The organism is Actinacidiphila sp. bgisy145 (genome assembly GCF_057708125.1).
This window is the reverse complement of the sequence record NZ_JBYIRL010000004.1, coordinates 1-54,718: the sequence shown is the minus strand read 5'-3', so window position 1 is coordinate 54,718 and position 54,718 is coordinate 1. Positions and strand designations below refer to the sequence as shown.

General features: G+C 72.3%; 54 protein-coding genes. 23 read left to right on the top strand and 31 right to left on the bottom strand.

Features of this window, described 5'->3' with window-relative positions:
- Positions 1-161: 161 nt before the first annotated feature.
- The 3 genes from AC3ERT_RS05225 to AC3ERT_RS05215 form a co-directional block, all read right to left on the bottom strand.
- Entirely contained in the window at positions 162-1,022 is an 861-nt protein-coding gene (locus AC3ERT_RS05225; protein WP_435172904.1) for a PHP domain-containing protein, read from the bottom strand.
- Positions 1,023-1,188: 166 nt separating this feature from the next.
- Entirely contained in the window at positions 1,189-1,827 is a 639-nt protein-coding gene (locus tag AC3ERT_RS05220) for a DUF6758 family protein (protein ID WP_335977462.1), read from the bottom strand.
- Between the two features lie 290 nt (positions 1,828-2,117).
- Complete coding sequence (locus tag AC3ERT_RS05215; RefSeq protein WP_435172902.1) at positions 2,118-2,705, bottom strand: suppressor of fused domain protein; 588 nt, start codon at positions 2,703-2,705, stop codon at positions 2,118-2,120.
- A 419-nt stretch (positions 2,706-3,124) separates the two neighbouring features.
- On the opposite strand from AC3ERT_RS05215, the gene AC3ERT_RS05210 reads away from it, so the two are divergent.
- The 3 genes from AC3ERT_RS05210 (at position 3,125) to AC3ERT_RS05200 (ending at position 5,869) form a co-directional block, all read left to right on the top strand.
- Entirely contained in the window at positions 3,125-4,270 is a 1,146-nt protein-coding gene (locus AC3ERT_RS05210; RefSeq protein WP_435172900.1) for a magnesium and cobalt transport protein CorA, read from the top strand.
- Positions 4,271-4,411: 141 nt separating this feature from the next.
- Positions 4,412-5,314, top strand: coding sequence for a DMT family transporter (locus tag AC3ERT_RS05205; protein ID WP_435173090.1), 903 nt, complete (start codon positions 4,412-4,414; stop codon positions 5,312-5,314).
- A gap of 9 nt (positions 5,315-5,323) precedes the next feature.
- The gene (locus AC3ERT_RS05200) at positions 5,324-5,869 is read left to right on the top strand and encodes a hypothetical protein (protein ID WP_335977470.1); all 546 of its coding nucleotides are present in this window, start codon (positions 5,324-5,326) and stop codon (positions 5,867-5,869) included.
- Between the two features lie 19 nt (positions 5,870-5,888).
- Here the strand turns inward: AC3ERT_RS05200 and AC3ERT_RS05195 are convergent, their stop codons facing one another.
- Positions 5,889-6,611: a hypothetical protein gene (locus tag AC3ERT_RS05195; protein ID WP_435125832.1), complete on the bottom strand. Its 723-nt coding sequence runs from the start codon at positions 6,609-6,611 to the stop codon at positions 5,889-5,891.
- A gap of 189 nt (positions 6,612-6,800) precedes the next feature.
- Here AC3ERT_RS05195 and AC3ERT_RS05190 point away from each other — a divergent pair, with 189 nt between their 5' ends.
- Genes AC3ERT_RS05190 through AC3ERT_RS05180 form a run of 3 tightly spaced genes read left to right on the top strand, consistent with a single transcriptional unit; the run spans position 6,801 to position 9,978 of the window.
- Complete coding sequence (locus AC3ERT_RS05190) at positions 6,801-8,171, top strand: magnesium transporter MgtE N-terminal domain-containing protein (protein ID WP_435125829.1); 1,371 nt, start codon at positions 6,801-6,803, stop codon at positions 8,169-8,171.
- Positions 8,161-8,775, top strand: coding sequence for a DUF1003 domain-containing protein (locus tag AC3ERT_RS05185; RefSeq protein WP_335977477.1), 615 nt, complete (start codon positions 8,161-8,163; stop codon positions 8,773-8,775). The genes AC3ERT_RS05190 and AC3ERT_RS05185 overlap by 11 nt, the downstream gene beginning before the upstream one ends.
- A 33-nt stretch (positions 8,776-8,808) precedes the next feature.
- A complete protein-coding gene (locus AC3ERT_RS05180; protein WP_335977479.1) occupies positions 8,809-9,978 on the top strand; it encodes an Mrp/NBP35 family ATP-binding protein in 1,170 nt (389 codons plus the stop codon).
- 59 nt (positions 9,979-10,037) lie between these two features.
- Here the strand turns inward: AC3ERT_RS05180 and AC3ERT_RS05175 are convergent, their stop codons facing one another.
- The 4 genes from AC3ERT_RS05175 to sigE all read right to left on the bottom strand — a co-directional run bounded on the left by AC3ERT_RS05175 (position 10,038) and on the right by sigE (position 13,129).
- Positions 10,038-10,655, bottom strand: coding sequence for a hypothetical protein (locus tag AC3ERT_RS05175; RefSeq protein ID WP_435172899.1), 618 nt, complete (start codon positions 10,653-10,655; stop codon positions 10,038-10,040).
- A gap of 164 nt (positions 10,656-10,819) precedes the next feature.
- Positions 10,820-11,338, bottom strand: a complete 519-nt coding sequence (locus AC3ERT_RS05170; protein ID WP_435172897.1) for a sec-independent translocase — start codon at positions 11,336-11,338, stop codon at positions 10,820-10,822.
- Positions 11,339-11,501: 163 nt separating this feature from the next.
- Complete coding sequence (locus AC3ERT_RS05165; RefSeq protein WP_335977488.1) at positions 11,502-12,365, bottom strand: zf-HC2 domain-containing protein; 864 nt, start codon at positions 12,363-12,365, stop codon at positions 11,502-11,504.
- Positions 12,362-13,129 (bottom strand): RNA polymerase sigma factor SigE, encoded by a 768-nt coding sequence (gene sigE, locus AC3ERT_RS05160; RefSeq protein WP_335977491.1) that lies wholly within the window; start codon positions 13,127-13,129, stop codon positions 12,362-12,364. Before sigE ends, AC3ERT_RS05165 begins: the two co-directional genes overlap by 4 nt.
- Before the next feature lie 115 nt (positions 13,130-13,244).
- Between sigE and AC3ERT_RS05155 the strand changes: the two genes are divergently transcribed.
- On the top strand, positions 13,245-13,961 hold the full coding sequence (locus AC3ERT_RS05155; RefSeq protein ID WP_435173088.1) for an O-methyltransferase: 717 nt from the start codon (positions 13,245-13,247) through the stop codon (positions 13,959-13,961).
- Positions 13,962-14,101: 140 nt separating this feature from the next.
- Here AC3ERT_RS05155 and AC3ERT_RS05150 read toward each other — a convergent pair whose 3' ends face one another.
- Complete coding sequence (locus AC3ERT_RS05150; RefSeq protein ID WP_073493047.1) at positions 14,102-14,269, bottom strand: DUF3117 domain-containing protein; 168 nt, start codon at positions 14,267-14,269, stop codon at positions 14,102-14,104.
- Positions 14,270-14,515: 246 nt separating this feature from the next.
- Here AC3ERT_RS05150 and AC3ERT_RS05145 point away from each other — a divergent pair, with 246 nt between their 5' ends.
- Entirely contained in the window at positions 14,516-15,298 is a 783-nt protein-coding gene (locus AC3ERT_RS05145) for an enoyl-CoA hydratase/isomerase family protein (protein WP_435125816.1), read from the top strand.
- Between the two features lie 42 nt (positions 15,299-15,340).
- Here AC3ERT_RS05145 and AC3ERT_RS05140 read toward each other — a convergent pair whose 3' ends face one another.
- Positions 15,341-15,928, bottom strand: a complete 588-nt coding sequence (locus AC3ERT_RS05140; RefSeq protein ID WP_335977503.1) for a DNA-3-methyladenine glycosylase I — start codon at positions 15,926-15,928, stop codon at positions 15,341-15,343.
- A complete protein-coding gene (locus AC3ERT_RS05135) occupies positions 15,921-16,496 on the bottom strand; it encodes a DivIVA domain-containing protein (RefSeq protein ID WP_435172895.1) in 576 nt (191 codons plus the stop codon). Before AC3ERT_RS05135 ends, AC3ERT_RS05140 begins: the two co-directional genes overlap by 8 nt.
- 101 nt (positions 16,497-16,597) lie before the next feature.
- Here AC3ERT_RS05135 and folP point away from each other — a divergent pair, with 101 nt between their 5' ends.
- Positions 16,598-17,410 (top strand): dihydropteroate synthase, encoded by an 813-nt coding sequence (gene folP / locus AC3ERT_RS05130; RefSeq protein WP_335977614.1) that lies wholly within the window; start codon positions 16,598-16,600, stop codon positions 17,408-17,410.
- A 37-nt stretch (positions 17,411-17,447) separates the two neighbouring features.
- On the opposite strand, the gene AC3ERT_RS05125 is transcribed toward folP, so the two are convergent.
- The 3 genes from AC3ERT_RS05125 to dapE all read right to left on the bottom strand — a co-directional run bounded on the left by AC3ERT_RS05125 (position 17,448) and on the right by dapE (position 20,551).
- Positions 17,448-18,278 (bottom strand): LOG family protein, encoded by an 831-nt coding sequence (locus tag AC3ERT_RS05125; RefSeq protein ID WP_335977505.1) that lies wholly within the window; start codon positions 18,276-18,278, stop codon positions 17,448-17,450.
- 16 nt (positions 18,279-18,294) lie between these two features.
- Positions 18,295-19,377 (bottom strand): alpha/beta hydrolase, encoded by a 1,083-nt coding sequence (locus AC3ERT_RS05120; protein ID WP_435125813.1) that lies wholly within the window; start codon positions 19,375-19,377, stop codon positions 18,295-18,297.
- A 106-nt stretch (positions 19,378-19,483) separates the two neighbouring features.
- Positions 19,484-20,551, bottom strand: a complete 1,068-nt coding sequence (dapE, locus tag AC3ERT_RS05115; RefSeq protein ID WP_435125811.1) for a succinyl-diaminopimelate desuccinylase — start codon at positions 20,549-20,551, stop codon at positions 19,484-19,486.
- Between the two features lie 82 nt (positions 20,552-20,633).
- Here dapE and AC3ERT_RS05110 point away from each other — a divergent pair, with 82 nt between their 5' ends.
- Positions 20,634-21,539 carry a hypothetical protein gene (locus AC3ERT_RS05110; protein WP_435125808.1) on the top strand — a complete coding sequence of 302 codons (906 nt, stop codon included), beginning with the start codon at positions 20,634-20,636 and terminating at the stop codon, positions 21,537-21,539.
- A 207-nt stretch (positions 21,540-21,746) separates the two neighbouring features.
- Here the strand turns inward: AC3ERT_RS05110 and dapC are convergent, their stop codons facing one another.
- Both dapC and fdxA read right to left on the bottom strand, forming a co-directional pair.
- Positions 21,747-22,853 carry a succinyldiaminopimelate transaminase gene (dapC, locus tag AC3ERT_RS05105; RefSeq protein WP_335977516.1) on the bottom strand — a complete coding sequence of 369 codons (1,107 nt, stop codon included), beginning with the start codon at positions 22,851-22,853 and terminating at the stop codon, positions 21,747-21,749.
- A 108-nt stretch (positions 22,854-22,961) separates the two neighbouring features.
- Entirely contained in the window at positions 22,962-23,282 is a 321-nt protein-coding gene (gene fdxA / locus AC3ERT_RS05100; protein ID WP_040248668.1) for a ferredoxin, read from the bottom strand.
- A 108-nt stretch (positions 23,283-23,390) separates the two neighbouring features.
- Here fdxA and AC3ERT_RS05095 point away from each other — a divergent pair, with 108 nt between their 5' ends.
- Positions 23,391-24,377, top strand: a complete 987-nt coding sequence (locus tag AC3ERT_RS05095; RefSeq protein ID WP_435172894.1) for a GNAT family N-acetyltransferase — start codon at positions 23,391-23,393, stop codon at positions 24,375-24,377.
- Positions 24,374-25,246: a transglutaminase family protein gene (locus AC3ERT_RS05090; protein ID WP_335977523.1), complete on the top strand. Its 873-nt coding sequence runs from the start codon at positions 24,374-24,376 to the stop codon at positions 25,244-25,246. The genes AC3ERT_RS05095 and AC3ERT_RS05090 overlap by 4 nt, the downstream gene beginning before the upstream one ends.
- A gap of 31 nt (positions 25,247-25,277) precedes the next feature.
- On the opposite strand, the gene AC3ERT_RS05085 is transcribed toward AC3ERT_RS05090, so the two are convergent.
- A complete protein-coding gene (locus AC3ERT_RS05085; protein ID WP_335977525.1) occupies positions 25,278-25,892 on the bottom strand; it encodes a response regulator transcription factor in 615 nt (204 codons plus the stop codon).
- Between the two features lie 39 nt (positions 25,893-25,931).
- A complete protein-coding gene (locus AC3ERT_RS05080; protein ID WP_335977527.1) occupies positions 25,932-26,261 on the bottom strand; it encodes a nuclear transport factor 2 family protein in 330 nt (109 codons plus the stop codon).
- Positions 26,262-26,455: 194 nt separating this feature from the next.
- On the opposite strand from AC3ERT_RS05080, the gene AC3ERT_RS05075 reads away from it, so the two are divergent.
- The 4 genes from AC3ERT_RS05075 to AC3ERT_RS05060 are packed head-to-tail and all read left to right on the top strand — an operon-like array spanning position 26,456 to position 30,383.
- The gene (locus tag AC3ERT_RS05075; RefSeq protein ID WP_435125799.1) at positions 26,456-27,475 is read left to right on the top strand and encodes an ABC transporter ATP-binding protein; all 1,020 of its coding nucleotides are present in this window, start codon (positions 26,456-26,458) and stop codon (positions 27,473-27,475) included.
- On the top strand, positions 27,472-28,212 hold the full coding sequence (locus AC3ERT_RS05070; RefSeq protein ID WP_435125796.1) for an ABC transporter permease: 741 nt from the start codon (positions 27,472-27,474) through the stop codon (positions 28,210-28,212). The genes AC3ERT_RS05075 and AC3ERT_RS05070 overlap by 4 nt, the downstream gene beginning before the upstream one ends.
- 4 nt (positions 28,213-28,216) lie before the next feature.
- On the top strand, positions 28,217-29,434 hold the full coding sequence (locus AC3ERT_RS05065; RefSeq protein ID WP_435125793.1) for a sensor histidine kinase: 1,218 nt from the start codon (positions 28,217-28,219) through the stop codon (positions 29,432-29,434).
- Positions 29,435-29,447: 13 nt separating this feature from the next.
- A complete protein-coding gene (locus tag AC3ERT_RS05060) occupies positions 29,448-30,383 on the top strand; it encodes a hypothetical protein (RefSeq protein WP_435172893.1) in 936 nt (311 codons plus the stop codon).
- A 72-nt stretch (positions 30,384-30,455) separates the two neighbouring features.
- Here AC3ERT_RS05060 and AC3ERT_RS05055 read toward each other — a convergent pair whose 3' ends face one another.
- The 4 genes from AC3ERT_RS05055 to AC3ERT_RS05040 form a co-directional block, all read right to left on the bottom strand.
- The gene (locus tag AC3ERT_RS05055; protein WP_435172891.1) at positions 30,456-32,756 is read right to left on the bottom strand and encodes a hypothetical protein; all 2,301 of its coding nucleotides are present in this window, start codon (positions 32,754-32,756) and stop codon (positions 30,456-30,458) included.
- Between the two features lie 152 nt (positions 32,757-32,908).
- Positions 32,909-33,346, bottom strand: a complete 438-nt coding sequence (locus AC3ERT_RS05050; RefSeq protein ID WP_335977538.1) for a DUF6113 family protein — start codon at positions 33,344-33,346, stop codon at positions 32,909-32,911.
- Positions 33,343-34,266: an N-acetyl-1-D-myo-inositol-2-amino-2-deoxy-alpha-D-glucopyranoside deacetylase gene (gene mshB, locus AC3ERT_RS05045; protein WP_435172889.1), complete on the bottom strand. Its 924-nt coding sequence runs from the start codon at positions 34,264-34,266 to the stop codon at positions 33,343-33,345. The genes AC3ERT_RS05050 and mshB overlap by 4 nt, the downstream gene beginning before the upstream one ends.
- Before the next feature lie 92 nt (positions 34,267-34,358).
- Complete coding sequence (locus AC3ERT_RS05040) at positions 34,359-34,553, bottom strand: hypothetical protein (protein WP_335977542.1); 195 nt, start codon at positions 34,551-34,553, stop codon at positions 34,359-34,361.
- 271 nt (positions 34,554-34,824) lie between these two features.
- On the opposite strand from AC3ERT_RS05040, the gene AC3ERT_RS05035 reads away from it, so the two are divergent.
- The 7 genes from AC3ERT_RS05035 (at position 34,825) to AC3ERT_RS05005 (ending at position 44,646) form a co-directional block, all read left to right on the top strand.
- Complete coding sequence (locus tag AC3ERT_RS05035) at positions 34,825-37,071, top strand: S9 family peptidase (RefSeq protein ID WP_435172887.1); 2,247 nt, start codon at positions 34,825-34,827, stop codon at positions 37,069-37,071.
- 480 nt (positions 37,072-37,551) lie between these two features.
- Positions 37,552-38,586: an ABC transporter permease gene (locus AC3ERT_RS05030; RefSeq protein ID WP_435172885.1), complete on the top strand. Its 1,035-nt coding sequence runs from the start codon at positions 37,552-37,554 to the stop codon at positions 38,584-38,586.
- 208 nt (positions 38,587-38,794) lie between these two features.
- Complete coding sequence (locus tag AC3ERT_RS05025) at positions 38,795-40,441, top strand: ABC transporter substrate-binding protein (RefSeq protein ID WP_435172884.1); 1,647 nt, start codon at positions 38,795-38,797, stop codon at positions 40,439-40,441.
- Positions 40,442-40,577: 136 nt separating this feature from the next.
- Positions 40,578-41,555, top strand: coding sequence for an ABC transporter permease (locus tag AC3ERT_RS05020; protein WP_435172883.1), 978 nt, complete (start codon positions 40,578-40,580; stop codon positions 41,553-41,555).
- Positions 41,556-41,610: 55 nt separating this feature from the next.
- On the top strand, positions 41,611-42,675 hold the full coding sequence (locus AC3ERT_RS05015; protein ID WP_435172882.1) for an ABC transporter ATP-binding protein: 1,065 nt from the start codon (positions 41,611-41,613) through the stop codon (positions 42,673-42,675).
- Positions 42,676-42,696: 21 nt separating this feature from the next.
- Positions 42,697-43,905 (top strand): ABC transporter ATP-binding protein, encoded by a 1,209-nt coding sequence (locus AC3ERT_RS05010; RefSeq protein ID WP_435172880.1) that lies wholly within the window; start codon positions 42,697-42,699, stop codon positions 43,903-43,905.
- A gap of 213 nt (positions 43,906-44,118) precedes the next feature.
- Positions 44,119-44,646: a ricin-type beta-trefoil lectin domain protein gene (locus AC3ERT_RS05005; RefSeq protein ID WP_435172878.1), complete on the top strand. Its 528-nt coding sequence runs from the start codon at positions 44,119-44,121 to the stop codon at positions 44,644-44,646.
- 28 nt (positions 44,647-44,674) lie between these two features.
- Here AC3ERT_RS05005 and AC3ERT_RS05000 read toward each other — a convergent pair whose 3' ends face one another.
- The 9 genes from AC3ERT_RS05000 to AC3ERT_RS04960 all read right to left on the bottom strand — a co-directional run bounded on the left by AC3ERT_RS05000 (position 44,675) and on the right by AC3ERT_RS04960 (position 54,654).
- Positions 44,675-45,757 (bottom strand): ABC transporter ATP-binding protein, encoded by a 1,083-nt coding sequence (locus AC3ERT_RS05000; protein ID WP_435172876.1) that lies wholly within the window; start codon positions 45,755-45,757, stop codon positions 44,675-44,677.
- Positions 45,726-46,796 carry an ABC transporter ATP-binding protein gene (locus AC3ERT_RS04995; RefSeq protein ID WP_435125765.1) on the bottom strand — a complete coding sequence of 357 codons (1,071 nt, stop codon included), beginning with the start codon at positions 46,794-46,796 and terminating at the stop codon, positions 45,726-45,728. The genes AC3ERT_RS05000 and AC3ERT_RS04995 overlap by 32 nt, the downstream gene beginning before the upstream one ends.
- Positions 46,797-46,807: 11 nt before the next feature.
- Positions 46,808-47,728, bottom strand: coding sequence for an ABC transporter permease (locus AC3ERT_RS04990; protein WP_335984404.1), 921 nt, complete (start codon positions 47,726-47,728; stop codon positions 46,808-46,810).
- 70 nt (positions 47,729-47,798) lie between these two features.
- The gene (locus AC3ERT_RS04985) at positions 47,799-48,722 is read right to left on the bottom strand and encodes an ABC transporter permease (RefSeq protein ID WP_435125763.1); all 924 of its coding nucleotides are present in this window, start codon (positions 48,720-48,722) and stop codon (positions 47,799-47,801) included.
- 76 nt (positions 48,723-48,798) lie between these two features.
- Complete coding sequence (locus AC3ERT_RS04980) at positions 48,799-50,439, bottom strand: peptide ABC transporter substrate-binding protein (RefSeq protein WP_435125760.1); 1,641 nt, start codon at positions 50,437-50,439, stop codon at positions 48,799-48,801.
- 251 nt (positions 50,440-50,690) lie between these two features.
- Positions 50,691-51,776 carry an ABC transporter ATP-binding protein gene (locus AC3ERT_RS04975; protein ID WP_435172874.1) on the bottom strand — a complete coding sequence of 362 codons (1,086 nt, stop codon included), beginning with the start codon at positions 51,774-51,776 and terminating at the stop codon, positions 50,691-50,693.
- Positions 51,769-52,794 carry an ABC transporter ATP-binding protein gene (locus AC3ERT_RS04970; RefSeq protein ID WP_435125755.1) on the bottom strand — a complete coding sequence of 342 codons (1,026 nt, stop codon included), beginning with the start codon at positions 52,792-52,794 and terminating at the stop codon, positions 51,769-51,771. The genes AC3ERT_RS04975 and AC3ERT_RS04970 overlap by 8 nt, the downstream gene beginning before the upstream one ends.
- An 11-nt stretch (positions 52,795-52,805) precedes the next feature.
- A complete protein-coding gene (locus AC3ERT_RS04965) occupies positions 52,806-53,738 on the bottom strand; it encodes an ABC transporter permease (protein ID WP_435125753.1) in 933 nt (310 codons plus the stop codon).
- Complete coding sequence (locus tag AC3ERT_RS04960; RefSeq protein WP_335980622.1) at positions 53,731-54,654, bottom strand: ABC transporter permease; 924 nt, start codon at positions 54,652-54,654, stop codon at positions 53,731-53,733. The genes AC3ERT_RS04965 and AC3ERT_RS04960 overlap by 8 nt, the downstream gene beginning before the upstream one ends.
- Positions 54,655-54,718: the final 64 nt, after the last annotated feature.

Below are 54,718 nucleotides of genomic sequence, written 5' to 3'. Positions count from 1 at the left end.
GGACCGGGCGGACCCGGCGGGGGCGGCGTCAGGGGATGAACGTCGAGCACGGCGCCTCGGCGGGCGCCTCAAGGGACAAGGGGGGCCGCGCGGACGGCGCCGCGCACCACGGCTCCCCGCACACCGGCGCGGGAAAGCGGGGCCGAAAGGAATCCGGTGCGCTAGACCGCCGAGATGGGGACCGCGCCGGTGGCACGGCGCGCGATCTCCCGGTAGACCTCGGGGTCGGTGACGCACTCCCCCAGCCGGACCGTCTTGCGGTCGCCGTGGTAGTCGCTGGAGCCGGTGGCCAGCAGGTCGTGCTCGGCGGCGAACGCGCGCAACCGCGCCCTGGTCGCGTCGTCGTGGTCCACGTGGTCCACCTCGATGCCGTCCAGCCCCGCTGCGGCCAGCTCCGCGATCACCAGCTCCGGCACCGTCTCACCGCGCTTGTGCGCCCCCGGGTGCGCGAAGACGCTCACCCCGCCCGCGGCCTTCACCAGACGCACCGCGTCGAAGGGGTCCAGTTCGTGCTTGTCGACGTACGCCCGGCCGTCGTTGGCGAGCCACTCCTCGGTGAACGCGTCCGAGACACTGGCCACCACGCCCGCCTCGACCATCGCCGTGGCGATGTGCGGCCGGCCCACCGAGCCGTCCCCGGCGATCCGTGCGACCTGCTCCCACGTCACCGGCACGCCCAGTTCCTGGAGCTTCGCGACCATCCCGCGCGCCCTGGGCACCCGGTCGTCCCGGACGAGTTCGCGCTCCCGGTCCAGCTCCGGCTCGGCCGGGTCGAAGAGGTACGCCAGCATGTGCATGCTGATGCCGTCGATCCGGCAGGACAGCTCCGCGCCGGTCACCAGCGTCAGCCCGCCCGGCGCCAGCCCGCGCACCGCGGCGGCCGCCTCCGCGTACCCGCTCACCGTGTCGTGGTCCGTCAGCGCCACCACGTCCAGCCCCGCGGCCACCGCGTTCCGTACCAGGTCGGCCGGCGCGTCCGTGCCGTCCGACGCCGAGGAGTGGGTGTGCAGGTCTATTCGCACAGCGCGCTCCGCGGGTCTAGGGGGGTCGTAAGTGGCCGCCGCCAGCATAACCCTCCGGGGTGGTGCGTTCTGTGGGTGCCGGGATCTCGCGGTCCGCGGTGGCTGGTCGCGCAGTTCCCCGCGCCCCTGGGTCTGCTCGGCCCCTCCCGCGGAAGGGGCGCCCCGCTTACGTGAGGAGGCGGGGGGTGAGGGCGCCGCAGGGGAGGAGGTCGACTTCGGCGCCGGCGTCGCGGAGGTCGGTCAGGACCAGCTCGTCGTACATGAGCAGCCCCGTCTGCTCGGGCCAGACGATGGCCCAGAGCCAGAGCCCGCGGGCCTCGCCGGCGAAGACGACGCGGTCGTCGGGGACGCCTTCGACGTGCCAGAGCGGGGTGGGCCGCCCGGCGGCGAGGACCTTCGCGTGAGGCGGCCGGTCCACGCACATCCCGGGCCCCGGGTCGGGCCCGTCGATCCCGGCGAACCTGGCACCGAGCCCGACCCCCAACTCCTCGGCCACGAGCAGGAGTTCCCCGGGACCGCCGAGCGGCCCGGGGCCCGAACAGGAAACGGCGGTGGCGCGGCCGCCACTGCGGTCGTCACCCGCGGCGGCCACCCCGGAGAAGAGCCAGCCGACGGGCAGCGGCCACGGCATCCACACCGGCACCTGGGAGCGGTTCACCACGACGCCCAGGGCCTCGACGCTGGGCGGGACCACCGGTTGGAGCGGATGCACGGCCCCGTGCAGATCGCACTGCCAGGAATCGGCGAAGAGTCCGGGCGCACGGACCCTGCCACCGCACTTCGGGCAACTGGGTTCGCCCCTCATAAATCACCACGGTCCTCCTGGCCCCTCCCCCGCGTCAAGGACGATCACCCCTCCGGGGGCGCGGCGCCACCCCCCCAGAGTGCCCCGCCCCCGCCGTCACGGGACCTTGCGGTCCGCCGTGGCTGGTCGCGCCGTTCCCCGCGCCCCTGTGTCTGCTCGGCCCCTCCCACGGAAGAAGCTCGCGCCTCGAAGGGGCGCGTGGGGGTCCCTCCCAGGCGAAGCTCTGGGGGAGAACGGCGCGACCAGCCACCCCCCACCGCAAGGTCCCGCAACCCGGCGGGCCGGGCACCCTAGGGGGTCAGGGTCACCGCTTTCCGCAGGGGGTCGCGTAGATCCGTTTCATGGGTGAGCCACCGGTCCTGGAGGGCCGCGGCCCCGTGCACCCGCTTCCACGCGGCTTCCGCCGGCGTCATCGGGAGGAGGGGGAAGAAGCGCACCGGGTCGAGCGGTTCGGGGAGGGCCACGTCGGGGACGAGCCCACCGGGTTCGGCGACGAGCACCGCGGAGAAGGGCGCCCCGGGCCACAGCGGCTCGGTGGTGTCGAGGGAACTCCCGGGGGCGATGACCAGCCCCTCGACCTGGGGCGAGGCGGCGAGCACCGCCAGCGGCCGCAGCACTTCGCGGGTGTCGGCGAGCCCCGCCCGCACCGTGAGGAGCAGTTCGGCGCGCGGCCCGCGCAGCGGGTCCGCCACGGTCGCCAGCGGATCGGCCATCGGCTGCGCCGACATCCCGAGCGTGGCGTAGCGCACCAGGTCACCGGTGGTGAAGCGGAGCACCTCGATGCGGTCGGCACCGACGAAGGTGACCGCGGCACGGGCGTCGGGCGCCCCGAAGGTCTCGGACAGCCGCGCCTCGACGAGCGCCGGAACATCAGCCATACGGCGAGCATAGAACGCGTACAGAACCGGTAAGGCGGCGCCGAGTACGCATCCGGGCTTGCTAAAGTGGAGTGTTCACTCGCGCACCAAGGACATCCCTCAGCGGGGATCGGCCGGAGGAGGTGGGGACTGACATGGATCCGAGTCGACCGTGCAGTACCGGCAGCTCTTCCGTATGCCGTTTCGCGCGCTGAGTTTCCCGCCGTACGCGCACGTCGCGCGTTTTCTACCCGGCTGACCGGGTCCAAAACGCGCCACGTCCACGGATGACGGCCCCTTCGTCACCGGTCCGGTGCGAAGGACGGCTCCCGCGGAACCGCCGCAGCGGAAGAGCGCCCTGAACTGCCTGCGATCACCCCACCCTGATCCGCATTTCAGCGCGGCGCCATGCCGTCGGCCAGTCCGTGAAGGAGCTTGCCATGTCGATGATCCGCGACCTGCGTGCAGTCGTACGCCCCGCCCTGCGCCCGACCCTGCGCAGGACCACCACGACCTACGAGTACGAACCCGTCCAGGAGCCGGACCTCGCCAGCGCGATCGTGGACTGCGCCGTCTACCGCGACGGTGTGCGCGACGAGGACGCCACGGATCTGCGGACGGCGCTGGCGGCGGTGCGCCGCGGCCGGCCGGGCGCCAAGTGCGACGGCAGCGACGGCTTCGTGTGGATCGGGCTGCACGAGCCCAGCGAGCAGGAGTTCGCGGGCGTCGCCGAGGAGTTCGACCTGCACCCGCTGGCCGTGGAGGACGCCGTCCACGCCCACCAGCGGCCGAAGCTGGAGCGGTACGACAACTCGCTGTTCGCGGTCTTCAAGACGATCCGTTATGTCGAGCACGCCGAACTCACCGCCACCAGCGAGGTGGTGGAGAGCGGCGAGGTGATGGTCTTCACCGGCCGGTACTTCGTGATCACCGTCCGGCACGGCGGCCACGGGTCGCTGCGCGCGCTGCGGCACCGGCTGGAGGACGACCCGGAGCTGCTGGCCAAGGGCCCCTCGGCGGTGCTGCACGCGATCGCGGACCAGGTCGTCGACGACTACCTCGCGGTCTCCGAGGCGGTGCAGGACGACATCGACGAGGTCGAGATCGACGTGTTCTCCGCGCACAACGGGAAGACCTCGCGCGGGGGCGACGCCGGGCGGATCTACCAACTCAAGCGCGAGGTCCTGGAGTTCAAGCGGGCGGTGACCCCTCTGCTGCGGCCCATGCAGTTGCTCGGCGAGCGGCCGATGCGGCTGGTCGACCCGGAGATCCAGAAGTACTTCCGGGACGTGGCCGACCACGTCGCGCGCGTGCACGAGCAGGTGACCGGGTTCGACGACCTGCTCAACTCGATCCTCCAGGCGAACCTGGCACAGGCGACCGTGGTGCAGAACGAGGACATGCGCAAGATCACCGCGTGGGCGGCGATCCTGGCGGTGCCGACGATGATCACCGGCGTCTACGGGATGAACTTCAAGCACATGCCCGAACTCGGCTGGAAGTACGGGTATCCCGTGGTGCTCGTGGCGATCCTGGCGATCTGCTACGCGATCCACCGGGGCTTCCGCCGGAACGGCTGGCTCTAGGAGCGCAGCGGCCGCCTCCAGGACGGAACGGCCGCCTCCGGGACCTGTGGTTCCGGTCCCCGCGGACGGTTCCGGGCACCGCCGCCCGTTCCGTACGCTTGTGCGGTGAACACGAGTGAGCGGACCGCCGAGCAGGGTGGGGTGGCGGCCGCGGAGGGCGCCGCCGGGGCGGTCGACGCCGGGCGCGGGGCGGACCTGGTGCTGCTGGCCGTGGCGATCGCCGGGGTGTCCCTGTCGGCGCCGCTGATCGCGGCCACGGCGGCGCCCGCGCTGGCGATCGCGTTCTGGCGGAACGCGATGGCCGTCGGGGTGCTGAGCCCGGTGGCGCTGTGGCGGCACCGCGGCGAGCTGCGGCGGATGGGGCCGCGGGCGCTGGGCCTGTCGGTGCTGGCCGGGCTGCTGCTGGCTGCGCACTTCGGCCTGTGGCTGCCGAGCCTGGGCATGACGTCGGTCGCCACCTCGACCGCGCTGGTGACGACCACGCCGATCTGGACCACGCTGATCCTGCGGCTGCGCGGCCACCGCCCGCCGCGGCTGGTGTGGGGCGGCACCGCGCTGGCGGTGGTCGGTGTGCTGATCCTCACCGGGCTGGACCTGTCGACGGACGGGCGGGCGCTGGCCGGTGACGCGCTGGCGCTGGCCGCCGGGCTGGCCGCGGCGGTGTACATGCTGCTCGGCTCTCAGGTGCGGCGGACCGCGACGACGACGGCGTACACGTTCGTCTGCTACACCACGACGGCGGTGGCGCTGCTGTGCGCGTGCCTGGTCTCCAGGTCGGCGCTGGGCGGGTACGACGGGCGGACCTGGCTGAAGATCGCGGCGCTCACGGTGGCCGCGCAGTTGCTGGGGCACTCGCTGCTGAACCGGGTGGTGCGGGGTCTGGGGCCGTCCACCACGTCGACCGCGATCCTGCTGGAGACGCCCGGGGCCGCGCTGATCGCCGGGCTGTGGCTCGGCCAGACCCCGCCCGCGGCCGCCTACCCGGCGCTGGCGGTGATCCTCGCCGGGCTGGCCCTGGTGATCCTCGCCGACCGCCGCCGATAGCCTGGGCCCATGTCGACGCCGTCCACGCCCTCCCCCGCCCCGTCCGCCGCGCCCTCCGCCGACGAGGAGCTGGCGGCGCTGGTGGAGGAGGCCGCGAAGAAGTCCGGGCTGGTCTGGGTGAACGGGCAGGCGGTGTGGCACCTGTGGCTGGACGGCGGCTTGCACCTGGTCGCGGGGCCCGGTGAGCAGCCGGTGCCGGGGCTGGTGGACGGCGGTACGGCGACGGTGACCGTGCGCAGCAAGGACAAGGGCGGCCGGCTGGTCGGCTGGGTGGCGCGGGTGGCGGTGCTGGCGCCGCACAGCGAGCCCTGGGAGGCGGCCGTCGGCGAGATGAAGGGCAAGCGGCTGAACGCGGTCGACGCGGAGGAGCTGCCGGCGCGGTGGGCGGCGCAGTGCCAGGTCTTCCGGCTGTCGCCGACCGGGAGCGTGCCGGAACACCCGGGTGCGATGCCCGACTCCTCGGGCGCGGCCGTGCCCGCCGCCACCTCGGCGACCACCCGCCGGCCGGCGCCCGCGGGGCTGCCGAAGCTGCTGGCGCGCCGCCGCAGGACCTGACCGCCTGCCCGGCCGGCGGCTACTTGCCGACGGTCTTGCCGTAGTCGACCACCTCGGACTTGGCCGGGGCGGCGAGCGTGAAGTCCTCGCCCCAGTCGGAGAGGGTCAGGGTGCCCCCGCCGCCGGCGCGCTCGTAGCGCAGCGGGTAGGGCGAGCCCTTGAGGGAGACGTCCAGGGAGCCGCCCTTGGTCCCGTCGAGCGCGATGGTCCTGGTGCCGCCGACCTTGCGGTGGTCGCCGGCCTTGACCTCGCCGTCCAGCACGAAGAGGTCGGCGAGCAGTGTCTTCTTGTCGGTGAACCCGGAGAACTGCTGGTAGGACGGGTCGGTGGACGGCACCTTGACGTACTTGCCGTTGAGTTTCTCGGCCGCGGCCTTGCTGTTCTTGTCACTGTCGTCGGCGCCGTAGAAGTCGGCGCCGGCCTTGAGGTAGAGGTCGTCGCCGACCCGCAGCAGCTGGAAGGTGTCGCCCTTGGTGCTGACCTCGCCGACGCCGCCGTTGCCGCGCAGCCGCATGTCCAGGCGGTAGCTGTGGCCGCCGCTGACCACGGTGCCGGCCAGCCGGACCGCGGTGGCGCCGGCGGCCGCGGCCTTCGCCTTCTGCTCGATGGTCGCCGCGGGGAGCTTGCCGACGCCGTTGGTGCCGGCGTCGGGGTCGCTGCCGAGGCCGAGGCAGCCGGTGAGCAGGCTGCTCGCGCCGAGCGCGGCCAGGGTGGCGGCAAGTGTCCTGCGGCCGTGGTGCACGGGTGGTTTCCTCCAGGGGCGGCGGCTGCGGGCCGCCTCGAAGCTACCGCAGGGTTACTCCCGGGGACCATCCCGCGCGGCGGGCAAGATCGGCCCGGAGTAGCCTGAAGCGCGTGTGGCGGGTGTGGCCCGCAGGCACCGGAGCCAGCCCACCGGAGCAGCTGTCCGCGGACCGTAGGAGGCACCGACATGGCGGCAGGCGCCACTCGGGTCTTCGTCTCGCACCTGGCCGGGGTCGCCGTCTTCGACCCGAACGGCGACCAGGTCGGGCGGGTGCGCGACGTGGTGGTGATGCTGCGGGTGCGCGGCCGCCCGCCGCGGGTGCTGGGCCTGGTGGTCGAGGTGGCCAGCCGGCGGCAGATCTTCCTGCCGATGACGCGGGTGACGGGGGTGGAGTCCGGGCAGGTCATCACGCCCGGCGTGGTGAACATGCGGCGCTTCGAGCAGCGGCCGACCGAGACGCTGGTGCTGGGCGAGCTGCTGGACCGCCGGGTGCGGCTGGCCACCGACGAGTCGGGCTCCCCCGCCGAGACGCCCGCCGCCGCGGCCCGCTCGGCCGCGGGCGAGGCCCCTTCCGTCGAGGTGACCGTGCTCGACGTGTCGATGACGCAGCTGCCGTCCCGGCGGGACTGGGAGATCGACAAGGTCTTCGTCCGCCGCGGCAAGGGCGGGGCGCTGCGCCGCCGGGGCGAGACGCTGACCGTGGACTGGTCGGTGGTGAGCGGCTTCTCGCTCGCCGAGGAGGGCCAGGGCGCGGAGAACCTGGTGGCGACCTTCGAGCAGCTGCGCCCGGCCGACCTGGCGAACGTGCTGCACCACCTGTCGCCCAAGCGCCGCGGCGAGGTGGCCGCCGCCCTCGACGACGACCGGCTCGCCGACGTCCTGGAGGAGCTGCCGGACGACGACCAGGTGGAGATCCTCGGCAAGCTGGAGGAGGAGCGGGCCGCGGACGTGCTGGAGGCGATGGACCCCGACGACGCCGCCGACCTGCTCGCCGAGCTGCCGCCCGAGGAGCAGGAGCGGCTGCTGACCCTGATGCGGCCGCATGACGCCGCGGGAGTACGGCGGCTGCTGTCGTACGAGGAGCGCACCGCGGGCGGGCTGATGACCACCGAGCCGATCGTGCTGCGCCCGGACGCGACCGTCGCCGACGCGCTGGCCCGTATCCGCCACCCCGACCTGTCGCCCGCGCTGGCCGCCCAGGTGTACGTGTGCCGGCCGCCGGACGACACCCCGACCGGCAAGTACCTGGGCCTGGTGCACTTCCAGCGGCTGCTGCGCGAACCGCCGTTCACGCTGCTCGCCTCGATCGTGGACACCGACCTGCAACCCCTGGGGCCGGACACCGGGCTGCCGTCGGTGACCAGCTTCCTGGCCACGTACAACATGATCTCCGCGCCGGTGGTGGACGACAGCGGGTCGCTGCTGGGCGCGGTGACGGTGGACGACGTACTGGACCACCTGCTGCCCGACGACTGGCGGGAGACCGCGCTGTACGACGCGGCGGAGGACGGCCCGGGCGGCGCCGGCGGCCGGACGGGGGTGCCCGGTGGCCGCTGAGGAGCGCGAACGGACCCGGCACCCCTCGGGGGCCACCGCGACCGGGCGGCCGCGCCGCAACCGGCTGGACCAGCCGCGCGCGCCGCGCCGCAGCCTGCTGCCGTCCTACGACCCGGACGCGTTCGGCAAGCTCTCCGAGCGGGTGGCGCGGTTCCTGGGCACCGGGCGGTTCATCGTCTGGATGACGGTGATCATCGTCGCGTGGCTGCTGTGGAACGTCTTCGCGCCCCGGTCCTTCCAGTTCGACCCGTACCCGTTCATCTTCCTGACCCTGATGCTCTCGCTCCAGGCGTCGTACGCGGCGCCGCTGATCCTGCTCGCGCAGAACCGGCAGGACGACCGGGACCGGGTGAACCTCGAACAGGACCGCAAGCAGAACGAGCGGAACATCGCCGACACCGAGTACCTGACCCGGGAGGTGGCCGCGCTGCGGATGGGCCTGGGCGAGGTCGCCACCCGGGACTGGATCCGCTCGGAGTTGCAGGACCTGCTGCGGGAGCTCGAGGAGCGGCGCCCGGCCGCTGAGCTGACCGGCACCGACCGGCACACCGCCGAACGCAACGGCGCCGCCGCCCGTGACGAAGGAGACGGCCGGGGGCGCTGAAGGGCCGCCGCCCACGGCCGTATCCTCGTGCGTATGGCTACCGCTCTGCACGGTTCGACCCCGACCGGCACCCCCACCGACGACGCCGTACGCGCCGCCCTGGCGACCGTTGACGACCCGGAGATCCACAAGCCGATCACCGAGCTCGGCATGGTGAAATCCGTGGACATCGCCGAGGACGGCGCGGTCGCGGTCACCGTCTACCTGACCGTGTCCGGCTGCCCGATGCGGGACGAGATCAGCGGCCGGGTCACCGCCGCGGTGCAGGGCGTGCCCGGGGTGACGTCGGTTCAGGTCGGGCTGGACGTGATGAGCGACGAGCAGCGCCGCGAGCTGGCGGCGTCGCTGCGCGGCGGCCAGGCCGAGCGGGAGATCCCCTTCGCCCAGCCCGGCTCGCTGACCCGGGTCTACGCGGTCGCGTCCGGCAAGGGCGGGGTCGGCAAGTCCTCGGTGACGGTCAACCTCGCCGCCGCGATGGCCGCCGACGGGCTGAAGGTCGGCGTGGTCGACGCGGACATCTACGGGCACAGCGTGCCGCGGATGCTCGGGGCGGACGGCCGGCCGACCCAGGTCGAGAACATGATCATGCCGCCGTCGGCGAACGGCGTGAAGGTCATCTCGATCGGCATGTTCACCCCCGGCAACGCGCCGGTGGTCTGGCGCGGGCCGATGCTGCACCGCGCGCTCCAGCAGTTCCTCGCGGACGTGTACTGGGGCGACCTCGACGTGCTGCTGCTCGACCTGCCGCCCGGCACCGGCGACATCGCGATCTCCGTCGCCCAGCTGATGCCGAACGCGGAGATCATCGTGGTGACCACCCCGCAGCAGGCCGCGGCGGAGGTCGCCGAGCGGGCCGGGGCGATCGCGGTGCAGACCCACCAGAAGATCGTCGGCGTGGTGGAGAACATGGCGGGGATGCCCTGCCCGCACTGCGACGAGGTCGTGGAGGTCTTCGGCACCGGCGGCGGCGACCGGGTCGCCGAGGGGCTCTCCCGCACCACCGGGACCACGGTGCCGGTGCTCGGGCGCATCCCGATCGACGTGCGGCTGCGCGAGGGCGGCGACGACGGCCGCCCGGTCGCCCTGACGAACCCCGAGTCGCCGGCGGGAGCGGCACTGCGCGGCATCGCCGCGAAGCTCACCACCCGCTCCCGCGGCCTGTCCGGGATGTCCCTGGGCATCACCCCGCGCAACAAGTTCTGACCGGCCGCCGCCCGCGAGGCCCCGTCACCCCACCGGACGGGGCACCCCGGCGGGTCCGGTCACCCCGTGTACGCGGCCAGGTCGGGGACGGCGGCCAGGGCGAGGCCGTACGCGGAGAGGTTGCGGCCGTAGGCGCCGAGGTGGACGCCGCTCGGGGCCGACCCGGCCATCACCCAGCCGTACTCCGACTCGCGGTAGTGGAACGCGGTGGGCTCCCCGTCGACCGGCAGCGTCAGCGACGACCACCCGGTCCCGGTCAGCTCGTCCGCCAGCTCCCACGCCGCCGAGATCTGCTGGTCCAGCCAGTCCTGGCGCAGCGCGCGGTCCATCCGGGTGGGCCAGGTCGCCGACAGCAGCCCGGAACCGGCCAGCCAGGCCGCGGTGGACACCGAGGTGGCCTCCATGACCCCGGTGCCGTCCGCGCTGCGCCGCAGCGGCCGCTGGGCGACGGTCACCACGACCGCGAACTTCTGCCCCTCCGGGTCGGCGGCCTCCGCCTTGAGGGACGGCTCGTCGCCGTGCCCGATCGCACCGTGTTCGACGGCCCCGTCCGCGCTGGTCCCGAGCTGGCCGAGCCACCGGGGCCCGGTGAACGCCTGGTCCAGGCCGTACCAGGTGAAGTCGGCCGACAGGTAGCCCTCGACCGCCCCCTGTTGCGTGCCGGTCTTCGTCTCCATATGGGTCGCGCCTCCTCGATGACCGCCCGCCCTCCGGGGCGACATGCCATCTTGCCCGACCCTGGGCGGTTTCGGCTGGCGAAACGGCGTGGGGTGATGCCGAACACACGGACAACGGCCATGCAATCGGGTGAAAACGTGGATTCAGGTTGACGCTGGGGGGATCACGTCGCGTCGGTGTCGAAGGGCGGCGGCTCCTCGGCGGCCGGCTTCTTCAGCCGGTCCGGGGTGCCCCCGGCCTCGGCGGCACCGGAACCCGCGGAAACCGCGTTCGCCGAGGAGGCTGACGCGGCCGACGAGCCGTTGACCCCGGTCCGGACCCCGTTGACCGCGTCGGTGACCTCCGCCATGTCCTTGCGCAGATCGGTGACGTCGAGATCCTTGCGCAGGTCCAGGCTCTTGCCGAGGTCCCGCAGCTCGCCGAGGCCGTACTCGTCGTTCTCGCTGTTGATCAGGTTCTTGCGGATGAAGGTCTTCGGGTTGAGGTCCTCGAACTCGAAGTCCTTGAACTCCGGCCCCAGCTCGCGGCGGATGTCCTCCTTCGCACTGTCGGAGAACTCCCGCACCTTCCGGATGAACGCCATGGCGTCGTGGATCAGCTTGGGCAGTTTGTCCGGGCCGAAGACGAGCACCGCAAGGACGACGATCGCGACCAGCTCCAGCGGGCCTATGTCGAAGAACACCTTGCAGCTCCTTGTGACGTCCACGGCCGGCGTGGGCGGGGACCGGCGGAATTCACGGTACCTGCCCGAGCAGGCAATACGGGAGTGGCTGTGGCCAACACTATGCTGCCGCCGGATGACGGCCCGGGCCGACACCGCCCGGCCCCGGGCCCCCGATCCCCGCCTAGCGCAGCGGGAACGTGCGGCTCGACGTCTGCTGCACCGGCGCTATCAGCGGCACCGACGTGGCGGAGGCGACCACCGTCCGCGTGGTCCGCCGCTCCTCGCGGTCCGCGCTGAGCACGCCGCGCGGAATGGTCCCGCGGGTGTCGGAGACCTGGCCGGCGCTGAGCGGGCTGACCGCGGGGCCGTCGTCCGGCCGGGCGGCGCCGTCCATCGACGCCTCCATCGGCAGCGCGCTGCCGATCGCGATCGCGGCCATCGAGAAGGCGCCGGCCGCGGCGAACGCGAACCGCCGCCCGCGCGAGGCGCTGTCATGGACCCGGAAGCCCCGCCCGCGGCTGTCCGCGGCGGGCAGCAGGTCGGCGGCCGGGCCGAGGAACGCGAAGTCCTCCCGCCGCGCGCCGCCCAGCCGGGAACCGGACCGGGTCAGGCCCGAACCGGAGCGGTCGGCGTCGGGGTCGGAGAGCACGGAGTCCGGCACGGAGGGCCGCGACCCGAGGAAGCCGCCGTCGAACGGGCCGCGGTGCCGGCCGAAGCCGCCCGCCTCGTCGGCCGACAGGCCGTCCGGGCGGGACGGACCGCCCGGCCCGTCCCCGCCGTCCATGGCCGGCAGGCCCTGGAGGCGCGCCAGCAGGCCGGCCGAGATGGCCGGCAGCTCCGAGCCGGCGATGACGCTCTTCAGCCGCCGCTGCTCGGCAGCGGCGGTCTTGCACTGTGCGCATGTCGCGAGATGGGCCATCACCCGGTCCCGGCTGTCGTCCGACAGCTCGCCGTCGACGAAGGCGGCGAGCCGGTCACCGAGGTGCTGCTCGGCGGATGCAGGACGTTGGGGACGGTGCTGCTCGCCTGAACCGCTGCTGCTCACGCTCTGCCGCCCTCCAGGGGTTTGGGTGCGGTGGCAGCGAGGGCGGGCGCCGGGCGCGCTCCGGGCGCCCGGTGCTCCAGAGCCTTGCGCAGGTGCGAGCGGCCGCGGTGGATACGGCTCCGCACGGTGCCCAGCTTCACCCCGAGGGTCGCGGCGATCTCCTCGTACGACAGCCCCTCGATGTCGCAGAGCACCACCGCGGCCCGGAACTCCGGCGCGAGGGTGTCCAGCGCCTGCTGGACGTCCGCGTCGAAGTGGGTGTCGCTGAAGTGCTGCGCGGGGGACGGCTCGCGGCTGGGCAGCCGCTCCGCCGCGTCGTCGCCGAGGGCGTCGAACCGGATGCGCTGGCGGCGCCGCACCATGTCCAGGAAGAGGTTCGTGGTGATGCGGTGCAGCCAGCCCTCGAAGGTGCCGGGCGTGTAGGTGGACAGGGAGCGGAAGACCCGCACGAAGACCTCCTGGGTGAGGTCCTCCGCGTCGTGCTGGTTCCCGGTCAGGCGGTAGGCCAGCCGGTACACCCGGGCACTGTGCGTGCTGACGATCTCCTCCCAGGAAGGAGGCGTCCACGTCGGGCCGTCTCCGTCGGTGGCGAACGTCGCGGTCACGGTCGCGGAGTCGGTCGTGGGTGAACTGTCATCAGCGGTGTTGGTCACGGATTTGGGCTGTCCGGTGGACTTGCGGAAGCGGTCGAGCATTCCCCGGTCACCGGTCACAGCCGCACCTCCCCTGTCGGCTCTGGTGGTCTCCAGTAGAGCCCCTACCATATCCACCTCGCCCGTTAGCTCCGGATAAGTGCGCTGCTGCCATAGCGGGGAGGGGCCGGTGCGGCGTCCCCGCCGGGGGCTGTTGCCACCCGTGCCCCATCTAACGCGCGGTCCCATCAGCAGGTTCCCGGCGGCAGCGGATACAGTCGCCCGGTCGGCGCAATTGCAAGGAGAACGACGGACCAGGGGAGCGGCCATTATCGGCAACCGGCAGGCGAGCTGGGCGTTCGCGGACGCGTACGTGGCCGAGGACGAAGCCCTGGTCCACGCCCGCGCCCGCTCGCACGCCGCCGGGCTGCGCGCGGTCTCCCCCGGCACCGGCGCGGCGCTGCGGCTGCTGGCCGGCGCCTGCGACGCGAAGGCCGTGGTGGAGATCGGCACCGGCGCCGGCGTCTCCGGCATCCACCTGCTGCGCGGCATGCGGCCCGACGGGGTGCTGACCACGGTGGACTCCGAGCCCGACCGGCAGCAGCTCGCCCGCGAGGCGTACCGCGAGGCGGGGCTCGCGGCGAACCGGGCCCGCTTCATCTGCGGCCGCGCCCTCGACGTCCTGCCCCGCCTCACCGACGGCGGCTACGACCTGGTGTTCTGCGACGCCGACCGGCTGGAGTGCCTGGACTACCTCGACGAGTCGCTGCGGCTGCTGCGCCCGGGCGGCGTGCTGTGCTTCGAGGGCGCCTTCGGGCAGGGCCGGGCGCTGGACGCGGCCCACCAGGACGCCGAGTCCGTGCACTTGCGCGAACTGATGCGGACGGTGCGCGACAGCCCGCGGCTGGCACCGGTGCTGCTGCCCACCGACGACGGGCTGCTGTGCGCGGTGCGCCGCGCCTGAGGCGCCTGCCGGCTGACGGCCCGCCCCCACCGGTCACACCCGCGCCGGTCACCCCCGCCGGTCACATCCGCCGCCGGAAAAGGCGCACGGCCACGTACGTGACTTCCGTACGTGGCCGTGGTGGTTTCGGACCGCTGGTCTCAGACGATGGCCTTCTTCAGCGCGTCGCCCAGGGCGTCCGCCTCGTCCGGGGTCAGCTCGACAACAAGCCGCCCGCCACCCTCCAGCGGAACGCGCATGATGATGCTCCGCCCCTCCTTGGTCACCTCGAGCGGGCCGTCACCCGTCCGCGGCTTCATGGCCGCCATGCTCGTTCCCCTTCCTGAAACCAGCTCGGACTCGAACACATTGGTTCTCGGCCATTATCCCGCATCAGTCGACCCGATGACCAATAGCCGTAGCACTCCGTTGTACATTCCGATCCCCCAAAACCGGCTATTCCGGCGGGCGGGGCGGCTCCCGGACCCGCCGCGGTTTGACGTACGTCACATGTCGGACCGTCACCGGGTCCGGCATCCTAACCAGGACACTTGCCGCGACGAAGGGGTTCAGGCATGGGCGAGAGCGTGCTGTACGAGGTCGAGGACGGCTTGGCGACGGTCACCCTGAACCGGCCGGAGGCGATGAACGCGCTCGACACGGGCACCAAGGACGCGCTGCGCGACACGCTGCGGGCGGCGGGCGCGGACGAGGCGGTGCGCGCGGTGCTGCTGGCCGCCCGCGGCCGGGCGTTCTGCGTCGGGCAGGACCTCAAGGAGCACGTCGGCATCCTGGAGCACGGCGGCGGGCTGTCGACGGTCGCCGAGCACTACAACCCGATCGTCACCGCGCTGGCCACCATGCCCAAGCCGGTGGTCGCCGCGGTGAACGGCGCGGCGGCCGGGGCCGGGGCCGGGTTCGCGTTCGCCGCGGACTACCGGGTCGCCGCGGACACCGCGTCCTTCACCACCGCGTTCGCGGGCGTGGCGCTGTCGACCGACTCGGGCATGGCGTGGACGCTGCCGCGGCTGGTCGGGCAGGCGCGGGCCGCCGAACTGCTGCTGTTCCCGCGGTCGGTGCCCGCGGCCGAGGCGCTCTCGCTGGGGCTGGTGCACCAGGTGGTGCCGGCCGCGGAGCTGGCGGACACGGCGGTCGCCCTGGCCCGGCGGCTCGCGCAGGGACCGACGGTCGCGTACGCGGCGATGAAGGAGGCGCTGGCGTACGGGGCGTCGCACAGCCTGGTCGAGACCCTGGCGCGCGAGGACGTGCTCCAGGCGCGGGCGGGGGCGTCGGCGGACCACCGGGAGGGCGTCGCGGCCTTCGTCGGCAAGCGGAAGCCGGATTTCCGCGGCAACTGAGGCGGCGCTGACGGGGCGGGCCCGGCGGCCGGGCCGCCCCGGTCAGCGGGCGGTGCAGGCCGCCAGGTGGTCGTTGACCAGGCCGCACGCCTGCATCAGGGCGTGGGCGGTGGTGGGGCCGACGAAGCGGAAGCCGCGCTTCTTGAGGTCCTTGGCCAGGGCGGTGGACTCCGGGGTGATCGCGGCGACCTCGGCGAGGCTGCGCGGGGCCGGGCGCTTGGCCGGGTCGGGGGCGAAGGACCAGACGAGCGCGTCGAGGCCGCCGTCGTAGCTGTCGCGCACGGTGCGGGCGGCGGCGGCGTTGGCGATCGCCGCGTCGATCTTGGCGCGGTTGCGGATGATCCCGGGGTCGGCGAGCAGCCGGGCGCGGTCGTCGTCGGTGAAGGCGGCGACCTCGTCGACGGCGAAGTGCCGGAAGGCGGTCCGGAACGTCTCGCGGCGGCGCAGGATGGTGATCCACGACAGCCCGGACTGGAAGGCCTCCAGGCAGATCCGCTCGAAGAGGGCGTCGTCGCCGTGCACCGGCTTGCCCCACTCCTTGTCGTGGTAGTCCAGGTAGTCGGGCGTGGACAGGCCCCACGGGCAGCGGAGCAGGCCGTCGGGGCCGGGGATGGCGGCGCCGTCACTCACCGGCGCCGCCCTGCTGCCCGTAGCCGTTGCCGGGGCCGCCCTGGGGGCCGCTGCCGGGGCCGTTGTCGGGGCCCGCGATGGGCTCCTGGCCGTAGGTGTGGCCGGGCCCCTGGTATTCCTGCCCGTAGCCGTTCCCGGCGCCGTACGGGCCCTCCGGGGCCGTTCGCGGGGCCTGCCCGGGGGCGGCCGGGCCGGCGGGGGCGCCGTAGGGGTGCCCGCCGGCGTGGACGCCCGCGAGGTGGGCCTCCAACTCGGCGATCCGGGCGTCGCGCTCGGCGAGTTCGGCGCCGAGCCGCTCCAGCACCTCGTCCACGTCGACCATGCGGTAGCCGCGCAGGCCCACCGGCAGCCGGACCGCGTCCACGTCGGCGCGGGCCAGCGGGCGGTCCGGGGGCAGCCGGTCCTGGAGCCGCTCGGGCTCGGCGTCCTTCAGCGCGCCGCCGTCGCCGAGCACGGCCAGCGCCACCGCCGCGACCACCGCGACGAGCGCGATGAGCATGAACCAGAACACGTCGATACTCCCGGGGTACGCCCAGCGACCTGCCGTCCGGATCGGCGGGTCGTCCATGTCAGGCACGATCGTGCCACGATCGCATGAGTCTGAGATGAGGAGTGACCGTGGGACTTCGGCTGGGCAGCCGGGAATTCGGCGCGCGGGAGCCGGTGATCATGGCGATCGTCAACCGCACGCCCGACTCGTTCTACGACCAGGGGGCGACCTTCACCGACGAGCCGGCGCTCGAACGGGTCGCGCGGGTGGTCGACGAGGGCGCCGCGATCGTGGACATCGGCGGGGTCAAGGCGGGCCCGGGCGAGGAGGTCTCGGCGCAGGAGGAGATCCGGCGCACGGTGGACTTCGTCGCGGAGGTGCGGCGGCGCCACCCGGACGTCGTGATCAGCGTGGACACCTGGCGGCACGAGGTCGCCGAGGCGGTCTGCGCGGCCGGCGCCGACCTGCTCAACGACGCGTGGGGCGGGGTCGACCCGGAACTGGCGGTGGTGGCCGCGCGCCACGGGGTGGGGCTGGTGTGCACCCACGCGGGCGGCGCGCAGCCGCGGACCCGGCCGCACCGGGTCGCCTACGACGACGTGATGGCCGACATCCTCGACGTCACCGTCGGGCTCGCCGAGCGCGCCGAGCGGCTCGGGGTGCGGCGCGACGGCATCCTGATCGACCCCGGGCACGACTTCGGCAAGAACACCCGGCACTCCCTGGAGGCGACCCGGCGGCTGCCGGAGATGACGGCCACCGGGTGGCCGGTGCTGGTCTCCCTGTCCAACAAGGACTTCGTCGGGGAGACGCTGGACCGGCCGGTCAAGGAGCGGCTGATCGGCACGCTGGCGACCACCGCGGTGTCCGCGTGGCTGGGGGCGCAGGTGTACCGGGTGCACGAGGTGCCCGAGACCCGGCAGGTCCTGGAGATGGTCGCGGCGATCGCCGGCGACCGGGCCCCCGCGGTGGCCCGCAGGGGGCTCGCCTGACCCTCCCGGACCGGCCCGGAGGGTCAGGGCGGCGTGCTTACGCGCTCTCCTTGGTGACCCGCTCCACCGCGTCGTCGACGTCGTCGGTGACGTGGAAGAGCTCCAGGTCGGCCGGGGACGCCTTGCCCTCGGCGACGAGGGTCTGGCGGACCCAGGAGACCAGGCCGCCCCAGTAGTCGCTGCCGAACAGCACGATCGGGAAGCGGGTGACCTTCTTGGTCTGCACGAGGGTGAGCGCCTCGAAGAGCTCGTCCAGGGTGCCGAAGCCGCCGGGCAGCACCACGAAGCCGCGGGCGTACTTGACGAACATCGTCTTGCGGACGAAGAAGTAGCGGAAGTTGACGCCGATGTCGACGTAGGGGTTGAGCCCCTGCTCGAAGGGCAGCTCGATGCCGAGGCCGACGGAGACCCCGCCGGCCTCCAGGGCGCCCTTGTTGGCCGCTTCCATGGCGCCGGGGCCGCCGCCGGTGATCACGGCGAACCCGGCTTCCGCGAGCGCGCGGCCGATCCGGACCCCGGCGTCGTACTCGCGGGAGTCGACCGGGGTGCGGGCGGAGCCGAACACGCTGACCGCGGAGCCGAGTTCGGCGAGCGCGCCGAAGCCCTCCACGAACTCGGACTGGATGCGCAGCACCCGCCACGGGTCGCTGTGCACCCAGTCGGTGGCGCCGCGGCTGTCCAGCAGCCGCTGGTCGGTGGTGCCGGAGAGCACCTGTCCACGTCGGCGGATCACCGGACCGGTGTGCCGCTCCGGCCAGCCCCGGCCCTCCGGGCGGCCCTCGGCGGCGGCGTTCGCCGCGGCCGCGGCCTCCTGCTTGTCACCCGCGTTCCCCTTCGCGTCGTCGGGGTCGGTTGCGTCTGTTGTCATACCCGCAGCGTACGCATCACGGTGCCGTCGACGGCGCCAGCGGGACCGCCCTCGGGGCTTCCAGCCGCCCGCTGAGCCAGGTCAGCGCGTCGGGGAACATCCGGCCCCAGGTCTTCCAGTTGTGGCCACCGGCCGGCAGCCGGAGCGTGCTGACGGTGCCGGGCGGCCGGACGGCGGCGGCGATTTCGTCGGCGAACCGCGGCGGGCTCTCCCGGTCCTGGAGGCTGGACTCCACCAGCAGGTGGGCGGCCGGGCGGCCGTGCCGGGCCAGCCACAGCGGGGAGCGCACCCCGTGGCCAGGGTCGTCGGGGGCGAGCGCGGCCGCGGCGGCGAACCGGCCCGGGTAGTCCAGGCCGAGCCGCGCCGCGCAGTAGCCGCCGGTGGATATGCCCATCACCGCCCACCCGGCCGGCCCGGGCAGGGTACGGAAGTTGGCGGCCACGGTGCGCGGCACGTCGTCGGTGAGCCAGGTGGCGACCTTGCTGCGGCCCGGTACGTCGGCGCAGCCGGTGTCGACCCGGTCCGGGGTGATGGTCGGCAGCACCAGGATCGCGGGGTCGGCCCGGCCCGCCGCGATCTCGCCGGCCATGATCCGGCCGATCCGCATCCCGCGCAGGAAGCTGTGCGGGGTGCCGGGTATGCCGTGCAGCACCTCGATCACCGGGAAGCGGGTGTGGGCGTACCCCTTCGCGGTGTACTGCGGCGGCAGCCAGACGATCACCTCGCCCTTGGTGCCGGCGTGCCAGCCGCGCACGGTCGCGCGCCGGAAGCCGGCGGAGTACGAGCGGAACGCGGCGTGGTAGTCGGGCACGGCGGGCGCCGCGGCCGGGTGGGCGGCGGAGGCGGTGGTGGCCCCGCCGCCGCTGTTGGCGTCGCCGAGCAGGTCGGCCCAGGAGGCGTAGAAGCCGTACTGGTTGTTGACCAGGACCATCATCACGCAGATCGCGGTGGCCTGGCAGAGCAGGATCATGCCCACCCGGGTCGCGGCGCGCACCGCGCGGGGGCCGCGCACCCGCGACCACAGCAGCAGTGCCGCCGCCATCGCACCGACCGCCGCCACCAGCAGCAGCACGGCGAACCACGTGCTGGTCAGCCCCATGACCGGGCCCTCCCCCTCGACTCCGCCCGGATCGGGCGTATCCGATCGCACCATGGCGGATGGGAGGATGCGTACCCACCCCGGTTCGGTTGCTCCGGGGCGGGGACTATGCGGTGAGCCACTCCCGGAGCTTGCGCTCGGCTTCCTGGACGGCGGCGACGCGGACGTTCTCCTCGCGGGTGTGCGCCAGGGTCGGGTCGCCCGGGCCGTAGTTCACCGCGGGCACGCCCAGCGCGGAGAACCGCGCCACGTCCGTCCACGCCTCCTTCGCCGCGGGCGGGGTGCCGATCGCCGCGACGAACGCGGCCGCGGCCGGCTGCGACAGGCCGGGCAGCGCGCCCGGGGCGCTGTCGGTGAGCACCACGTCGAAGCCGTCGAAGACCTCCCGCACCCGCGCCAGCGCCTCGGCCTCGCTCTGGTCCGGGGAGAAGCGGTAGTTGACGGTGACCGCGCAGGTGTCCGGGATGACGTTCCCGGCGTGGCCGCCCTCGATCAGCACCGCGTTCAGGCCCTCGGGGTAGACCAGGCCGTCGATCTCCACCCGGCGCGGCTCGTAGGCCGCCAGCCGGGACAGGATCGGGGCGGCCTTGTGGATGGCGTTCTCGCCCAGCCAGCTGCGGGCGGAGTGCGCGCGGCGCCCGGTGGTCTGCACCCGTACCCGCAAGGTGCCCTGGCAGCCGCCGTCCACCCGGCCGTCGGTCGGCTCCATCAGCACCGCGAAGTCGCCCGCCAGCCAGTCCGGGTGGTGCTCGGCCAGCCGCTTCAGGCCGTTGAACTCCGCGGCGATCTCCTCCGCGTCGTAGAACACGAACGTCAGGTCGCGGTTGGGGGCCGGCAGTCCCGCGGCCAGCTTCAGCTGCACCGCCACGCCCGCTTTCATGTCCGAGGTGCCGCAACCCCACAGCAGACCGTCCGCGTCCAGCCGCGACGGCAGGTTGTCCGCGACCGGCACGGTGTCCAAGTGGCCGGCCAGCACCACCCGTTCGGCCCGGCCCAGCGCGGTCCTGGCCACCACCGCGTTGCCGTCCCGGTCCACCCGCAGGTGCGGCAGGGCGCCGAGCGCCGCCTCCACCAGGTCGGCCAGCTCGCCCTCCTGCCGGCTCACCGACTCCACGTCGACCAGTTGCGCCGTCAACCCGGCGACGTCCTGCTCAAGATCAAGCCCAGTTCCCATTCCGCCACCCTAGGTGGTGCCGCACGCGACGGACGGTGGCGAGGGGGGCGGAACGGGGGCTCGGTTTGGGTATGGTTCGCTCGTGCCCGAGTCGCCGTCCCCAGCGAACGAGAAGAAGAGGCGCGGCTGCGGCCTGCGCGTCACCGCCGGCCTCGTTGTGCTGCTCGCCCTCGGCGGCTACATCGCGTACCGCCTGGAGAACAACAACGCCCCGGCCGCCGCCGGCTGCACCGTCAAGACCGACGGCAACGACCTGGAGCTGGACACCGACCAGGCGGCCAACGCGGCGACGATCGCCGCGGTCGCGATGTCCCGCGACCTGCCCGAGCGCGCGGTGACGATAGCGCTGGCCACGGCGATGCAGGAGTCCCAGCTGCGCAACCTCGACAGCGGTGACCGCGACTCCCTGGGCCTGTTCCAGCAGCGCCCCTCGCAGGGCTGGGGCACCGCCAAGGAGATCCAGGACCCGGTGTACGCCGCGGGCGCGTTCTTCGACAGCCTGGTCAAGATCCAGGGATACACCAAGCTCCCCGTGACCGTCGCCGCCCAGCGGGTCCAGCGCAGCGGCTACCCCGAGGCGTACGCCCAGCACGAGTCCGAGGCGACCTCCCTGTCCGCCGCGCTGACCGGGCAGGAGGGCGGGTCGCTGAGCTGCACCACCGGGGCGGACACCGCGTACAGCGCCGGCGGCCGGCTGGGCGACACCGCGGCGGTCGCCGCGCGGCTGAAGCGGGAGTTCGGCAGCCGGGCGAAGTCGAGCGACGACAGCGCGCCGCGCACCGTCGCCGTCACCTCCGGCACCAGCCGGGCCCGCAGCTGGCAGCTCGCCCAGTGGGCGGTCGCCCACGCCCACGACCTCAAGGTCGAGCAGGTCACCCTCGGCGACTCCCGCTGGCAGGCCGCCAAGTCCGACAAGGGCTGGCAGCAGACGAAAGCGGCCGACGCCAAGGATGCGGACCCTGTGGTCCGCATCACCGTGGCTCGCTGACCCTCCCAGCTGCCCCGTCCGCGGAGTTGCGGGACCTTGCGGTCCGCGGTGGCTGGTCGCGCAGTTCCCCGCGCCCCTGAACAACTGCGGCTCGCACCGGGCTTGCCCCGGGGGACCCGAGCGAATCCAGGGGGCGCGGGGAACTGCGCGACCAGCCCTCCACCGGCGGGTGGTCCCGGAACCGGCAGAACCACCCACCCCGGAGGGTCAGCCCAGCCTGGAAACCGCCGCGGCGACCCGCTCGTCCGTCGCGGTGAAGGCGACGCGGACGAAGTTCTGGCCGGCCGGGCCGTAGAACTCGCCGGGGGCGACGAGGACACCGTGCTTGGCGAGGTCGGCGACGGTCTGCCAGCAGTCCTCGTCGCGGGTGGCCCACAGGTAGAGGCTGGCCTCGCTGTGCTCGATCCGGAAGCCGGCGCCTTCAAGCGCCCCGCGCAGCGCCGCCCGGCGCTGCGCGTACAGCTTCTTCTGGGCGACCGCGTGCTCGCGGTCGCCCAGCGCCGCGGCCATCGCGGCCTGCACCGGCTGCGGCACGATCATCCCGGCGTGCTTGCGCACCCCGAGGAGTTCGGCGACGACCGCGGGGTCACCGGTGAGGAAGGCCCCGCGGTACCCGGCGAAGTTGGACCGCTTGGACAGCGAGTGCACGGCGAGCAGCCCGTCGTGGCTGTCCCCGCAGACGTCGGGGTGGAGCACGGAGACCGGCTCGGCGCCCTCCCAGCCGAGTTCGATGTAGCACTCGTCGGAGACGACGAGGACGCCGTGCTCGCGGGCCCACGCCACGATCCGGCGCAGTTCGGCGGCCGGCAGCACGCGCCCGGTCGGGTTGGAGGGGCTGTTGAGCCAGAGCAGCCGGGTGCGGGCCGGGTCGAGGTCGGCGGCGGGGTCGTCGTAGCGGGCGGCCCCGGCGCGGGCGATGAGCGCGCCGATCTCGTAGGTCGGGTAGGCCAGCGACGGGTAGCCGACCTGGTCGCTCTCGCGCAGGTCGAGCAGGGTGGGCAGCCAGCCGACGAGTTCCTTGGAGCCGATGAGCGGCAGGATGTGCGCCGGGTCCGCCCCGCTGACGCCGTGCCACTCCCGCAGGTAGCGCGCCGCGGCCTCGCGCAGCGCGGCGGTGCCGTAGGTGAGCGGGTAGCCGGGGCTGTCCGCGGCGGCGGTCAGGGCCTGCCGGACCACCTCGGGGACGGGGTCCACCGGGGTGCCCACGGACAGGTCGACCACGCCGTCGGGGTGCGCGGCCGCCGTGGCCTTGTACGGCTCCAGACGGTCCCAGGGGAAGACCGGAAGGCGGGCGGAGATGCTCAACGTGCTCACTCTCGCAGACGGTTCGTACGGTGGTGCAGCACACCGGGCCCCGCAGCCGCGGCGGTGTGCGCGGCTACGGGGCCCGGCGGTGGTCAGCCCCGGGTGGTGGTCACCGGGTCACTGGTTCTGCGGCGGCAGTTCCGCGACGAAGGGGTGGTCGCGCTCGATCAGGCCGAGCTTCGAGGCGCCGCCCGGCGAGCCCAGCTCGTCGAAGAACTCCACGTTGGCCTTGTAGTAGTCCTTCCACTCCTCCGGGGTGTCGTCCTCGTAGAAGATCGCCTCGACCGGGCAAACCGGCTCACACGCGCCGCAGTCGACACACTCGTCCGGATGGATGTACAAGGACCGGCTGCCCTCGTAGATGCAGTCGACCGGGCACTCTTCGATGCACGCCTTGTCCTTGACGTCGACACAAGGCTGCGCGATGACGTAGGTCACGCTGTCGTTCCTCCTCGGTAGGGCTCATCTCGCGCGGGAGCGCGGCGTCGTCGATGCCCGCACCTAGTATCTCCGTTCCTGGGCACGTTCCGAACAGGAGGGGCACGCATGCCAGGGGATTTCTCGTCCGGGGTTCGGCTCGAAATCCGGATCACCCCCGCTGACGTGGGAAAACGCGTCTCGGTCCGGCAGGTGGTCCAGGTCACCGACGGGCATCCTACGTTCACCGATACGGTCGGTGTTCTCGCATCCTGGGATACGGGAGTGGTCTGCATCACTCGGCGGACCGGGGAAACGGTGCGGATCGAGGAGGAGGCACTCGTGGCGGGGAAGGTGGTGCCGCCCGCTCCCGCGCGGCGCGGCGGCGGGACCGGCGTGCCGGCGGTGACCGACGAGGAGATCGAGGCGGTGGCGTCGCGGGCCTGGCCGGCCCTGGAGACCGCGCCGCTGGGCGGGTGGACGCTGCGGGCGGCGGGCGGGTTCACCCGGCGGGCGAACTCCGTGCTGGTGACGGGCGACCCGGGCGTGCCGCTGCCGCGGGCGCTGGCGGCCGTGACCGGCTGGTACGCCGAGCGCGGGCTCCCCGCGGTGCTCCAGGTGCCGGACGCCTCGCCGTACGCCGACCGGCTCGCGCGCGCGGGGTGGGTGCGCGAGGCGGACAGCCTGGTGCGCACCGCGCCGCTGGTGCCGCTGACGTCCCTGCCCGAACCGCCGGACGCCCCGGTGGAGTTGTCGCGTGCGCCGGACGCCGCGTGGCTGGCCGCCTACCACCGCACCGGCGCGCTCGCCGAGGCCGCGCTGAAGGTGGTCTCGGGCGGGCCGTCGGTGTGGTTCGCCACCGCGCCCGGCGCGATCGGCCGGGCCGTCGTCGAAGGGCCCTGGGTGCTGTTCGGCGCGGTCGAGGTCGCGCCCGAGCGCCGCCGCAGGGGGCTGGCCACCGCGGTGATGGGCGCGCTGGCCCGCCGGGCGTACGACGAGGGCGCGCGGGCCGCCTACCTCCAGGTCGAGGCGGACAACGAGGCCGCCCGCGCGCTCTACGACCGGCTCGGCTTCACCGACCACCACGGCTACCACTACCGGCGCCCCCCGGCATGACGGCTTCGGTACGCGAACGGTTCGCCGCCGCCGCCCGCGAGGAGCGGCCCGACCTGGCGGAGCTGTGCCTGCTGATCGGGGCGGAGGCGGACCCGGCGCTGGACGGCCCGGTGGCCGACCTCGCGCAGATCGAACTCGACCGGCTCGCCGGGCTGCTGCCGTACGGCGCGGCCACGCCGCTGGAGTGGGCGCAGGCGCTCGGCCGGGTGCTGGGCGCCGGGCACGGCTTCCACGGCACGCCCGCGGACTACGGGCGGCTGTCGTCGTCGCTGCTCCAGGAGGTCCTGCGGCGGCGGCGCGGGCTGCCGATCCTGCTGTCGGTGGTGTGGATGGAGGTGGCGCGGCGCGCGGGGGCGCCGGTCCACGGGGTGGGGCTGCCCGGGCACTTCGTGGTGGCGCTGGGCGATCTGGAGCCGCACGGCGCCCGGTTCGGGGCGGACCCGGCACCTTATGTGCTGGTCGACCCGTTCGACGGCGGGCGCGTGCTGTCCGGGCCCGACGCCGAACGGCTCGTGTCCGGTGCGGTCGGCGGGGCTGCCGGCGGGGGCGCGGGCGGGCCTGCCGCGGCTCCGGTGCCCGCGGACACCCTGGACATCGTGCGGCGCGTGCTGAACAACATCCGGGCGTGGGCGGCGCCGCGGCCCGAGCGGCTGCCGGTGCAGCTGTGGACCCTGGACCTCACGCTGCTCCTCCCCCGGCACCCGGCCCGCCTGCGCTACGAGCGGGCCCAGGTGCTCGTCCAGATGGGCGACTTCCTCGGCGGGGCCGCCGAGATGGAGGAGTACGCCGAGGTCATCGGCGCGTTCGACGCCGAGACGGCGGCCGCCATCCGTACCCAGGCGCGTGCCGCGCGGGCCCGGCTCAACTGACCCTGCTTGGTTGTGCGTCGCCCCGGGGGCGTCAGAGCCAGCCCTTCTCGCCCGCGATGCGGGCGGCTTCGGCGCGGTTGCGGGCACCGGTCTTCTGGATGGCGGTGGACAGGTAGTTGCGGACGGTCCCCTCGGACAGGCGCAGGCGGCGGGCGATCTCGGCGTTGAGCGCGCCGTCGGCCGCCGCGTTGAGGACCTCGCGTTCGCGGGCGGTCAGCGGGTCCGCCCCCTCCGCGAGGGCCGCCGCGGCCAGCGAGGGGTCGATGACCCGCTCGCCTGCGAGTACCCGCCGTACCGCGTCGGCCAGTTGCGCCGCGGGCGCGTCCTTGACGAGGAACGCCCGCGCGCCCGACTCCATCGCGCGCCGCAGGTAGCCGGGCCGGCCGAAGGTCGTCACGATGACGACCTTCACCTCGGGCGCGGCCGCGCGGACCTGCGCGGCGGCCTCGATCCCGGTCGCCCCGGGCATCTCGATGTCGAGCAGCGCCACGTCGGGCCGGTGCTCCAGCACCGCGGCCACCACCTCGTCGCCGCGCGCGACCTGCGCGACGACCTCGATGTCCGCCTCCAGCCCGAGGAGCGTGGCCAGGGCCTCCCTGACCATCGACTGGTCGTCGGCCAGCAGCACTCGGATGTTCCCCGTCACCCCGGCACCTTAGCGGCTCCGCCCGGCGGGGCACCGGTGTCACCCGCTGATGCGCATCAGGTCGATGTGGTCGCCGGTGACGGTGAAGGTGAAGTCGGACGGGCCGTTGAAGCCGTTGCCGCCGACCCGGGTGGAGACGGTGGTGGTGGTCTCGTCCTGATGGGTGCCGGTGACGCGCAGGGAGACCTGCTTGCCGATGAACTCGGCGTCGCTCCACTCCCGGATGGCGTCGTGGCCGCGGAAGACCCGGCCCCAGTCGTCCACCGCCCCGTCCGGGGCGAAGGCGGCAAGGAAGTCCTCGGTGTTCCCCGCGTCCGCCGCTTCCAGGGCTGCGGCGACCGGGATCGGCAGGGGCTCGGCGCTGGTCATGCCCGCTCAACGACGGCCCGCGTGGCGGGTCACGCCCCGCGTCGGCCATCAGGGGGCCGGGCCGGTCAGGCCCCGGCGGCGCGGGGCCGTACGGCAGCGGGATCGTACGCAGGAGGGCCGTATGACATCTGTCATGCGGAAGTCACGACCCGGCACACTGCCGCCGACCGGCCGCCGCGCGCGACAGTGGGGCCATGACGGCAGCATCGGTGGGTACGAACACGCAGGCGCGGGGCGCGGGCCCCGGCCCGGGACAGCCCGTGGCGGCTTTCCGGGACGTGGGCAAGAGCTTCGGGGCGGTACGGGCGGTGTCCGACCTGAGCCTGGAACTGCACCCCGGGCAGACGGTGGCGCTGCTCGGGCCGAACGGCGCGGGCAAGTCCACGGCGCTCGACCTGCTCCTGGGCCTGAAGAACCCCGACCGCGGCGAGGTGCGGGTCTTCGGCACCGGCCCGGCCCAGGCGATCGCCAGGGGGCAGGTCGGCGCGATGCTGCAAAGCGGCGGGCTGATGGAGGAGGTCACGGTCCGCGAGCTGGTCACGCTCGCCTGCGACCTGCACCCCAGGGCGTACCCGGTGGACCAGGTGCTGGCCGCCGCCGACCTCACCGGGATCGGCGACCGCAAGGTCAACAAGCTCTCCGGCGGGCAGGAGCAGCGGGTCAGGTTCGCGATGGCCACGGCCGGCGCGAACGACCTGATCGTGCTCGACGAGCCGACCACGGGCATGGACGTGACCGCCCGGCAGGCGTTCTGGGCGACGATGCGCGCCCAGGTCGACCAGGGCCGTACGGTGCTGTTCGCCACGCACTACCTGGAGGAGGCGGACGCGATCGCGGACCGGGTGCTGGTCCTGCACCAGGGCCGGCTGATCGCGGACGGCACCGCGGCCGAGATCAAGGCGCGTGCGGGGGCCCGCCGGATCACCTTCGACCTGGCCGGCGCCGTGGACGAGCAGGCGCTGCGGGCCCTGCCGCACGTGGTGGGCCTGGACGTGACCGGCCCGACGGTGCGCATCCGCTCCGACGACGCGGACGCCACCATGCACGCGGTGTACGGGCTGGGCCTGTACCCGCGCAACCTGGAGGTCGCCGGGCTCGGCCTGGAGCAGGCGTTCCTCGCCCTCACCGACGCCGCGGGGAGCACGGCGGCGAAGTCGGCGGCGCCCACCGCCGGGACCGGCACCACGAGCACCGAGGAGGCGGGGCGGCGATGACGACCCTGATCCGGCTGGAGATCACCCGCACCCTGCGGAACCGCAAGTTCATGTTCTTCTCGGTGCTCTACCCGGCGTTCCTGTTCCTGGCGGTCGCCCTGAGCTACAAGAAGGGCGACACCGTCGGCGGCCACGGGCTGTCGGCGGTGGCCTACCTGATGGTCTCGATGGCCGCGTTCGGCGCGATGACGGCGGTGCTGATGGGCAACGCCGAGCGGATCGCCCGCGAGCGGGAGAAGGGCTGGGTGCGGCAGCTGCGGCTGACCGCGCTGCCCGGCCGCGGCTACGTCACGGCGAAGGTCGCCTCGGCGGCCACCGTCAGCCTGCCGTCGATCCTGGTGGTGCTGCTGATCGGCGGCCTGGTCAAGGACGTCCGGCTGGACGCCTGGCAGTGGGTGGCGATCGCCTTCAGCACCTGGGCGGGCAGCCTGGTCTTCGCCGCGCTCGGGGTGGCGATCGGCTATCTGGCCACCGCGGACGTGGCCCGGCCGGTCTCCATGCTGTTCTACTTCGGCCTGGCGGTCCTGGGCGGGCTGTGGGTGCCGATCTACAGTTTCCCGCAGTGGTTGCAGAACCTCGCCGGCTACCTCCCGGCGCGACCGTACGTGGCCGTGAGCCAGGCGATCGAGGTGGGCGGCTCCCCGCACCCGCGGGACATCGCCGTCCTCGTGGTCTACCTGCTGCTCTTCGCGGGGGCGGCGGCCTGGCTCTACCGCAAGGACACCCGGAGGGCATGACCGTATGACCGGCGCGTCGCGGCCGCAGTGGCGGCAGGCGGTGGAGGACGCCGACACCAGCCCGATGGGGCGGCGGCCGGAGACCCGCCGGCAGGCGCTGACCAAGCTGATGTGGATCGGCATCTGGCTCGCCTACCTCGGCTCGCCGGTCGGCGACCTGGCCGGCGGCGGCCACCCGCCGGCCGTCACCGCGCTCGCCGCGCTCGGCCTGCTCGCCTTCGTGGTGGCGTACCTGGTGCTGGCGTTCTTCCGCACCAACGAGCCCGCGCCGCCCCAGCCCTGGGTGTACGCCACCCTCGCCGGTCTCGCGGCGCTGGCGCTGGCCCTGTCGCTCGCGCTCGGCACGGACTGGCTGGTGCTGTACGTGTACGTCTGCGTGGCGTGCGGCGCCGCCCTGCCCGACCGGCGGTCGCGGTGGGCGGTGCCGCTGGCGGCCGTGCTGCTGGTGGGCACCGGAGTGGTCGTCGACCGGCAGGCGTCGCTCTACCCGGAACTGCTGCTGCCCGCGCTGCTCGGCGGCTTCTCGATGGTCGGGGTACGGCAGCTGGTGCGCACCATGCGGGAGTTGCGGGCGGCCCGGGACACCGTGGCGCAGCTCGCGGCCACCGAGGAGCGGCTGCGGCTCGCCCGCGACCTGCACGACCTGCTCGGGCACTCGCTGTCCCTGATCACCCTCAAGAGCGAGCTGGCCGGGCGGATGCTGCCGGACCGGCCGCAGGACGCGGCCGCGCAGGTCGCCGACATCGAGTCGGTCAGCCGCCAGGCGCTGGTGGACGTGCGCGAGGCGGTCAGCGGCTACCGGCGTCCGACGCTGGCCACCGAGGTCGTCAACGCCCGCAGCGCGCTGGTCGCGGCGGGCGTCTCGGCGCGGCTGCACGTCCCCGACCGGGTGCCGGGCCTGGCCCCGGTCGCGGAGGGCGCGCTGGCCTGGGCGCTGCGCGAGGCGGCCACCAACGTCGTACGGCACTCGGGCGCGGCGACCTGCGTGGTGGCGCTGGAGACCGGCGACGGCCGCGCGCGGCTGACCGTCTCCGACGACGGGCGCGGGCCGGACCCCGCGCGCCCGGCGGGCAACGGGCTGACCGGGCTGGGCGAGCGCCTGCTGCTGGCGGGCGGCAGCCTGCGCACGTCCCGCGCGGGGGACGGCGGCTTCACGCTGACCGCCGAGGTGCCGCTCGACCCGGCGCCGGTGGGCGCGAACCGGCCGCCGGGCGGCGGGTAGTAGGGTCCGGGCTGTGCCCGAGAGCCCCGAGACACCCGAGTCGCCCGAGTCGCCCGAGACATCCGCGCCGCCCGCGCCGAGCCGGGCGGTCCCCGACGACCCCGACCCCGAAGACGGCGGCGCCGCCGAGGAGCGGCCGGACGAGCCCGGCTTCGCCCGCTCCGCTGCCGTCGGGGTGTCCGGCGGGGTGGCCGGCGGCCTCGTCCCGGACTCCGTCCGGCAGATCGCCGCGCGCGCCACGCTGCCCTTCCAGGCCGCCCGCGCGGACCGGAGCTTCGCCACCGCCTTCTGGTACAACGACCTGATCGAGACCGGCGGCGACCACGAGGTCATCCGGCAGTACCTGGTCACGGCCGCGCGCCGGACCCGCTACGAGATCGGGCAGTGGACCCTGCGCGGCGACCTCACCGACCCCGAACAGCCGCTGGACGAGCTGGTGATGGGCGGTTTCGCCAAGCGCTGGACGGTGCTGGGCCGGCTCGGCGTCGCGGTGATGCCCACGGTGGACCTGCATCTGCACGCCGAACGCAAGGGCTGGCGCTGGGACACGCAGGAGGTCACCGACGGGCTCGCCGCACGCGCCGAGGACGTCGAGGCGATCGGCGAGGGGCCGCTGACCGCCTACGTGCTGGGGCACCCGGCCGACGGCAGCGGCGCGTCCGCGCACCCGGACCGGCCGCAGGAGCTGCTGCCGGGCGAGGTGCGCCGCACCGCTCCCGACGCCCCGCTGACTTGGTCGGGCCCGCTGCCCACCGGTTTCGACGGCGCCCCGGTCTTCGCCGCGCTGCCGCTGCCCGACGAGCAGCTGAAGCTGCTGTGCCTGGGGGTCGCGCTGCCGGGCGAGGAGGGGCCGCAGGCGCCCGCGACGGTGGTGACGTTCGCGGAGCTGCGCGCCGAGATCCACGCGCTGGCCCCGCGCCGCAGGCGCCACTGGTGGCAGCGCGGCTGACGGCTCGGGCGGCTGATGGTCCGTGGGGCCGGCGGTCCGGGCGGCCGGCGGGCGCGCCGCCGGCCGCGGGCGTCAGCCGAGTTCGGCGTCCGGCAGGGTCACGCTCCGCCCGGCGGTCGTCTTGGAGTTGAGGGCCTGGATCAGCGCGGTGGCGACGTCCTGCGGGGTGACCGCGGTCTTCGAGCCGTCACCGCGCTTGAGCACCACTCCGTCGAAGGAGTTGCCGTACAGCGGCTGGAGCGCCTTCAGGTCGATGTGCGGGGCGAGTTGGCCGTCGGGCGTGGCCTGCATGGTGAGGAACTGCGGCAGCGTCTTGTTGAACGGCACGTCGCGGCCCGCGGCGATGATGTGCACCGGGCCCATCATCGCGGTCTTGCCGAAGCCGTTGACGGCCTTGTCGAGCGTGGCCTGGGTGACCTTCGGCTGCACCGCGGTGACCCGCAGGTCGACCGGGGTGTTGCGGCCGGACTCCGCCCGCAGCCGGTAGGCGGCGGAGACCTGGGTCGCGGCGGCGTTCACGTCGACGGCCTGGCCGGCCTTGCCGGGCACCGCGACGGCCTTGCCGTCCTCGAAGCGCACCATGCCGTCCGACCCCGTGCCGGAGGGGCCCGCCACGGTCTGCAGCGCCGCCTTCAGCTTGTCCTGGTCGACGACTATCACCGGCGCCGCGGTCCGGGTCTGCCCGAAGAGCGAGCCGACCACGGTGACCGGGTTGTAGTCGGGGTGCGCGACCTCGCGGACGGTGGCGTCGGTGTCGATGGACAGGCCCGCGATCGACGGCTTGAGGGAGTGCTGCTTGCCGCCGACGGTGATGGTCAGCGGCGCGCTGCCGCGGTTGCCGAGCGCGGTGTCGAGCTTCTTGACGGCCGCAGCCTGGCTGGTGTTGCCGATGTCCACGCCGAGCACGGTGGTGCCCTTGGGCACGTCGGAGTGGTTCATCAGCAGCCCGGCACCGTAGACGACGACCGCGACGACGACCACGCCCGCGCCGAGCAGCGCCGGCTTGGAGCGGCCCTTCTTGACGGGCTTGGCGGCCTTGGCGGGCGCGGCCGGCGCCGACGGGGAGGTCGCGGCCGGGCCGCCCGGCACCGGCGGTCCCGGCGGCGGCACGGACCCCGGTCCGGTCTCCGGCCCGGCGGCACGGCCGCGCTCCTCGGCCGGCACCGGCGGGATGCCGCCGACCAGGGTGTCGCTCGCGGTCCGCTTCCCGAGCGGCCGGCTGCCGGCCGGGGCGGGCGGGCGGAAGGCGTGCTCGCCGGTGTCGCCGGTCACCGGGGGCACCGGCATGTCGCCGGTGGCCGGGCCGGTGGTGGGGCCGGCCGGCGGCAGCGGGGCGCCGCCGGCCGCGTACGGGTCGGTGGGGATGCCGCGCGGCACCCCGGGCGGGAAGTCCTCGGTGCCGAACGGGACGGCCCCGGCGCCCTGTTGGGCGCCGCCCGGGGTCTCGAAGGGCGCGGCGAAGCCGCCCGAGGGGGTGTCGTGCGGGCCGCGCGCGCTCGGGCCGTCGTCGAACGGCGAGCCCACCGGCGGCGGCAGGTACGCCTGCGGGATCGCTTGCGTGCCGGTGTCGGGGTCGGCGAACTCCTCGACGTACGGCCCCGCGAAGGGGTCGTCCGCGCGCGGGGCGTCCCCGGCGGGGGTGCCGGCGGCGGGCGGCACCGTGAACCCGCCCGCGGGCGTGGCACCGGGCGGGAAGTCGCTCTGGAAGCCGTCGCCGGAGAAGCCCTCGGAGAAGCCGTCGCCGGTCGCGCCCGCGCCCGCGGGGAAGCCCGCCGGGGCCGCACCGGGACCGGCGGCCGGGAAGGCGCCGCTCTGCGCTCCGGCGCCCTGGGGGCCGTTGCCGGCGCCCGGGCCCGTACCCTGTGCGGCGCCCGGGCCCGCTGCCGAGCCCGCGCCCGCACCGGAGGACCCGACCGGCTTGCGCGGCGCGAACCAGTCGCTGGTCTTCTCCTTCTGCTCCGGCTTGTCGGCGCGCTCCTGCTCCGGCTCGCCGCCCGGCCCGCCGTCGGCGGTCTCGCCGGGGGCGGCCGGGGCCGCGGGGCCGGTGGCGGCGTCGGCGCCCGGCGGCACGGGGGCGTTCGCGCCCTCCTCGACGGTGGTGCGCATCACGACCGGCGGGATCGGCCGGGAGCCGGGGATGTTGATCCTGATCCGGGTGGTCAGCGTCGTCTCGGTCCTGGGCTCGTCAGGGTCCGCCTCGCGGCCCGGCTCGGCCCCGGCGGCGCCGTCCGGCTCCTCGTCGGCCGTGCGCGGCCGCTCCTGCGGGTGCAGCGACGGGAAGGGGCGGGGGCCGTAAGGCGGGGTCCCTGACGGGTACGCGGCACCGCCGCGTCCCTGGGGACCGGAGGACGAACTGTCAGTTTCACGACTCAAAGCAGGCTCTCCCGGTTTTCCACGCCGCCCGGCGCGTCACTTGGCGGGCGGCTCGCCGGCGCACCCACCATACCGACCTGTGCGCTGAGGCGGCTGCGGTCCGGCGGAACGCTGGGCCACACCCAACCATGCGGCGGCCCCTGCCCGCCAAGTCAGGTCCTATTCGTGCCGGATGGGGGCAGTTGGGGCAGCGTGGCGCAGATCACCGCGCCGAACGCCCCGCCGAGCAGGTAGACATACGGCCCGATGCCCGCGGCGAGCAGGAAGTCGCCCTCCGGCTGGGAGCCGCTGAGCAGGATCACGCTGATCAGCCAGACCGCGGCGGGCACCACCGTGCCCAGCCGGGTGCCGGTGATCCGCCCGCCGCCCAGGAACAGGCCCACGCACCCGGCGAGCGCCAGCAGCAGCCCGCCCGGCTCCCAGGCGGCCTGCACCAGGGCGCCGGCGACCGCGACGGCGACCGCGAGGACGGCCAGGACGACGTACCCGGCGATCCGGGCGCCCTGCGTGCCGCGGGGGTGGCTGGACAGCGGCCCGACGAAGGGGGTGCGGGTCGGTACGGGGCCGCGTCCGGCGGCGGGGCGGCTCATCGCACACCTCCGGCGGCCTTGTCGCCGCCGCGGGCCCCGGCCCGCTCCGCGCCGCCCGGTCCCGGCCCGAACAGGTCGTCCGCCCGCCCGCAGGGCGCGCCCTGCACCTGCCGGTAGTACTCGACGGCGAAGAACGGCTGGCCGAGGTCGTTGGAGAGCGCGAAGAAGGGCCCGTCGACGGCGATCTGCGTGGCGTGCGCCCGCATGGCGGCCCTCTTGCGGTCGGCGTACGCGGAGCCGTCCACCACGACCGTCACGAGCGCGTCGTCGACCACGCCGGGGATGTCGTCCGGGGTCGCGACGCCCGCGAACGGGATGTCCCGGCCCCGGGCCGCGAGCCGGTCGAACCCGGCCCGCACGACCGAGCGGGGGGTGCAGGTCTCGTAGACCCGGTCGATCCGGTGGCCGCGCCCGGCGGCGAGTTCGCAGCCCCGCATGGCGACGCGGTGCGCCTGGATGTGGTCCGGGTGCCCGTAGCCGCCGTTGTCGTCATAGGTGACGAGGACCTGGGGGCGGACCTCCAGGATGACGTCGGCGAGGTGGCCGGCCGCCTCGTCGAGGTCGGCGCGCCAGAAGCAGGCCGGGTCGTCGTTCTGGGCGACGCCCATCATCCCGGAGTCCCGGTAGCGGCCGGGGCCGCCCAGGAAGCGGTGGTCGGTGACGCCCAGCGCGGCCATGGCGGCGCTCAGCTCGCCGATCCGGTGGGCGCCGAGGGTGTCGTCGCGGTCGGCGGCGAGGTGCGCCAGCTCCGGCGGGATGACCTCGCCCTCCTCGCCGAGGGTGCAGGTGACGAGGGTGACGAGGGCCCCTTCGGCCGCGTATCTGGCCATGGTGGCGCCGTTGTTGATCGTCTCGTCGTCCGGGTGGGCGTGGACGAGCAGCAGGCGCCGCTCGGGGGTGCCGCCGGGAGCATCGGTCATGGTGGAAGCCTACGGCGCCGCACGCCGGACCCGGGCAGCGGCCCGTGCCGCCACCCGCGCGCTGCTGCTCCGGACCCGGACCCGGACCGGACCTAGATCTTGATGTTGGAGATGGTCTGCGCCACGTTGCTGGTGAGGTTGGTGATCTGAGGAGCCCACGAGGAGCTGGCGAGATAGAAGCCGAGCAACGTACAGGCCACCGCGTGCCCTGCCTTGAGCCCCGAACGGCGGATCAGCAGAACCACGATGATCAGCAGCAGCAGCACCGCCGAAATCGAGAGTGCCACAGCGGCTCACCTCCTCATACGCAGGGTCCATGTCAGTTGCCACATGCTTATTACCCACCCACGGCTACGGATCATAACTTTCCGTGCGACCGCATAAGTCGGAGCACGGAAGCACGTGGGGGCGCATGAACAGATCCAGCCAACCGCCGTGTCCGGTAAGGGCCGTGGGCGACACCACGGGGTACGGCAGAGGGCCAGGTCAGCGTCGCGCGGGCGCGGCCGGGCGGTAATACGGGGGCGATTGTCGGTGCCACCCTCTAGGGTCGCGGGTATGACGTACCTCTCATTCCCACGGCAGCACGCGCGGACACAGCGGTTCACCCTCGGGGTGCCGCGGGCGTTCGCGATCGCGCCGGGCGGGGACCGGGTGGCGTTCGTGCGCTCCCGCTCCGGCACCGAGCGGGAGCAGCTGCTGTGGGTGCTGGACCTGCCGGCGGGCGGCGCGCAGGACCCGGTGGAGCGGCTGGTGGCCGATCCCGCGGCCGTACTGGGCGGCGCCGGCGAGGAGTTGCCCGCGGCCGAGCGGGCCCGGCGCGAGCGCAGCCGGGAGGGCTCCGCGGGCGTGGTGGCCTTCGCGGTGGACCGCGCGGTGGAGCTGGCCGCCTTCGCGCTGTCGGGGCGGCTGTTCGTGGCGGACCTGACCGCCGCCGGGGGCGCGGGCGGCGAGGGGGCGCCCGCGGTGCGCGAACTGGCCGTGCCGGGCCCGGTGGTGGACCCGCGGCCGTCGCCGGACGGCCGCTGGGTGGCGTACACGGCGGGCGGCGCGCTGCGGGTGGCCGCCAGCGCGGGCGCGGACTCGGACGCAGGAGCGGGCACGGAGGGGGGCGCGGATGCGGGCGGGGATGCGGGCGGGGGTGCCGCGGACCGCGCGCTCGCCGAGCCGGACGGCCCGTCGGTCACCTGGGGGCTCGCGGAGTTCGTCGCCGCCGAGGAGATGGGCCGCAGCCGCGGCTTCTGGTGGGCGCCGGACAGCAGCGCGCTGCTGGTCGCCCGGGTGGACGAGGCGCCGGTCCAGCACTGGTGGATCTCGCAGCCCGCACACCCCGACCGCGCCCCGGTCGAGGTCGCCTATCCGCAGGCCGGCACGCCCAATGCGGAGGTGGCGCTCGCGCTGTTCGGCCTGGACGGCTCGCGCACCGACGTGGTGTGGGACCGCGACCGCTATCCGTACCTCGCGTCGGTGCACTGGTCGCCGGCCGGCCCGCCGCTGCTGCTGGTGCAGGCCCGGGACCAGCGCTCCCAGGCGTATCTGTCGGTGGACACCGCCTCGGGCGCGACCAAGGCCCTGGCCGTCGAGGAAGATCCAACTTGGCTTGATCTCTTCCCTGGGGTGCCGGTCCTGACCCCGGCCGGCGAGCTGGTCACGATCACCGACGCATCGGGAGCACGTGCCCTGAAGGTGGGCGAACTGACCCTGACCGGGCCGGAGTTGCACCTGCGGGCGCTGCTGGACACCGGGGACGGGGACTTCCTGGTCAGCGCCTCCGCCGGGCAGGCCGCGGCCGCGCCGGAGATCGGCGAGATCCATGTCTACCGGGTGCCCGGCGGCAGCGCCCCGGCCGCCCCGGTCCGCGTCTCGGCCGAGCCCGGTGTGCACACCGCGGTGCGCTCCGGCGGCCTGACGGTGCTGACGTCCGCCACGCCGGACCGCCCCGGCCCGGTGACCCGGGTGCTGCGCGACGGCGCCGAGGTCGCCCGGATCGCCTCCCATGCCGAGACACCGTCGCTGACCGCGCGGCCGCGGCTGCTGGAGGCGGGCGCGGCGCGCATCCCGACCGCGGTGCTGCTGCCCACCGGCTGGCAGGAGGGCGACGGCCCGCTGCCGGTGCTCATGGACCCCTACGGCGGGCCGCACGGCCAGCGGGTGCACGCGGCGCACAACCCGCACCTGGTCTCGCAGTGGTTCGCCGACCAGGGCTTCGCGGTGATCGTGGCCGACGGCCGCGGCACGCCCGGGCGTTCACCGCAGTGGGAGAAGTCGATCGCGGGCGACTTCGCCGGGGTCTCGCTGCCCGACCAGGTGGCCGCGCTGCACGCGGTCGCCGAGCTGTACCCGCTGGACCTGGGACGGGTGGCGATCCGCGGCTGGTCCTACGGCGGCTACCTCGCGGGACTGGCCGCCCTGCGCCGCCCGGACGTCTTCCACGCGGCGGTGGTCGGCGCCCCGGTCACCGACCTGCGGCTGTACGACACGCACTACATGGAGCGCTACCTCGGCGACCCCCGCGAGCAACCCGAGGTCTACGAGGCGAACTCGCTGGTGGGCGACCACGGGTTGGTGCAGGCCGCGGAGCCGGCCAGGCCGATGATGGTGATCCACGGCCTCGCCGACGACAACGTCCTGGTCGCCCACTCGCTGCGGCTGTCCACCGCGCTGCTGGCCGCCGGGCGGCCGCACGAGGTGCTGCCGCTGTCGGGGGTCACCCATATGACCCCGCAGGAACAGGTCGCGGAGAACCTGCTGCTGCTCCAGGTGGACTTCCTCCGTCGCGCCCTCGGCACCCGCCCGCGGCGGTAGCCGCGCCGCCCCCGCGCGCGCGAAGCCCTCGACACGTCGTGTCGGGGGCTTCTTTCGTTGTCGCCCGGTCGGGTGGTGATACTCGAACCCGGCGCCAACTCCACACCGCGGAGATCCAGACGACGGGCCCTAAGCGGAACGGCCGGTCGGGACCCGCCTGAACGGGCCCCGACCGGCCTACGGCACCCGCACGGCCGTACGTTGTTCAGACTGCTCGGTCCGTATATCGGAGCTGCGACAGAAAAGTTGCTTGCATGTAAACGCACTACGTACCACTAAGTCCGCAATGTCCGCTTCAACTGACCACTGTCAAGCACGTACGGACACCAATCTGCAAAACCTTCGCTCAAGATGCCAAACAACAAGCTTTCTTCCTTCCTTCCCCCCTTGACTGGAAGTTGATTCCATTGCGAAAGTCCCGCTCAACACGCGTTGCGCATCGGCGCTGCACGCACGTTTTCAGTCTCCCGGGGAAGTGTGATGACAAGTCCTAGTAAGGCTGCCGCTGAGAGTGCCGGCAGCCTCACTCTCGACCCAGAGGGCGACAACCCCGGCGACGGGCAGCGACAGGCACCCGAGCTGGTCGGCCGGTCACCGAGGCAGCTTGCCTGGATCCGGTTCAAACGCGACAAGGTCGGCGTGCTCTGCGCGGTGATCATCGCGATCTTCCTGCTGGTCGCGATCTTCGCGCCACTGATCATCAAGCTCTACGGTCAGAACGCGTACGCTCTCTACGGCCAGGACGACGGTCTGCTCAACGCGTACGGCCTGCCGATCAAGCCCAACGGCGGCATCGACGGCAACCACTGGTTCGGCATCGAGCCCCACCTGGGCCGCGACGTGTTCGCCCTGCTGGTCTACGGCATCCGGACCTCGCTCTGCGTGGCCCTGTGCGTCACGATCCTCTCGGTGGTCCTCGGCGTCGTCGTGGGCCTGGTCCAGGGCTACATCGGCGGACGCACCGACTACTTCGTCGGCCGGGCCTCCGACCTGATGATGTCCTTCCCGCAGCAGCTGTTCTTCATCGCCTTCACCCCGGTGGTCCTGTCCCTGTTCGTCAAGCCCGGCCAGGACGAGCCCACCTATCTCCGCTTCACCGCGCTGGTGCTGGTGCAGTTCGTGCTCGGATGGATGTCACTCGGCCGCCTGGTCCGCGCGCAGGTGCTGTCGCTCCGGGAGCGCGAGTACATCGAGGCGGCCAAGCTGTCCGGAGCGTCCAGCAGCCGGATCATCCGCAAGGAACTGCTGCCGAACCTCTGGACCACGATCCTGGTGCAGTCGACCCTGCTCGTCCCGGTGAACGTGACAGCGGAAGCCGGCCTGTCCTTCCTCGGCGTCGGCATGCAGCAGCCGACGCCGGACTGGGGCCTGATGTTCGGGGACGCCGCCGCGAACTACCAGTCCGACATCACCTACATGTTCTTCCCCGGCATCGCGATGGTCATCTTCGTCGTCGCCTTCAACCTGCTCGGGGACTCGGTCCGGGACGCTCTCGATCCCAAGACCATCCGCTGATGAGTGTCCAAGTCGTCTCGCCGGTCCCGGGGAGCGGCAAGACCAGCTCGATGACAGGCAGGAATCCATGAAGAAGCGTAGGGCGTACAGTGCCGCAGCTGTGCTGTCGGTGGGGGCTCTAGCCCTGAGCGCGTGCAGTAGCGGAAACAGCGGCGGGGGGTCGTCGAACCCCAGCGCCGGTAGCAGCGCCAGCGGAGCGTCCGCCAAGGTGCAGACCATCACGGTGGGCACCGCGGCCGACTCGAACGGCCCGGCACCGGCCGTCACGGGGGCGAAGAAGGGCGGCACCGCGATCGACCTGGAGCCGGCGGGTATCAACCACCTCGACCCCGCGCAGGCGTACGTCAACCAGGAGCAGGTCATCGGGCAGCTCTTCAGCCGCCAGCTGACCCAGTACAAGATCGACCCCAAGACCGGCAAGACGGTCCTCGTGGGCGACCTGGCCACCGACACCGGCACCCAGTCCGACGGCGGGAAGACCTGGACGTACCACCTCAAGGACGGCCTGAAGTGGCAGGACGGCACGGCCATCACCTCTGACCAGGTGAAGTACGGCATCGAGCGTCTGTTCTCCACCTACGAGACGTACGGTCCGCAGTACCTCCAGCAGTGGCTGACCGGCAAGTCGGACTTCCGCAAGGTCTACAGCGGCCCGGAGAAGGGCAAGTCGCTGCCGGACTCGGTGCTGGCCACGCCGGACAGCAAGACCATCGTCTTCCACTTCACGTCGCCGCACGCCGACGCGCCGTACGCGATGGCGCTCTCCGGTTCCGGCCCGATCCTGAAGGCCAAGGACACCGGCGCGAAGTACGACACCGCGCCGTTCTCCGACGGCCCGTACCAGATCGCCAGCTACAAGCCGGGCAAGGCCCTCGAGCTGACGCGCAACCCGAACTGGGACGCGAGCACGGACCCGATCCGCAACGCCTACCCGGACAAGTGGGACATCCAGCTCGGCGTCGAGCAGCCCGGCCTGACCCAGCGGCTGGAGCAGCAGAGCGGCAGCGACAAGAACGCCGTCTCGCTGGTGCAGTCCGCCGACCCGACGCAGATGTCGGTGCTGGCCGACTCGCAGTACAAGTCGCGGCTCGTCAGCTCCTACCAGCCGTTCGTGGACGTGTTCAACATCAACCTCAAGCGGATCACGAACGTGAAGGTCCGCCAGGCGATCATCTACGCCTTCCCGATGCAGCAGGTGCAGACCGCGCTCGGCGGCCCGCAGCAGGGTGACCTCGCCACCAACCTGATCGGCCCGACGGTCTCCGGTTTCAAGGCGTCCGACCCGTACGGCAAGCTGACCAAGCCGACCGGTGACCCGGAGAAGGCCAAGGAGCTGCTGAAGGAGGCCGGTGTCAAGAACCTGCACCTGTCCTACGCCTTCTCCAACTCCCAGCGCTGGCAGAACGTCGCCACCACGCTGAAGAACGCGTTCGCCAAGGCCGGCATCACGCTGGACGCCAAGGGCATCGACCAGACCAACTACTACGGTGAGATCGGCAAGGTCGACAACCCGTACGACCTCTACCGCACCGGTTGGGGCGCCGACTGGCCGAACGCCTCCACCGTCATCCCGCCGACCCAGGACGGCCGCCTCATCTCCGACGGCGACCCGAACTACTCGATGCTGAACGACTCGCACGTCAACAGCGAGATCGACCGGATCGGCAAGATCACGGACCTCACCCAGCAGAGCGCCCAGTGGCAGCAGCTGTCGGAGTACATCATGAAGAATGACGCTCCGGAGATCCCGTACCTGTACGACAAGTACTACAACATCTACGGCGATGGCCTCGGTGGCGTGAGCTACAACTCCGCGCTCGGCACCATCAACCCGAACACGATCTACGTGAAGTAGTCGTCACCACCGGCGTCGGCCCCGCGACAGCACAGCGGGGCCGGCGCCACCGGCGCGAGCCGCAAGCTCCACTCGTCCCCTCCCGCTCTCGACCGGCGCCGCCACCCGCGGCCCCTCATACGGAAGAGCCCGACCCATGCTCCGTTTCCTCACCCGCCGGGTGCTGGGCGCCGCGGTCATCCTCGTGTTGATCAGCCTGGTGACCTACCTGCTGTTCTTCGCGTTGCCGAGCGACCCCGCGCTGCTGTCCTGCGGCAAGAACTGCACGCCGCAGAACATCGCCCTGATCCACAAGAACCTCGGCCTCGACAAGCCGATCATCGTCCAGTGGTGGGACTACGTGATCGGCATCTTCGGCGGCCGTCACCTCCCGTTGGGCAACTGCCCGGCACCCTGCTTCGGGCTCTCCTTCAACAACCAGACGCCGGTGTGGTCGTTGCTCAAGGACCGCTACCCCACGACCCTCTCCCTGGCCATCGGTGGCTCCCTCGTCTTCCTCGTCGTGGGTGTCGGTCTGGGCCTGATCTCCGCCTGGAAGCAGGGCTCGGTCTTCGACCGCGCCGCGAGCTCGCTCTCCCTGCTCGGCCAGTCGGTGCAGATCTACTTCATCGGCCCGCTGGCCATCTACCTGTTCTCCTACAAGCTCGGCTGGCTCAACCGCGGCTCGGACCCGAGCTGGACCAGCAACCCTGGTGCCGCGTTCTCCGGCCTGGTGCTGCCATGCGTGATCATGTCGGTGATCTTCTGGTCCAACTACAGCCGCCAGACGCGCTCACTGATGGTGGAACAGCTCTCCGAGGAGCATGTGCGCACGGCTCGCGCCAAGGGCATGAGTTCGCGCTACGTCTTCATGCGGTACGCGCTGCGCGGGGCCATGGGCCCGATCGTGACCATCTTCGGCATCGACCTCGGATCGGTCTTCGGCGGCGCGATCATCACCGAAGCCACCTTCGGCCTGCACGGCCTGGGCAACCTCGCCGTCACCGCGGTCAACCAGTCTGACCTGCCGCTGGAGATGGGCGTCATGCTCGTCGGCGCCACTTCCATCGTCTTCTTCAATATCCTGATCGACGCCTGCTACGCCTTCATCGACCCGCGGATCCGGCTCGGATGAACCCGGCACGTCCAGTAACGCCGAGCATGGCTCCGGACTCGAGGAGAGCCCCAAAGTGACCACACTGACCAAGCCGGAACCCGCCCCCCAGGGCCAGCCGGGCGGCGATCCGTTCCTGTCGGTCCGCGACCTGTATGTGCAGTTCGCGACCGAGGACGGCACCGTCAAGGCCGTCGACGGGCTGTCGTTCGACCTTGAACGCGGCGAGACGCTCGGTATCGTCGGCGAGTCCGGCTCGGGCAAGTCGGTGACCAACCTGGCCATCCTCGGGTTGCACAACCCGCGCAACACCACCATCCGCGGCGAGATCACGCTCGACGGCCAGGAGCTGACCGGTGCGAGCAACCGCACACTGGAACGGCTGCGCGGCAACAAGATGGCGATGGTCTTCCAGGACTCGCTGACCGCGCTTTCGCCGTTCTACACGGTCGGCCGCCAGATCGCCGAGCCGTTCATGAAGCACACCGGAGCCTCCAAACGAGAGGCCCGGTCCCGGGCGATCGAGATGCTGGCCAGGGTCGGTATCCCGCAGCCGCAGACCAGGGTGGACGACTTCCCGCACCAGTTCTCCGGCGGCATGCGCCAGCGCGCGATGATCGCGCTTGCGCTGGTCTGCGACCCGGAGCTGGTGATCGCGGACGAGCCGACCACCGCGCTGGACGTGACCGTGCAGGCCCAGATCCTGGACCTGCTCAAGGACCTCCAGCAGGAGAGCGGCACCGCGATCATCCTGATCACGCACGACCTGGGCGTGATCGCCAACACCGCGGACAAGGTCGTCGTCATGTACGCCGGCCGGGCCGTCGAGCGCGGCAGCACTCGGGAGATCCTGAAGTCTCCGGAACACCCCTACGCGTGGGGGCTGCTGGGCTCCATCCCTCGGCTGACCGCGTCCGTGGACGTGCCACTGGCACCGATCCCGGGCTCGCCCCCGAGCCTGCTCAACCCGCCGACGGGCTGCCCGTTCCACCCCCGGTGCGCCTTCGCCGAGACGGTGGGCGGCGACCGGTGTGCCACCGAGCGGCCTCAATTGCCAGACGGGCGAGGCTCGGCATGCCATCTGACGGCAGATCAGAAGCGTGACATCTTCATCGAGCAGATCCAGCCGCGGCTGCGCTGACCGGGATTCGAGGAACCAGCAATGAGTGAACAGCAGAAGCCGAGCCTCGGAAAGGACACCCCGGCCGAGGCGGCTCCACTGGCGCAGACCGCGGGCGCGGCCACGGCAGCGGAAACGGCCGTACCCGCCCAGCGCCCGGAGCCGGGAGAGCGGCTGCTGAACGTCACCGGCATGCAGAAGTACTTCCCGATCAACGGCGGCTTCGTCTTCCAGCGCCGGATCGGCGACGTACGGGCCGTGGACGGCGTCGACTTCCACATCGACAAGGGCGAAGCGCTCGGCATGGTCGGCGAGTCCGGCTGTGGCAAGTCCACCACCGGGCGCCTGGTCACCCGGCTACTGGAGCCGACCGCCGGAAAGGTGGAGTACGCCGGGCAGGACATCACGCATGCCTCCCGCAAGCAGCTCGCGCCGATCCGGTCCGAGATCCAGATGATCTTCCAGGACCCGTACGCCTCGCTCAACCCGCGGCAGACGGTCGGCAGCATCATCTCCGCGCCGATGGAGATCAACGGGATCAACCCGGCCGGGGGCCGCGAGAAGCGGGTCCGCGAACTGCTGGAGACCGTCGGCCTCAACCCCGAGCACTACAACCGCTTCCCGCACGAGTTCTCCGGCGGCCAGCGGCAGCGCATCGGGGTGGCGCGGGCGCTGTCGGTGAACCCGAAGCTCATCGTGGCCGACGAACCGGTCTCCGCGCTGGACGTCTCCATCCAGGCGCAGGTGGTGAACCTGCTCCAGGAGGTGCAGAAGGAACTCGGCATCGCGTTCCTGTTCATCGCGCACGACCTGGCGATCGTGCGGCACTTCTCGCAGCGCATCGCGGTGATGTACCTGGGCAAGATCGTGGAGATCGGCGACCGCGAGTCGATCTACGGCAAGCCGCGTCACCCGTACACACACGCGCTGCTGTCGGCGGCCCCGGATGCCGACCCCGACGCCAAGGGCCGAGAGCGCATCAGGCTGGCCGGTGACGTGCCGTCGCCGATCAACCCGCCGTCCGGCTGCCGGTTCCGCACCCGCTGCTGGAAAGCGCAGGACGTCTGCGCCGAGCAGGAGCCGCCGCTGGTGCAGCTCGGCGGCAGCGCGGACGGCCACCTGACGGCGTGCCACTTCCCCGAGGAGCCCACTGTCACGGCCCGAAAGGAAGACATAGTGCTCGACCCCGCCCTGGCTGCTGCCGAGGATGCTCCCACGGCGGCACCGGCCGCCACGGAGGAACCTGCCTGACCTGCTTTTCAGCAACGCCGAACGGCCCGCGCCCACCCCGGGTGCGGGCCGTTTCGCGTCCCGAAAAGCAGGCGGAACCGGAATGAAGAACACCGCAAAAACCTCAGAAAAAGCTCAAATTAATGATTTTTTGTTGCCCCGCCCAAGATCTTCCTTATAGCCTCGGGTCAGGCCGATAGGAAGATTGTCCTACCAATTGGCCACGGAAATGACATGACCAATGATCAGGGGGGGACCTTGAATCGCGCACTGAAGTCAAGTCTGATAGCCGGCGCGCTCGCTGTCAGCACGCTCGCGATCGTCGACGCGCAGCCCGCGTCCGCCACGTCCGTCTGGGTACTGCAGAACGTCGCCACCGGCAAGTGCCTGAAGACCAGCACCACGGCGCCGACGACGACCACTCCCACGATGGCGACCTGCAACAAGAGCAGCGTCTACCAGCAGTGGAGTTGGGGAAGTGGCCACGTCCGGCTTTCCGCCAGCAGCAGCAACACGATCAACGGTGTCTGCCTCGGCGTGCAGAAAAGCCCGTCAGGTGAATTCGCCCGACAGGTCGTCGCGACGACCTGTGGCAGCACCACCTACAACCTGAAGTTCACCACCGCTCTCAGCTCCAACTACCCGCTGGCTTCCATCAGTCCGTCGTGCTACGTCGGTCAGTACTCTTCGAGTGACACCTATCCGATCTGCTACACGAACGACGGCAAGTACACCCGGTGGAACTGGGTCCCGGTGAAGTAGTCTCCGGCCCCCGGAGTGAGCCTGGGGCTCACTCCGGGGGCACGATCTGCTTCTCCTCCGCGAAGTGGCAGGCCGAGGGGTGCTCGGCCGGTCCGGCGGTGGCCCGGAAGACCTCCGGCACCGCCAGCGGCGGTTCCAGCTCCGCGCAGATCTCCTGGGCCTTCCAGCAGCGGGTGCGGAAGCGGCAGCCGGACGGCGGGTTGGCCGGCGAGGGCACGTCGCCGTGCAGGATGATCCGCTCCCGGTGCTCGCGCGCCTCCGGGTCGGGCACCGGCACCGCGGAGAGCAGCGCCTGGGTGTAGGGGTGGGTGGGGTGCTCGTAGATCTCGGTGTCCGAGCCGATCTCGACGATCTTGCCGAGGTACATCACCCCGACCCGGTCGGCGATGTGCCGCACGATCGACAGGTCGTGCGCGATGAACATGTACGACAGCTGGAACTCGTCCTGCAACCGCTCCATCAGGTTGACCACCTGGGCCTGCACCGAGACGTCCAGCGCGGAGACCGGCTCGTCGGCCACGATGATCTCCGGGCGCAGCGCGAGCCCGCGGGCGATGCCGATGCGCTGGCGCTGTCCGCCGGAGAACTGGTGCGGGTAGCGGTTGATGTACTCGGGGTTGAGGCCGACCACGTCCAGCAGCTCGCGCACCCGGCGCCGCCGGTCGCCCTTGGGGGCGACCTCGGGGTGGATCTCGAAGGGCTCGCCGATGATGTCGCCGACCGTCATCCGGGGGTTCAGCGAGGTGTAGGGGTCCTGGAAGACCATCTGGATGTTCCGGCGGACCGACCTCAGCGCCCGCCCGGAGACCCGGCTGATGTCCTCGCCCTTGTAGATGATCTCGCCCGCGGTGGGCTGCTCCAGGTTCATCAGCAGCTTCGCCACCGTGGACTTCCCGCAGCCGGACTCCCCGACGATGCCGAGGGTCTCCCCCGCGTACAGGTTGAAGGTGACCCCGTCGACCGCCTGCACGGCGCCGATCTGCTTCTTGAACAGGATGCCGCGGGTCAGCGGGAAGTGCTTGACCAGGCCGCGGACCTGGAGGATCGGCTCACGACCGGACGGGTCGGAGGCGACCGACTCAGGCGTCTGCGGACGGGAGGCTGTCGTCATGCAGGGTCTCCTTCCAGAAGTGGCAGGCGCTCGCCCGGTCCTGGCTGACCCGGTACAGCGGGGGTTCGTCGGTGCGGCACACGGCCTGGGCGCGCGGGCAGCGCGGGTGGAAGGCGCAGCCGGGCGGGATGTGCAGCAGGTTGGGCGGCAGGCCCTTGATCGCGTACAGCTCCTGGCCCTTGCGGTCCAGCCGCGGGATGGAGTCGAGCAGGCCCTTGGTGTAGGGGTGGGCCGGCGCCCGGTAGATGTCGTGGACGGGCGAGGTCTCCACGATCCGGCCCGCGTACATCACCGCGATCTTGTCGGCCACGTCCGCGACCACACCGAGGTCGTGGGTGATCAGGATCAGCCCCATGTTGTACTCGCGCTGGAGCTCGGCGAGCAGCTCCATCACCTGCGCCTGCACGGTGACGTCCAGCGCGGTGGTCGGCTCGTCCGCGATGATCAGGTCCGGCTCCAGGGCCAGCGCCATCGCGATCATCACGCGCTGCCGCATACCGCCGGAGAACTGGTGCGGGTACTGCTTGACGCGTTCGCGGGCGGCGGGGATGCGGACCCGCTCCATCAGCTCGATCGCCTTGGCGCGGGCGTCCTTGCGGGAGGCCTTGTGGTGGACCCGGAACATCTCGCCGAGTTGCTCGCCGACGCTGAGCACCGGGTTGAGCGAGGACAGCGCGTCCTGGAAGATCATCGCCATCTTCGCGCCGCGCACCCGGCGCCGCTCCTCGGCGGAGAGCTTGAGCAGGTCCCGGCCCTGGAAGACGACCTCGCCCTGGGTGACGAACCCGGGGGGCGAGTCGAGGATGCCCATGATCGCCTGCGCGGTCACCGACTTGCCGGAACCGGACTCGCCGAGCACCGCCAGCGTCTCCCCGGCGTCCACCGAGTAGTTGACGCCGTTGACCGCTTTGGCGGTGCCCTCCCGGGTGCGGAACTCCACGTGCAGGTCCCGTACGTCGAGCAGCGGGCCGTCGCCGGCGGGCGGCTGCGCGGACGGTGCCGCGGCGGCTTCCGTGGCTCCTGTGCCACCTGTTGGCATCGCGACGCCTCCTAGCGCAGCTTGGGGTCGAGGGCGTCGCGGACCGCGTCGCCGAGCATGATGAACGCCAGTACGGTCAGGCTCAGCGCGCCGGCCGGCCACAGCAGCATGTGCGGCGCGTTGCGGATCTCGTTGGACGCGTCGGAGATGTCGATGCCCCAGGAGACGGTGGGCGGTTTCAGGCCCACGCCGAGGTAGGACAGCGTCGCCTCCAGTGCGATGTACGTGCCCAGCGCGATGGTGCCGACGACGATCACCGGGGCGACGGCGTTGGGCGTGATGTGCCGTACCAGCATCCGGGAGTTGCCGGCGCCGAGCGCGCGGGCGGCCTGTACGTAGTCGTTCTGCTTGGCGGTGATCACCGAGCCGCGGGCGATACGGGCGATCTGCGGCCAGCCCAGCAGCACCATGAACCCGACCACCGGCCACACCGTGGAGTTGGTGACCACCGACAGGAAGACCAGGCCGCCGAGGATCACCGGGATGCCGAAGAAGACGTCGCTGATCCGGGAGAGGATCGCGTCCCACCAGCCGCCGAAGAACCCGGCGAGGCCGCCGAGCACGCTGCCGAGGATGACCACGCCGGCGGTCGCGCACACGCCGACGGTGACCGACGCCCTGGCCCCGTACACGACGCGGGTGTAGACGTCGCGGCCCTGGTTGTCGAAGCCGAAGGGGTGGCCGGGGGCCGAACCCTCCTGTGCCCGGGCGAGGTTGGCCTTGAGCGGGTCCTGGGTGGCGATGGTGCCCGGCCAGATCGAGATGAAGATCAGGAAGAGGATGATCAGCGCGGAGATGATGAAGATCGGGTTGCGCCGCAGGTCGCGCCAGGCGTCGGACCACAGGCTGCGCGGTTTGGCGGCGGGGCCGCCCTCCTGCTCGGGTCCCGGCGGCTGCTCCAGGGTCTGCGCGTCGGAGGCGGCCAGGTCCATGCTGCCGCCGTAGCCGCCGGTCGGTGCGATGGCCTGGTTCGGGTCGATCGCTTCGTTGGGGTCGATCGGTTCAGGCATAGCGAATCCTCGGGTCCAGGACCGCGTAGAGCAGGTCGACAAGCAGGTTGGCCAGCAGGAACACCAGGACCAGGATGGTGACGAAGCCGACCACGGTGGGGGCGTTGTTGCGCAGGATGCCCTGGTAGAGCTGGTAGCCGACGCCGTGGATGTTGAAGATCCGCTCGGTGACGATGGCGCCGCCCATCAGGGCGCCGATGTCGGTGCCGATGAAGGTCACCACGGGGATCAGCGAGTTGCGCAGCAGGTGCCGGGTGATCACCCGGTGCCGGGGCAGGCCCTTGGCGACGGCGGTGCGCACGTAGTCGGCGCGGGTGTTCTCCGCGATCGAGGTGCGGGTGAGCCGGGTGACGTAGGCGAGCGAGACCAGGGCGAGCACCAGCCCGGGCAGGATCAGTTCGTTGAAGGGCGCGCTGGGCGACACCGAGGGCGCGGTCCACTTCAGCTGGACGCCGAAGATGTACTGGAGCACGTAGCCGGTGACGAAGGTGGGCACCGAGATGACCACCAGGGTCAGCAGCAGCACCCCGGTGTCGACCGGCTTGCCGCGCCGCATGCCGGTGATGACGCCGAGCAGGATGCCGATGATGATCTCGAAGATGATCGCCACGATGGTCAGCCGGATGGTGATCGGGAAGGCGCTGCCCATCAGCGAGGTGACCGCCTGGCCGTTGAAGGCGGTGCCGAAGTCCCCGCTGAAGATGTTCTTCATGTAGTGCAGGTACTGGGCGCCCAGCGAGTGGTCGAGGTACAGGTCGTGCCGGATCTGGGCGGCCGTGGCCGGGTCCGGCGCCCGCTCGCCGAAGAGCGCGGCGACGGGGTCGCCGAGCGCGTAGACCATGAAGAAGATCAGGAAGGTGCTGCCGATGAACACCGGGATCATCTGGAGCAGCCGCCGGATCACATAGCGTCCCATGGGGCCTCCTGCACGGAATGCACGGAAAGTGGCCGGAGGCCGCACCGGGTCGCCCCGGTGCGGCCTCCGGCCGGTCTCACTTGACCTTGATCTCGTTGTAGACCGGGACGCTGAACGGGTTGAGGCTGACGCTGCTGAGGTTCGTGGAGTAGCCCGCGCTGCCGTTCTGGTACCACAGCGGAATCGCCGGCATGTCCTTGACCAGCAGCTTCTCCGCGTCCTGGAAGGTGCTGATGGCGCTGCTGGTGTTGCTGTCGGCGTTCGCCTGGTTGACCAGCTTGTCGAACTGCGGGTTGCTGTAGTGCGAGTCGTTGGAGGAGGCGTTGGTGAAGTACAGCGGCTGGAGGAAGTCCTGGATCAGCGGGTAGTCCATCTGCCAGCCGGACCGGAACGGGTTGGTCATCTGCTTGTTGGTGATCCGGTTCCGGAAGTCGGCGAAGGTGCCGGTGGGGGCGCCGACGCAGGCCTTGTTGTTGCCCAGCACGTTGTTGATGCTGTTGCAGACCGCGTCCACCCACTCCTTGTGCGAGCCGGTGTCGGCGTTGTAGCCGATGGTGATCTGCCCGCCAGGCAGGCCGCCGCCCTGCTGGATCAGCTGCTTGGCCTTGGTGGGGTTGTAGTCGCAGGTCTCACCGCACAGCCCGGCCTTGTAGCCGCCCGCGTCGCCGAGCACCGGGGAGGTCCAGTCGGTGGCGGGGGTGCGGGTGTTCTGGAAGATCTGCTGGGTGATCTGCTTGCGGTTGATCGCCATCGACAGGCCCTGCCGGACCAGGGCGGACTTCGCCGACGACCAGCGGCTGTCGTAGAGCGGGAAGGCGATGGTCTGGATGATGCCGGCCGGCTCGTTGATGTAGCGGCTGCCGAGGTCGGACTTGACGTTCTTCAGCTGCGAGGCCGGGATGTCGTCGACCAGGTCGATGTTGCCGGCCTGGAGGTCGGTGTAGGCGGTGTTGTTGTCGGTGTAGACCCGCAGGTCGACGCCGTTGTTCACGGCCGCGTCCGGACCCTTGTACCCGTCCCACTTGCGCAGGGACATCTGGGTGCCCTTGGTGTACTGCTGGATCTTGTACGGGCCGTTGCCGACCGGGTTCTTCAGCCAGGCCGCCTGGTTGGTGAAGAACGACTGGGGCAGCGGGTAGAACGCCGAGTAGCCGAGGGTGTCGGGCCACAGTGAGAACTTCTGGTTGAGCTTCACCTTGAACTCGGTGTCCGACACCTTCGTCAGACCCGAGAGCTTGGTGGCGGTGGACGTCGCGCCCGCGGCGTTGGGGTGCACCTTGTCGTAGCCGTCGATCTGCTCGAAGAAGAAGGCGTTGAGCTGGGCGTTCTTCAGCAGGGCGCCGAAGTTCCAGGCGTTGATGAAGGAGTCGGAGGTGACCGGCTCGCCGTTGCTGAACTTCCACCCCGGCTTGATCTTGATGTCGAAGTTCTGCGAGTCGGTGGTGGTGATCGACTGGGCGATCATGTTCTCGGCCTTGGCGGTCTTCGGGTTGTACTTCTTCAGGCCGCGGAAGATCATGTCGAGCACCTTGCCGCCCTGCACCTCGTTGGTGTCGGCCGGCTCCAGCGGGTTCTGCGGGTCGCCCCACGAGGCGCGCACGACACCGCCGCTGCTGCTGCCGCCGCCACTGCTGCTGCTCCCGCCGCCGCAGGCCGTGGCGGCCAGCGCGACCGCCAGCACGCCCACCGCACACCTCACGCGTGTGGCTCCGCGCATCGAACGCCTCCTCATGGGTCCCAAAGGGCATGTGCGTACTCATGACACCGCAATAAGGGCATACCCGCACTTCTTGACTCCGTGTCGCGGGTCGAAGTGCGGGTCAGGAGGCGGTCGGGCGGCCGAAGTTCACCCGGGTGGACGCGTCCGGCGCGGCCTGCGGCCGCACGTACGGCGCAGCGCCCCGGTCCGCGGGAGGCGGTCCGGGGCGCTGCGTTCGTACGAGCCGGGGTGGCGGTGCGCCAGGTGTGTCAGGCCGCGTCGGCGGACCCGCCCACCACCTGCCGCTCCTCCGCGAAGTGGCACGCCGACTCGTGGGCGGCCGGGGTGTCGGTGCCGGCGAAGACCGAAGGCACCGCGAGCAGCGGCACCTCCTGCGCGCACCGCTCCTGCGCCTTCCAGCAGCGGGTGCGGAAGCGGCAGCCGGACGGCGGGTTCGCCGGCGAGGGCACGTCGCCGGTGAGGATGATCCTCCCCTTACCCGCGGCGGCGCTCCCCTCGCCGCCCGCGGCGGCGCCCACCCGCTCCTCGCGCCCGGTGGGGTCGGGCACCGGCACCGCGGAGAGCAGCGCCTGCGTGTAGGGGTGGGTCGGGTGCTCGTAGATCTCGGCGTCGGTGCCGATCTCCGCCATCCGCCCCAGGTACATCACGCCGACCCGGTCGGAGATGTGCCGCACGATCGACAGGTCGTGCGCGATGAAGAGGTAGGACAGGCCGAACTCGTCCTGGAGCTTCTCCATCAGGTTGATCACCTGCGCCTGCACCGAGACGTCCAGCGCGGAGACCGGCTCGTCGCAGATGATGATCTCCGGGTTGAGGGCCAGGCCGCGGGCGATGCCGATGCGCTGGCGCTGCCCGCCGGAGAACTGGTGCGGGTAGCGGTTGATGTACTCGGGGTTGAGGCCGACCACGTCCAGCAGCTCGCGCACCCGGGCCCGACGGTCGCCCTTGGGGGCGACCTCGGGGTGGATGTCGAAGGGCTCGCCGATGATGTCGCCGACCGTCATCCGGGGGTTCAGCGAGGTGTAGGGGTCCTGGAAGACCATCTGGATGTTCCGGCGGACCGCCTTCAGCGCCCGCCCGGACAGCTTGGTGATGTCCTCGCCCTTGTAGAACACCTCGCCGGAGGTGGCCCGCTCCAGGTTCATCAGCAGCTTCGCCACCGTGGACTTGCCGCAGCCGGACTCCCCGACGATGCCGAGCGTCTCCCCCGCGTACAGGTCGAAGGAGATGCCGTCGACGGCCTTGACCGCGCCGACCTCCTTCTGGAACAGGATGCCGCGGGTCAGCGGGAAGTGCTTGACCAGGTTGCGGACCCGCAGGATGGGCTCAGTCACCGATCGTCTCCTTCCAGAAGTGGCAGGCGCTGCCGCGCTCGGCGCCGACGGTGTGCAGCTGCGGGACCTCGGTCCGGCACACGTCCCGCGCGATCGGGCAGCGCGGGTGGAACGCGCAACCGCCGGGGATACGGGTCAGGTTGGGCGGCAGGCCCTTGATCGCGTACAGCTCCTGGCCCTTGCGGTCCAGCCGCGGGATCGACTGGAGCAGGCCCTTGGTGTAGGGGTGCGCGGGCGCCCGGTAGATGTCGTGCACGGGCGAGGTCTCCACGATCCGGCCCGCGTACATCACCGCGATCTTGTCGGCCACGTCCGCGACCACACCGAGGTCGTGGGTGATCAGGATCAGGCCCATGTTGTACTCGCGCTGGAGCTCCGCGAGCAGGTCCATCACCTGCGCCTGCACGGTGACGTCCAGCGCGGTGGTCGGCTCGTCCGCGATGATCAGGTCCGGCTCCAGGGCCAGCGCCATCGCGATCATGATCCGCTGGCGCATACCGCCGGAGAACTGGTGCGGGTAGTCGCCGATCCGGTCCTTCGCCGCCGGGATGCGCACCCGGTCCATCAGCTCGATCGCCTTGGCGCGGGCCTGCTTGCGGGACATCCCCTGGTGCACCCGGAACATCTCGCCGAGCTGGTAGCCCACGCTCAGCACCGGGTTGAGCGAGGACAGCGCGTCCTGGAAGATCATCGCGATCTTCCGGCCGCGTATCCGGCGCCGCTGCTCCGCGGACATCTTCAGCATGTCCTCGCCCTGGAAGAGGATCTCGCCGTGCGTGATCCGGCCGGGCGGCATGTCCAGGATGCCCATCACGGTCTGCGCGGTGACGGACTTGCCGGACCCGGACTCGCCGAGCACCGCCAGCGTCTCGCCCGCGCGCACGGAGTAGTTCACGCCGTTGACGGCGCGGGCCACCCCGTCGCGGGTGTGGAACTCCACGTGCAGGTCGCGCACGTCGAGCAGCGGGGTGGTGGACGCGGGCGCCGCGGCGCCCGCCCTCTCGTCGGTGACAGTCAACGTGACGCCTCCTAGCGCAGCTTGGGGTCGAGGGCGTCGCGGACCGCGTCGCCGAGCATGATGAACGCCAGCACGGTGATGCTCAGCGCGCCCGCGGGCCACAGCAGCATGTGCGGCGCGTTGCGGATCTCGCTGGACGCCTGGGAGATGTCGATGCCCCACGAGACGGCCGGCGGCTTGAGGCCCACCCCGAGGAAGGACAGCGTCGCCTCCAGCGAGATGAACGTGCCCAGCGCGATGGTGGCCACCACGATGATCGGGGCGAGCGCGTTGGGCGCGATGTGCCGCAGCAGCATCCGGGTGTTGCTCGCGCCGAGCGCGCGGGCGGCCTGGACGTAGTCCTGCTGCTTGGCGGTGATCACCGCACCGCGGGCGATCCGGGCGATCTGCGGCCAGCCCAGCAGCACGATGAAGACCGACACGGTGGTGACGGTGCCGCCCTTGACCACCGACAGGAACACCACGCCGCCCAGCAGGATCGGGATGCCGAAGAAGACGTCGCTGATCCGGGAGAGGATCGCGTCCCACCAGCCGCCGAAGAACCCGGCGAGGCCGCCGAGCAGCGAGCCGAGCACCGCGACCCCGATGGTGGAGAAGATGCCCACCGACACCGACGCGCGGGCGCCGTACACCGTGCGGGTGTAGACGTCGCAGCCCTGGGTGTCGAAGCCGAAGGGGTGCCCGGAGGTCGGCCCCATCTGGGACTTGGCCAGGTCGCAGGAGAGCGGGTTGCCGCTGGCGATCGCGCCGGGCCAGATGGCGATGAAGACCAGGAAGAGGATGAGCAGGCCGGAGACGTAGAACATCGGCTTGCGGCTGAGGTCCCGGAGCGCGTCGGACCACAGGCTGCGCGCCTTCGCGCGCTCCCCGCCGGTCACGGCGGACGGCGTGGGGACGGTGCCGGCGGCGTCGGCCACCGCCTGGCTGTCGGTCATCTCAGGCATACCGAATCCTCGGGTCCAGGACCGCGTAGAGCAGGTCGACGAGCAGGTTGGCGGCGAGGAAGATGATCACCAGGATGGTGACGAAGCCGACCACCGTCGGGGGGTTCTGCCGCAGGATGCCCTGGTAGAGCTGGTAGCCGACGCCGTGGATGTTGAAGATCCGCTCGGTGACGACCGCGCCGCCCATCAGGGCGCCGACGTCGGTGCCGAGGAAGGTCACCACGGGTATCAGCGAGTTGCGCAGCAGGTGCACGGTGACCACGCGGCGCCGGGGCAGGCCCTTGGCGACGGCGGTGCGCAGGTAGTCGGCGCGGGAGTTCTCCGCGACCGAGGTCCGGGTCAGCCGGGCCACGTACGCCAGCGAGACGCCCGCCAGCACCAGGCCCGGCATGATCAGGTCACCGATCGGGGCGCCCTCGGCGACCGCGGGGTTGGCGACGTGCCACTTGACGCCGAAGAAGTACTGGAGCAGGTAGCCGGTGACGAAGGTGGGGACGGCCACCACGATCAGGGTGAACGCGAGCACCCCGGAGTCGGCCAGCCGCCCGCGGCGCAGGCCCGCGATCAGGCCGAGGCCGACACCGGCCACCGCCTCGATCACGAACGCGACCAGGGTCAGCCGGATGGTGACCGGGAACGCGGTGCCCATCAGCTCGGTGACCGGCTGGCCGTTGGCCGAGGTGCCGAAGTCACCGGTGAAGATCTGCTTCATGTAGTGGACGTACTGGGCCGGGAGCGGGTGGTCCAGGTACATCGCGTGCCGGATCTGCGCGGCGGTCGCCGGGTCGGGCGCCTTGTCGCCGAACATGGCCGCCACGGGGTCGCCGAGGGCGTAGACCATGACGAAGATCAGAAACGTCGTGCCGATGAAGACCGGCACCATCTGGAGCAGTCGCCTGATGACGTAGCGCCCCATGTGTCCTCCAGGGATCGGACCAGACGGTGGTGCGGGTCCCCCCCCTGGGGTTCCGGGGGGGGGG

What these genes read in the sequence shown, in the direction of transcription:
- AC3ERT_RS05220 (WP_335977462.1), bottom strand. Translation starts at nt 1,827, where the DNA reads ATGAGGGGCGAACCCAGTTGCCCGAAGTGCGGTGGCAGGGTCCGTGCG.
- AC3ERT_RS05215 (WP_435172902.1), bottom strand. Translation starts at nt 2,705, where the DNA reads ATGGCTGATGTTCCGGCGCTCGTCGAGGCGCGGCTGTCCGAGACCTTC.
- AC3ERT_RS05210 (WP_435172900.1), top strand. Translation starts at nt 3,125, where the DNA reads ATGTCGATGATCCGCGACCTGCGTGCAGTCGTACGCCCCGCCCTGCGC.
- AC3ERT_RS05200 (WP_335977470.1), top strand. Translation starts at nt 5,324, where the DNA reads ATGTCGACGCCGTCCACGCCCTCCCCCGCCCCGTCCGCCGCGCCCTCC.
- AC3ERT_RS05190 (WP_435125829.1), top strand. Translation starts at nt 6,801, where the DNA reads ATGGCGGCAGGCGCCACTCGGGTCTTCGTCTCGCACCTGGCCGGGGTC.
- AC3ERT_RS05180 (WP_335977479.1), top strand. Translation starts at nt 8,809, where the DNA reads ATGGCTACCGCTCTGCACGGTTCGACCCCGACCGGCACCCCCACCGAC.
- AC3ERT_RS05175 (WP_435172899.1), bottom strand. Translation starts at nt 10,655, where the DNA reads ATGGAGACGAAGACCGGCACGCAACAGGGGGCGGTCGAGGGCTACCTG.
- sigE (WP_335977491.1), bottom strand. Translation starts at nt 13,129, where the DNA reads ATGGTAGGGGCTCTACTGGAGACCACCAGAGCCGACAGGGGAGGTGCG.
- AC3ERT_RS05150 (WP_073493047.1), bottom strand. Translation starts at nt 14,269, where the DNA reads ATGGCGGCCATGAAGCCGCGGACGGGTGACGGCCCGCTCGAGGTGACC.
- AC3ERT_RS05145 (WP_435125816.1), top strand. Translation starts at nt 14,516, where the DNA reads ATGGGCGAGAGCGTGCTGTACGAGGTCGAGGACGGCTTGGCGACGGTC.
- AC3ERT_RS05135 (WP_435172895.1), bottom strand. Translation starts at nt 16,496, where the DNA reads ATGGACGACCCGCCGATCCGGACGGCAGGTCGCTGGGCGTACCCCGGG.
- folP (WP_335977614.1), top strand. Translation starts at nt 16,598, where the DNA reads ATGGCGATCGTCAACCGCACGCCCGACTCGTTCTACGACCAGGGGGCG.
- AC3ERT_RS05125 (WP_335977505.1), bottom strand. Translation starts at nt 18,278, where the DNA reads ATGACAACAGACGCAACCGACCCCGACGACGCGAAGGGGAACGCGGGT.
- AC3ERT_RS05120 (WP_435125813.1), bottom strand. Translation starts at nt 19,377, where the DNA reads ATGGGGCTGACCAGCACGTGGTTCGCCGTGCTGCTGCTGGTGGCGGCG.
- dapE (WP_435125811.1), bottom strand. Translation starts at nt 20,551, where the DNA reads ATGGGAACTGGGCTTGATCTTGAGCAGGACGTCGCCGGGTTGACGGCG.
- AC3ERT_RS05095 (WP_435172894.1), top strand. Translation starts at nt 23,391, where the DNA reads ATGCCAGGGGATTTCTCGTCCGGGGTTCGGCTCGAAATCCGGATCACC.
- AC3ERT_RS05090 (WP_335977523.1), top strand. Translation starts at nt 24,374, where the DNA reads ATGACGGCTTCGGTACGCGAACGGTTCGCCGCCGCCGCCCGCGAGGAG.
- AC3ERT_RS05080 (WP_335977527.1), bottom strand. Translation starts at nt 26,261, where the DNA reads ATGACCAGCGCCGAGCCCCTGCCGATCCCGGTCGCCGCAGCCCTGGAA.
- AC3ERT_RS05075 (WP_435125799.1), top strand. Translation starts at nt 26,456, where the DNA reads ATGACGGCAGCATCGGTGGGTACGAACACGCAGGCGCGGGGCGCGGGC.
- AC3ERT_RS05070 (WP_435125796.1), top strand. Translation starts at nt 27,472, where the DNA reads ATGACGACCCTGATCCGGCTGGAGATCACCCGCACCCTGCGGAACCGC.
- AC3ERT_RS05065 (WP_435125793.1), top strand. Translation starts at nt 28,217, where the DNA reads ATGACCGGCGCGTCGCGGCCGCAGTGGCGGCAGGCGGTGGAGGACGCC.
- AC3ERT_RS05050 (WP_335977538.1), bottom strand. Translation starts at nt 33,346, where the DNA reads ATGAGCCGCCCCGCCGCCGGACGCGGCCCCGTACCGACCCGCACCCCC.
- mshB (WP_435172889.1), bottom strand. Translation starts at nt 34,266, where the DNA reads ATGACCGATGCTCCCGGCGGCACCCCCGAGCGGCGCCTGCTGCTCGTC.
- AC3ERT_RS05035 (WP_435172887.1), top strand. Translation starts at nt 34,825, where the DNA reads ATGACGTACCTCTCATTCCCACGGCAGCACGCGCGGACACAGCGGTTC.
- AC3ERT_RS05030 (WP_435172885.1), top strand. Translation starts at nt 37,552, where the DNA reads ATGACAAGTCCTAGTAAGGCTGCCGCTGAGAGTGCCGGCAGCCTCACT.
- AC3ERT_RS05020 (WP_435172883.1), top strand. Translation starts at nt 40,578, where the DNA reads ATGCTCCGTTTCCTCACCCGCCGGGTGCTGGGCGCCGCGGTCATCCTC.
- AC3ERT_RS05010 (WP_435172880.1), top strand. Translation starts at nt 42,697, where the DNA reads ATGAGTGAACAGCAGAAGCCGAGCCTCGGAAAGGACACCCCGGCCGAG.
- AC3ERT_RS05005 (WP_435172878.1), top strand. Translation starts at nt 44,119, where the DNA reads ATGACCAATGATCAGGGGGGGACCTTGAATCGCGCACTGAAGTCAAGT.
- AC3ERT_RS05000 (WP_435172876.1), bottom strand. Translation starts at nt 45,757, where the DNA reads ATGACGACAGCCTCCCGTCCGCAGACGCCTGAGTCGGTCGCCTCCGAC.
- AC3ERT_RS04995 (WP_435125765.1), bottom strand. Translation starts at nt 46,796, where the DNA reads ATGCCAACAGGTGGCACAGGAGCCACGGAAGCCGCCGCGGCACCGTCC.
- AC3ERT_RS04990 (WP_335984404.1), bottom strand. Translation starts at nt 47,728, where the DNA reads ATGGACCTGGCCGCCTCCGACGCGCAGACCCTGGAGCAGCCGCCGGGA.
- AC3ERT_RS04985 (WP_435125763.1), bottom strand. Translation starts at nt 48,722, where the DNA reads ATGGGACGCTATGTGATCCGGCGGCTGCTCCAGATGATCCCGGTGTTC.
- AC3ERT_RS04980 (WP_435125760.1), bottom strand. Translation starts at nt 50,439, where the DNA reads ATGCGCGGAGCCACACGCGTGAGGTGTGCGGTGGGCGTGCTGGCGGTC.
- AC3ERT_RS04965 (WP_435125753.1), bottom strand. Translation starts at nt 53,738, where the DNA reads ATGCCTGAGATGACCGACAGCCAGGCGGTGGCCGACGCCGCCGGCACC.
- AC3ERT_RS04960 (WP_335980622.1), bottom strand. Translation starts at nt 54,654, where the DNA reads ATGGGGCGCTACGTCATCAGGCGACTGCTCCAGATGGTGCCGGTCTTC.